The organism is Blautia sp. HCN-20427 (assembly GCF_037890365.1).
Lineage (GTDB): Bacteria > Bacillota > Clostridia > Lachnospirales > Lachnospiraceae > Blautia.
The window spans coordinates 1-57,671 of sequence record NZ_JBBKBX010000017.1 but is presented as its reverse complement, the minus strand read 5'-3'; the positions used below and the strand labels follow the sequence as shown (position 1 = coordinate 57,671).

Sequence of the window (57,671 nt, the reverse complement as noted above, 5' to 3'; positions counted from 1 at the left end):
TTAGTTGCACAGCAAATCCGTCTGAGTGAATGGGCTGATCTGGTCAGAGACTGTCTGTTATTCAGCAAATTAAACACTGCCTCTTCCGTCACATTAAAATAGATCTTTTATAGTGCCTGACAACGGTATCAATCACATAGTTTTGGACGATTCCGTCACACTGTTTTATGTAAAAAACCATCATGCAGATTATTTTACATGATGGTTTCTAAAGTTATCCGAGCTCGCAGTCATTGATTGCCTGCATGACGGCATCGGCGGTTATGATATTTAAATTTGAGCTGTTTCCAACCAGCAGACTTGCATTACACAGCTTGTTGATCATACGTGGAGTTCCATTCGCTGCATTGAGGAGCGCTTCCAGTGCATTCTCTTCGAATACCGTTTGTGTGCATCCTGCGCCATTCAGCTTGGCAGTAACATAGGAATGTCCTTCTGCTTTTGTCATACCTTCCAGGTTATAATTCATGACAATCCTCTGGCGGAAAGGTTCGTGGATGCTCAGGCGCAGGGTGCTGTTGAGCTGTGGCAGACCAGAAAGAAGAACAACCGCCCGGTCTTTGGAATCCATTTCAAAGTTGAACAGCATTTTTAAGTCATTGAGCACTGCGTTTCCAATATAGTTCGCTTCATCTATGATGATGACAGGCGTCTGTCGTTTCTCAAGTACGAGACGGTTGATCTCATCCTGGATGATCTTGAAGTTATCGGTCTTGCGGAATGCAGGCTGAGCTCCGAGCTCAGTGGCAAGGTTCCGGTAAAAATCATTTACAGTTAGGGTAGAAAGACTGGAGTAAACCACTTTATAAAGGGAAGTGTTCAGTCCTGAGGAAGTCAGAGTGATTACCGTTCCCTGGGATCCATTGATATCGCAGCGGCAGTACGAAGCATCTTATTTGTAGAAAAGGTGGAAAAAGAGAAGGAACAGGATATCCGAGTGGTATATCAGCAAAAGGATTCTCTTGCTAAGAAGGAAAATCCGGTAGCGTTTTCTTTAGGAGAAGAAGGCTTAAAATGGTTAGGAGAATACGATATATCCATTGAAGATCTGCTGATGGGGAAAGCAGGAACGAAAAAGGAAACGAAACTGGAAAAGGCACAGAAGTTGATTCTGGAGTTATTAACCAAACGGAAAGTAATGTGTTTAGAAGAATTAGAGGCAGAACTACTAGCCTATGGGATTTCTTCCAGAACAGGAAGAGATGCAAGAAAGCAATTGGAAAGTAGATTAAGCTATGACTGGTGTCAGGGAAGAAAAACAGTTGCGTTAATCACAGAATAAAAGATGACATTGGCAAAAAAATACTTTGGCATTGGCAGTCTTTATAGATACCTTTGCCAGCCGCCAATGTCAAAAACAAAGATAATAGAAGGAGGCATACAAATGACAAGTTATGATATACCTTATTGGAAGAAGTATACATTATCCATTGAAGAGGCAGCATCCTATTTTCGTATTGGAGAAGGAAAGCTTCGTAAGTTAGTCAGTGACAATCCAAATGCAGAGTATTTGCTTTGGAATGGGAATCGTGTACAGATAAAACGAACAAGATTTGAAAAAATTTATTGATACACTCAGTGCGATATAAAATGAAATTTAAAAGAAGGAGGTGTTCGAATTAGGGGTTACATGATATACTAACAATATCATGTTGCGTCCCCTTGGAGGTAGGATATGATTTCAAAGAGACGTGATGATAAAGGCAGAGTTCTCCAGCAAGGAGAATGGCAGGAACTAAGTGGACGTTACCGCTATAAATATACAGATTCACTTGGTAAGCGTAAAATATTATATAGTTGGAGATTGACAGAAGCAGATAAGATGCCGGAAGGTAAACGGGCAGATCTTTCTCTCAGGGAAAAAGAAAGAAAAGTTCAGTCCTTACAGATGCAAGGGATTACAGGAAGTAACATTACAGTGCTTGAACTTGTGGAACGATATCTTTCCCTGAAAACAGGAGTAAAGCATAATACTTTAGCGAATTACAAATTTGTGGTGAATGTATTGAAAAAGGAAGAATTCGCTTATAAGAAAGTGGATGATGTGAAACTTTCTGACGCAAAGATTTTTCTGATAAAACTGCAAAGAGATGGTAGAGGATATAGTTCCATTCATTCCATCAGAGGTGTTTTAAGACCTGCTTTTCAAATGGCTGTGGATGATGACTTGATTCTAAAAAATCCATTTGGATTTGAATTAGGTACAGTACTTGTTAATGACAGTCAGAAAAGACACGCTGTTTCTCCGGAAGATGAAGCAAAATTTCTCGAGTTTGTAAAGAATGATCCACATTATAATCAGTATTATGATGCATTTTATATCTTATTCAAGACAGGTCTTAGAATATCTGAATTTTGTGGGCTTACTGTAAAAGACTTGGACTTTAAAGAAGATATTATCAATGTGAATCATCAGTTGCAAAGAACTCGAGAAATGAAGTATATCATCGTATCTACAAAGACAACAAGTGGTACTCGGTTACTTCCAATGGAAGCGGATGTAAAAGAGGCATTTCTTCGAATCTTGAAGAATAGAAGGAAACCAAAACGTGAGCCAATGGTAGACGGATATGGAGGATTTCTGTTTCTGGACAAGAATGGAAGGCCAATGGTTGCACTTCATTGGGAAAAGTACATGCAGCATGCAAGAGAAAAATATAATCGTGAGAATTTGTTGCAATTGCCGCCAGTTACTCCACATATATGCAGGCATACTTATTGTACAAATATGGCCAATTCAGGGATGAACCCAAAGACACTGCAATATCTGATGGGGCATTCAGATGTATCTGTAACACTTAATATTTATACGCATACCGGCTATGATGATGCAAAGAAAGAACTTGCCAGATTAAAAGAAGCAAGGGATGAACTGGAAAAGAAAAAGTTTATAACCCAAAAACATGCACAAACAACTCATGTAAGCCTTATCTCATAAGGAATTTGGGACTTTAAAAATAACCCATTTGTACCACAAATGCCCGAAAAAACATGAGAAAATACAAGAATTTATAAGAAAAAGAACCTTTCAAGTAAAAAATGCACAAAGGCTGAAAAGCCAGTATTTATAAGGCTTTGAGAGGATATGAGGAGATAAAATGGAGAAAATAAAGGTACTATTTATTTGCCACGGCAACATCTGTCGCAGCCCCATGGCAGAATTCATTTTAAAAGACATGGTGCAGGCCCAGGGCCTTGCGTCTCAGTTTGAAATCGCCTCTGCCGCTACCAGCACCGAAGAAATCTGGAACGGTATCGGCAATCCGGTGTATCCGCCGGCCAGGGAGGAACTGGCCCGTCACAGTATTTCCTGTGAAGGTAAAAGAGCCGTGCAGTTAAAGAAGTCAGATTATGACAAGTACGACTATCTTATCGGCATGGACACCATGAACATTCGCAACATAGAGAAAATCACCGGACACAGAGGCGGAAAAATCAAAATGTTGCTGGAATACACAGGTAGCACAGCTTCTGTCATAGACCCCTGGTACAGCAGAAAATTTGATGATACATACCGAGACATCGTAACCGGCTGTAAGGCCTTTTTGGAATACCTGCAAAAACAGGGAAAAATAGAAGAATCCTGAGTACAGGAATTTATTTTTGAAAACTGCTTTCGTTTTCTCGAAGAGCTTCAAAAGTAAGCCGGGCAATGGCCTTTGCGCCGTAGGCATCCGGATGCACGCCGTCCAGGAGAAAGTATTCCGGGTGCGTCCGGGTGTAGGCATGTACATCAATGACAGGCAGATGCTCTTCTTCTCCAAGTTCTTTTACAGCATTGGATACCAAATCTGCCACGTCAGCCTGCATTTTGTAGCCGTTAGCGGGTTTGAAACTCTCCGGAAAAATAGTGGCCGGTGTCATGAGATAAATCTGAGGCTGGCTTTTCAGAGAACGGTAGTGGGCAATCAATTCCCGGTAGTCTGCCAGGAAATTTTCCGTTCCCGTCCAATTATAGGGCTTGGTATCATTGGTGCCCAGCATAATCAGCACGATATTTGGCTGAAAAGCAGAGCTTTCCTGAAAAGCAGGGTGATTCCAATAAGGGAAATTTCCGCTTTTTTGCAGTGTGTATCCACTGGCGCCGAAATTCCCCACCAGATAGTCGCTGCCCAAAAACAGCTGTAGCTGGGCTGGATAGGAATTGAGGAAATTGTCTTCAATTTTGGCTCCATAGGTAATGCTGTCACCCACGCAGGCCACCCGTATGGCAAAGTTTTTTTGCAAAGCGGAAAGCAGAATTGGCGAGGTGGTTATGAGAAAAAGAATCAAAATCAGGAAAATGGATTTTATTTTTTGATGTTTAGCTTTCATAAGCGACTCCTTTGCTGTATGCTTAGTTATAGAGATAATTGTAAAAGGTGTTGATAAAAAATACAAGGCAGGGATACAAATGAATGAGAAGAAAGAAGAAATTTTGCGAAAAAAATCGTTTTGGGAACATTTGACGGAGATTCAGAAAGAATTGCTGCTTCGGGAATCCCGGATTGTCCGGTATCAGGCCGGTGACAGCATTTATTCCAGCGTAAGAGAATGTCTGGGGGCTGTGTTTATTCTGGAGGGAATTATGCGGACATACCTGCTTTCCGATGAGGGGAAAGAGGTGACAATTTATCGTCTGCGGGAAGGGGATTGCTGTATATTGGCAGCTTCCTGCGTGCTTTCTGCCATTACTTTTGACGTGGAAATTGAAGCGCAGACGGAGTGTGCGGCTCTGGTGATTCCAGCGGGGCTTCTGGCGGCCATGTCCAGGGAGAATGTATATATGGACAACTTTATGTATAAAGAAGCGGCAAAGCGTTTTTCCGATGTGGTGGAGGCTTTGCAGCAGATGATTTTTTTAAGTCTGACCCAGAGAGTGGTTTCTTTTCTGTTAGATGAATCTGCCAAAATAGGTTCTTCCAGCATTGCTATGACTCATGAAGAGATTGCAAAAATCATTGGGAGTGCCAGAGAAGCCGTGAGCCGGACTTTGAAACAACTGGCCAAGACCGGTTCGATTTCTTTGAATCGGGGAGAAATTAAACTAGAGAGAAAAGAATCACTCTATCAGCTTTTGTAAACATAAAAGCTGATAGAGTGATTTCCGGCACTTATGCAGGGAAAGTTGCTGCAGATTTACCGGAGTAAATCCTGCAGTTTTTCTTTCGGAACGGCACCTACAGATTTACCGGCTACCTGACCGTTTTTGAAGAGCAGAACCGTAGGGATATTCATAATGCCGAATTGTGCTGCAATAGACGGGGAAGCGTCGACATCCACCTTTCCCACTTTGTAAGCCCCATTGGCTTCTTCTGCCAGTTCTTCGATGACAGGTGCCAGCATTTTGCAGGGCATGCACCAGGTAGCCCAGAAATCTACCAGTACCGGAACCTCAGAGTTTAAGACCTCCTGTTCAAAATTTGCCGTTGTGAATTCCATTGCCATAATTCCAATCTCCTTTTCGTCTTTCTGAAATTGTCTTTATTATAACGCAGAAACGTTAAAATGTCTGTGACAAAGTTACATTTTCCTGATTTTTTCTATTGCAGTTCTTTCCGCAGATAGTCTACAGCTTTTGTACCGGCCAGAGCACCTTCGTAAACGGCTTTTGAAATCTGCAGTAAGCCTCCGGTACAGTCTCCGGCTGCAAAAAGTCCGGGAAGGGCGGTGCTGGTATCTTTTTCTATCAGAATATGATTATCTTCCATGAAAAGTCCCAGTTTCCGGGCGATATCCGTGCTGTCAGCAGTCCCAAGGGCCACGAAAAGTCCATCCAGAGGGAAGAGAGTATGGTCTTCGAATTCCAGATGAGACAGAGAGGTGTCGCCTCTGGCGGAGAGTATCTTTTTTTCTTCCACGCGGATACTTCCCAGTTCTTCGGCGGCAAATGCCGGTTCAGATCCATTTGTGAGAATGGTGACTTTTTTGGCCAGAGGCTCTAAGACTCTGGCTTCGTGCAAGGCATAAGGCCCGTTCCCCAGAACAGCAACCTCTTTTTGACGGTAGAAAAAACCGTCGCACACAGCACAGTAGCTGATGCCGTTTCCTTCATATTTTTTCAGCTCTTTTAAGGACAGGGTATTTCTTTTTGTGCCCGTGGCCAGAATGACAGATTTTGCACGAAAGGTATGAAGGGCTGTATGAATCAGATAGTCTCCGTCATATTCTATGGATAGAAGCTCTTCTTGTAAAGTGGGAACAGACAGAGCCTGTATCTGAAGCAAGCCATTTTCATATAATTGCTTTCCGGAAATGGGATGGGAAAAACCATAGTAATTTTCGATTTTTACAGCTTTTTCCAACGCGCCGCCGTCTTTATAGAGAATCAAAGGCGTAATACCTGCCCGGACCGCATATAACGCAGCAGATATACCTGCCGGGCCTGCGCCTGCAATAATCAGCTTTTGCAGGGTGTTTTCCGTAGATGATTTCATATGGGTTGCACCTCCTTTTAGGTAAGATAAGCATAGCACAAGAATAAAGAGAAGAAAAGTAAAAACGCAGAGAATAGGAAAATGCACACCTGTTCACAGAATGGCCAAAGGAAAAGTGGTTTTATTGGACATTTAAAACATCTTTTCCTTTTTATTATGAATACAAATGGTAAAAAATAATAAAAATAAATAATAAAATTATAAAATAATTGTGAAAAAATCAAGTGGTAGAACCAGTATATACCAAACGGTATACTAAAACCATGGAATATCACACAAAAAGAGAAGAAAACTTTAAAAAACTACAAGAAAAAGTGACGAAATTCCAGCCATTTTTTTCAAAAAAGAGAAAGATTGACAAATCAATTAATTAGCAGTAATGTGTTAAAAGCAATTAATAAGAAGACACAAAAAACAAGTGCCATATCTGTTTTATTGCTCACAGCAACAATAGAAAACGGAAAGGAGAAAGTCAAGAATTCATTAACACAGAAAGGGGAGATGTCCTACGAATAACATAGCGGAAAGAATTACGGAAGAATTAAATTGTGAAACCGTATTCAACATTCCCATCTTCGGCGGGATTCCGATAGGAGAATCTGTGGTGGTTACCTGGATTATCATGGCGGTGCTTACCCTTCTGGCCATTGTGTTTGTTCGAAATCTGAAAGTGGAAAATCCGGGAAAGAAGCAGTTGGCCCTGGAAGCTTTTATCAGTTTCCTGGATGATTTTTTTACAGATATTCTGGGCAAAGAAGGCAGAAGATATATTCCGTATCTGATTTCCACAGCCATTTATATCGGAGTGGCGAACCTTATCGGTTTGCTTGGCTTTAAGCCCCCTACTAAGGATTTAAACGTAACGGCAGCCCTTGCCATTATGAGTTTATTCCTTATTTATTATGCCGGATTCCATAAGAAGGGCACGAAGGGATTTCTGAAAAGCTTTGCAGAGCCCATGCCTATTGTGACGCCGATTAACATTATGGAAATCGCCATTCGTCCTATATCTTTGTGTATGCGACTGTTTGGTAATGTTATTGGTTCCTTTGTTATTATGGAATTGCTGAAAATAATTATGCCGGCAGTTCTGCCAGTTCCATTCAGCTTATATTTTGATATTTTTGACGGTCTGATTCAGACCTATGTATTTGTTTTTTTAACTTCTCTCTTTATTAAAGAGCAGATAGAAGACTAAAACTTAAGAAGAAAAGGAGAAATGAATTATGACAGCAGCAATTGGTGCAGGTATTGCAGTATTAACAGGTATTGGAGCAGGTTTTGGTATCGGTATAGCAACATCAAAAGCGACGGAAGCTATTGCAAGACAGCCGGAAGCAGAAGGTAAAATCAGCAAAGCACTTCTTCTGGGTTGTGCACTTGCAGAGGCAACCGCTATTTACGGTTTCGTTATTGGTTTGTTAATCTTATTCTTATAATCTATCATTAAAAGAAAGGCAGGTGCAGGAAAGGTGCTAAAATTAGGTTGGGACCTTGTCTGGACGATTATAAACCTGATTGTTCTTTATCTTTTGATGAAAAAATTCCTTATCGGGCCGGTAATGGGAATTATGGAAAAGAGAAAAGCGCTCATTGCAAGCCAATTTGATCATGCAAAGGCAGTTCAGGAAAAAGCAGATGAATTAAAAGGACAGTATGAACAGGCCCTTTCTTCTGCAAAAGAAGAATCTGCGCAGATTATTGAAGGTGCAAAAGCAGATGCAAAACGAATGGGTGAAGGCATTGTAAAAAATGCAAATCTGCAGGCGGCAAAAATCATAGAAACAGCAAAAAATACTGCAGAGCAGGAGAAAAAAAATGCCATGCAGGGTGCAAAGTCAGAAATCGCAGGCCTGGCTATGGAGGCAGCAAAGAAATTGCTTTCCGATGGCAGCAGTGACAAGGGAAACCATATGCTCTATGATGAATTTTTAGCAAAAGCAGGTGATGCAAATGACACAGACCTCCATTAATTATGCAAGAGTGCTCTATGAACTTTCCGTTACCCCGGAAAGCATCAAAGATGCAAAACGAGTCCTGGAAGAGACGCCACAGCTTTTACAGATATTGGAAAGTCCGGTGGTGCCTCTTTTACAGAAAGAAAAAGCAGTCGGAAGAATCTTTGAAAAGAAACTGGCAGACTTTATCTGTGTTCTCTGCAAATATCGTCATGCAGAACTTCTCTTTGAGATTTTTCAGGCGTATCAGGAATATTATAACGAACAGAATCATATTTTAAACGCTGTACTTTACTATGTAACTCCTCCTGCCAAAGAACAACTGGAGGAGATAAAGAAATTTTTAGAGCAGAAATACGGTGCAGAGGATACAGCGTTGGAACTAAAAGAAGATAAAAGTCTGGTGGGAGGATTTATTCTCCGGGTAGAAGACCAGGAATTTGATTACAGCTTAAAAGGCCGTATCAATGCATTACAACAAAAATTAATCTGGAGGTGAACGGTTTGAGTTCAATCAATTCAGAAGAAATTATTTCCATTCTGAAAGAAGAAATTGAAAACTTCGATACCACAGCAGGTGTCCGGGAAGTCGGAAACGTTATTTGGGTGGGTGATGGAATTGCGACTGTTTACGGGATTGACCATGCCATGTACGGCGAAATTGTGACCTTTGAAAACGGTGTCAAGGGAATGGTGCAGGATATTAAGAGAAACGAAATCGGTGTTATCATTTTCGGAAAAGACACAGGAATCAAGGAAGGCACTAAAGTGGCCCGTACAAAGAAAAAGGCAGGTATTCCTGTAGGCGAGAACTTCGTTGGAAGAATCGTAGATGCCCTGGGGGCGCCTATTGATGGCAAAGGAGAAATCGAAGCAAAGGATTACCGGCCTATAGAGCAGGAAGCGCCGGGGATTATTGACCGTAAATCCGTATCTGTGCCAATGGAAACCGGTATTCTGGCCATTGACTCCATGTTCCCTATTGGACGCGGTCAGCGTGAGTTGATTATTGGAGACCGTCAGACGGGTAAGACTTCTATTGCTGTAGATACTATCTTAAACCAGAAGGGCAAGGATGTTATCTGTATCTATGTGGCTATTGGACAGAAAGCTTCTACGGTAGCAAAACTGGTAGGAACTTTGGAAAAATACGGTGCTATGGAATACACCACGGTCTTTTCTGCTACGGCCAGCGACTGTGCGCCGTTGCAGTATATTGTGCCTTATTCCGGTACAGCCCTTGCGGAATACTTTATGTATCAGGGGAAAGATGTGCTGATTGTGTACGATGATTTGTCCAAGCATGCAGTGGCTTATCGTGCTTTGTCTTTGCTTCTGGAACGCTCTCCGGGACGTGAGGCTTATCCGGGTGATGTTTTCTATCTGCATTCAAGACTTCTGGAACGTTCCAGTCGTCTGAGCGAAGAAGCAGGCGGCGGTTCTATTACCGCACTGCCTATTATTGAGACACAGGCAGGAGATGTATCCGCATACATTCCGACGAATGTAATTTCAATCACGGATGGACAGATTTTCCTGGAAAGTGACTTATTTAATGCGGGTGTGCGCCCGGCCGTAAATGTAGGTCTTTCCGTATCCCGTGTAGGTGGCGCGGCACAGACAAAAGCTATGAAAAAGGCGTCCGGAAGCATGCGTATTGATTTGGCGCAGTATCGTGAGATGGAAGTGTTCACACAGTTCTCTTCAGATTTGGACGATGCTACAATGGCGCAGCTGGATTATGGAAAATGTTTGATGGAATTGTTAAAGCAGCCCCTTTGCAGACCGCTTGCTTCTCATGAGCAGGTAATTACATTGTGGGCAGCGACTCATAAAATCATGACAGGAATTCCGGTGAAAGAAGTGAAGAAATTCCAGATGGACATGCTGGAATATTTTGATGTTAAATATCCGGAAATCAGAGATGAACTCAATGAGAAAAAAGTCCTTTCCGATGAACTGGGCGAAAAGATTTTAAAGGTAGCAGAGGAATTTAAGAACAGGAACAGGTGATGAGATGGCAAGTGCAAAAGAAATACAAAGCCGTATGAGAAGTATCCAGGATACTATGAAAATTACCAGTGCCATGTACATGATTTCTTCATCAAAACTGAAGAAAGCCAGGAAGACCCTGGCAGATACAGAACCATATTTTTATTCTCTGCAGTCAGCCATAGGACGTGTTCTGCGTCACATGGAGGACACGGAGCATAAATATTTTGATGAAAGAGCGGAAATCGCACCGGAAGCCAGGAAAATCGGTTATATTGTAGTTTCTGCAGATAAAGGTCTGGCTGGTGCGTATAACCACAATGTTTTTAAAATTGCTGAAGACTGTATGGAAAACCGCGAAAACGTCCAGCTTTTTGTGCTGGGGGAAGTGGGAAGGCAGTATTTTTTTAAAAAAGACGTAGACGTGGATACGAATTTTCGCTTTACGGTGCAGAAACCGACCATGCACAGGGCCAGAGTGATTTCTGAAAAGATGATAGCTATGTACCTGGAGGGTGAACTGGATGAGGTTCATATTATTTACACCCGTATGGCTAATGCCGCTACTATGGTAGCGGAAAAGAAGCAGCTTTTGCCGTTGAAGAAGGCTGCTTTCAATACCTCTGTACAAAAGCTGGTAGATATTCATCAGGAAGAAATCGAAATGATTCCTTCCGCAGAAGAGGTGCTGAACAGTATTGTACCCAACTATCTGCGCGGTATGATTTACGGCTGTCTGGTGGAATCCTATGCCAGCGAGCACAATTCTCGTATGATGGCTATGGATGCAGCAACATCCAGCGCCAGGGATATGCTGAAGGATTTATCTATTAAATATAACCGTGTGCGTCAGGCGGCGATTACCCAGGAAATTACTGAGGTTATCAGCGGAGCTAAAGCACAGAAGAAAAAACTGTAGAAGGAGGTTTCCTTTTGATGGAAAAAGGTAAAATTGTACAGGTTATGGGACCTGTCGTAGACGTAGAATTTGAAAATCAGAACCTCCCAAGCATCAAAGACGCCTTGACTGTAGAGTTAAACGGCAGAAAGCTTGTTATGGAAGTGGCACAGCATACCGGAAATCATACGGTGCGCTGTATTATGCTGGCTTCTAGTGACGGACTTAGCAAGGATATGGAGGTTACTGCTACAGGAGCAGGTATTTCCGTACCTGTAGGAAAAGAAACTCTGGGTCGTCTTTTTAATGTTCTGGGTGAAACCATAGACAAAGGCGAACAGCTGCATGATGTAAAGCACTGGGTTATTCACAGAGACCCGCCGACGTTTGAAGAACAGAGTCCTGTAGTAGAGATTCTGGAAACCGGTATTAAGGTTATCGACCTTTTGGCGCCATATGCAAAAGGTGGTAAAATCGGTCTTTTCGGCGGTGCCGGTGTAGGTAAGACGGTGTTGATTCAGGAACTTATCAGCAATATTGCTACCGAGCACGGCGGATATTCCATCTTCACCGGTGTTGGAGAACGTTCCCGTGAGGGAAATGACCTCTGGACAGAAATGAAAGAATCCGGGGTTTTGGAAAAGACAGCTCTGGTGTTCGGGCAGATGAATGAGCCCCCTGGTGCCCGTATGCGTGTAGCGGAAACAGGGCTTACCATGGCAGAATATTTCCGTGATGAAGAACATCAGAATGTGTTGCTCTTTATTGATAATATTTTCCGTTTTACGCAGGCTGGTTCAGAAGTTTCCGCCCTTTTGGGACGTATGCCTTCTGCCGTAGGTTATCAGCCGACGCTGGCAACGGAAATGGGTGAACTGCAGGAGCGTATCGCTTCCACAAAAAATGGTTCTGTTACTTCTGTACAGGCTGTTTATGTGCCTGCCGATGACTTGACAGACCCGGCGCCGGCCACCACCTTTGCGCATCTGGATGCCACCACGGTTTTGTCCAGAAAGATTGTAGAGCAGGGTATTTATCCGGCGGTTGACCCTCTGGAGAGCAGTTCCCGTATTCTGGAAGCAGATGTAGTGGGAGAAGAACACTATGAGACAGCCAGAAAGGTGCAGGAATATCTGCAGAAATACAAAGAACTGCAGGACATCATTGCGATTCTGGGTATGGAAGAATTGTCTGAAGAAGACAAGAAAGTAGTTGCCCGTGCCAGAAAGGTGCAAAAGTTCCTTTCCCAGCCTTTCCATGTGGCAGAAGTCTTCACCGGTATTCCGGGTAAATATGTACCGTTAAGGGAAACTATCCGTGGGTTCAAGATGATTGTAAACGGAGAGATGGACGAATATCCGGAAAATGCTTTCTTTAATGTGGGTACCATTGACGAGGTAATCGAAAAAGCAAAACAGGAATCCTGAGAAGCTGTAAGGAGTGAAGGCCTATGAATACATTTGGTTTGAATGTCATTGCCAGTGATAAGGATTTTTATCATGGCAGAGGAAAATCTATCTCACTCCCTGCAAAAGATGGCGCCATTACCATACTGGCACACCATGCAGATATGATGGTTGCCATTGTTCCGGGAGAAATGCGCTTTCAGGCAGAAGACAATACCTGGTATACTGCTATTGTAGGCGGCGGCTTTGCGCAGATTATCAATAACCGCGTAACCGTGCTGGCAGACAGTATTGAAAAGCCGGAAGATATTGACCTGAAGCGGGCTCGCGATGCCAAAGAACGTGCAGAGGAACAGCTCCGTCAGAAGCAGAGTCTGCAGGAATACTATGTTTCCAAGGCTTCTCTGGCCAGAGCTATGGCTCGTATGAAAGCGGCAAGAGATAAAGGAATTTAATAACGATATATAATAAGGTAGAAACAGAGTCAGGAACCGGAAGGGGACTGGCTCTGTTTTTAGCTTCAAAGAGAATGAAAATAATATTACTTGTAATTATGCATTGCATAGTAATTAGTTATAACGTGCAGTATGCATTGACAAAGGGAAAAATAGTTGATAGAATGTCAACAAAAGTTAGCCGATAGGCATGGGAGAAGGTGCTGTATGAACAAAAGGATATTATCTATTCTGGTTGAGAATACAGCCGGTGTACTGAGCCGGGTTTCCGGATTATTCAGCCGCCGGGGATATAATATTGACAGCTTATCTGCAGGTATTACCACAGACCCCAATTACACCCGTATGACTGTAGTGTGTAAGGGAGATGAACTGATTCTGGAGCAGATTACCAGACAGGTGGAGAAGCTGGAAGATGTTCTCTCCGTGAAGGTGCTGCAGGACGGGCAGAGTGTTACCAGAGAATTGATGTTGGTAAAGGTGAAAGTCACACCGGAACAAAGAGCAGGCGTGTCTGCCATTGTAGATATTTTCAGAGCCAATATTATTGATGTGGGCAAAGAATCTATGATTATAGAGCTTACGGGAAATAAGTCAAAGCTGGAGGCTTTTATTGATTTGTTAGATGGTTATGAGATTCTGGAACTGGCGAGAACCGGTATTGCAGGTCTTTCCAGGGGCGCAGATGACATTTTCTACCCTTCCGATGAGGAGGAAGAATTTTAAACGGTTATTAGAGATTTTTATCCCTAACATACATAAAAAAAATAGGAGGAAGAAAAAATGGCAGTAAAAATTTATTATCAGGAAGATTGTAACATGGCTTTATTAGAGGGGAAAACCATTGCTATTATTGGTTATGGAAGCCAAGGTCATGCCCATGCATTAAATTTAAAGGAATCAGGCTGTAATGTAATTGTAGGTTTGTATGAAGGTTCTAAATCCTGGGACAAAGCAGTAAAACAGGGATTTGAAGTTTATACAGCGGCAGAAGCAGCAAAGAAAGCAGATATCATCATGATTCTTATCAATGATGAAAAGCAGGCAAAACTGTATAAAGAATCCATTGAGCCAAACCTGGAAGAAGGCAACATGCTCATGTTTGCTCACGGCTTTGCAATCCACTTCGGACAGATTAAACCACCTGCAAATGTAGATGTTACTATGATTGCTCCGAAGGCACCGGGACACACTGTAAGAAGCGAATACCAGATTGGTCGCGGTACACCTTGTCTGGTAGCGGTACAGCAGGATTACACAGGAAAAGCAAAAGACAAAGCGCTGGCTTATGCAGCAGCTTTAGGCGGCGCAAGAGCAGGTGTTCTGGAAACGACCTTTAAAGTAGAGACAGAAACAGACCTTTTCGGTGAGCAGGCTGTTCTCTGTGGTGGTGTAACTGCTCTTATGAAAGCCGGATTTGAAACTCTGGTAGAGGCAGGATACGCTCCGGAAAATGCTTACTTTGAATGTATCCATGAGATGAAACTGATTGTAGATTTGATTTACGAAAGTGGATTCAAGGGCATGAGATACTCTATCTCCAATACAGCAGAGTTCGGTGATTATATCACAGGACCTAAGATTGTAACAGACGAAACAAAGAAAGCCATGAAGCAGATTCTTTCCGATATTCAGGACGGCACTTTTGCAAAGAATTGGATTCTGGAAAACCAGTCCGGCTGTATGCACTTCGGCGCTATGAGAAGAAGAGAAGCAGAACATCAGTTAGAAGAAGTTGGCGCAGAGCTTCGTAAACTGTATAGCTGGAACGGAAAAGAAAAACTGATTGATAACTAAGAGATATATAAAACTGAATATAAAAAGCAAAAAGGGCAGTGGAAACAGAGGTTTTCACTGTCCTTTTTGCTGTGTAAAAAGTTACAGCAGCAGGATTTTAAAGTGTTAAGTAACCTTTTGTTGTGCTTGATAAGGAGAAAATAGGAAAGAAATTCACCAGAATACTTGAAAGAACTGGAAGGAGAAACTATAATATAGTAAAAATGTACAAAAAAACATATTATATATAGTAAAAACAGATAAAATACCGATAATCGTTGACAAGAAGAAAAACTTGTGTTAAGTTATATTTAAGAAATGTTAAGAAACAAATGAAAACGGATAAGAAGGGAGGATATAAAGTGGCTGGAAAAAAAACAGTATCTATGCAGGATATTGCAGATGAGCTGGGAATCAGCAAGGTGACTGTTTCTAAGGCGCTGAATGGAAAAGACGGAGTAGGGGAGGAACTGAAACAGAAAATTTTCCAGAGTGCGCAGGAACATGGCTATATACTTCCCGATTATGGACAGCGCAGGGCAAAAAAAGTGGGAATTGTTATGAGCGACCGCTTTAATTCCGGAGATGCCGGAAAATTCTATATGGGGATGTACGAGAAAATTATCGCAGAACTGCGCAAGGTTATGTGTGCCAGCATGATGATTACTCCGACCCGGGAAAGTCTTCAAAGCGATTTGGATATGCTGGAACGAAAAGGAACGGTTGACGGATTGATTCTTCTTGGTATCCTGGACAGAAAAGTGCGGGATGCAGTAGATGCCATTCCTTTGCCCAAGGTTTATGTAGATGTTTACGATGTGACACACAAATCGGATTCTGTAGTAACCGAAAATATATACAGTGCCTATGAGCTGACAGATTATCTGATACAAAAGGGACATAAAGACATTGGATTTGTGGGAACGGTGGGAGGAACCACCAGTATTACAGACCGTTACCTGGGATTTATGAGAGGTATTCTGGAAACCGGTAGAGCGCCGAATCAGGAATGGGTGATTCCGGACAGGAATGAGGATGGAGCAGCTATTGAACTGATGCTTCCGGAGAGACTTCCGACTGCCTTTGTCTGCAACTGTGATGAAACTGCTTTTCGGCTGGTGAAAACCTTAAAGGCCAAAGGCATACGGGTGCCGGAGGATATTTCTGTTGTAGGGTTTGACGACGATATTTATGCGGAACTTTGCGAGCCGGCGCTGACAACAGTGGCGGTTAATATCGAAGAAATCGGAAAAGTTGCTGCAAAACGTATGATGCGCTACATGGAAAGAACCAGACGCAGGCCGGGAGAAGTATTTAGAATACTGGGTAAAATTATTTACAGAGATTCTGTGAAAGAAATCAAGGAATAAGACAAGAAGAAAAGGAGGGCAACAGCCTTGGAGAAAGTAAGAAAGTCCCCGAAAGAAAAGAAAGTCAGAAAACCGAAATGGACGAAAAATGATTCGGAACTGACAGCGTTGGCACTGCCGACCACGGTCTGGTATGTACTGTTTTGTTTCCTGCCAATGTTTGGATTGGTTATCGCTTTTAAGAATTACAAAATTGCAGGCGGAAGAAGTTTTATTTACAATGTAATACATAGTGACTGGTCAGGGTTTAAAAACTTTGAATTTTTAATTAAGTCTAATGACTTGTTTGTGATTTTGAGAAACACGATACTTTACAATCTGGCTTTCATTGTACTGGGGATGATTTTCTCTGTTGGGCTGGCCATTATGATTAGCCTGCTTCACAGCAAAAGAAAATCAAAAGTATATCAGACTTTGATGTTTTTTCCGTACTTTATGTCATGGGTTGTAGCAGCATATTTTCTGGATGCCTTTTTGAATCAGGACAATGGTCTGGTTAACAGCATGCTTCGCGACGGTGGCGGTGAAGGGATTCAGTGGTATATGAAAGCGGGTGTCTGGCCGGCAATCCTGATTTTCATGTATTTGTGGAAATCAACTGGCTACAACATGGTTATCTATCTTTCCAGTATTTCCGGAATTGATACAACTTTGTATGAGGCAGCCGTTATGGACGGTGCGAATAAGAAGCAGCAGGTTCGTTATATTACACTGCCATGCCTGAAAAATGTCATTATTATGATGTTTATCTTAAATGTAGGTAAGGTTTTTTATTCAGACTTCGGGTTGTTCTTCCAGCTTTCACAGGGAGCAAGCGGTTCGATCTTCAATACGACGGCAACGATTGATACCTTTGTGTATAATGCAATCCAGTCCTCCACACCGATTGGTATGACTTCAGCAGCAACATTCTTCCAGTCTGTAGCATGTTGTATCACGATTCTGGTGGCGAACGCGATTGTAAAGAAAATTGACGCGGACAGTGCAATTATATAGGAGGCGGAAGAATGAAAAAGAATAGACAAAAAGAAGCCGCAGAGGTTTCGAAATTAAACAGGATTTCAGTAAAGACAGATGTGTGTTTTAACATCATCTTTATCATACTGGCTTTGATTTGCATTATTCCGGTTGTTTTTGTTTTCATGATTTCTATTTCATCTGAAAAGTCGATTCAGATGAATGGTTATCGCTTTATACCGGAGAAGTTTTCCATAGATTCCTACGCATTCCTGCTCAGAGAGGGAAAAATGATTCTGTCTTCTCTTGGAATCTCGGTAATGGTAACGGTAATAGGTACAGTATTGGGCGTTATGCTTACAACCATGATGGGATATGTAATTTCCAGAAGAAATTATAAAATGCAGAATTTCTTTACCATGGTGGTGTTTATACCTATGATTTTTAATGGTGGTATGCTTTCCTCTTATGTGGTAAATACACAGTTTATGCATTTGAAAAACAGCATTTGGGCCTTGATTCTGCCCCTTTGTGTTTCTTCGTTTAACGTTGTTATCTGTAAGACGTTCTTTAAGACCAATATACCGGAATCGGTCATTGAATCTGCACAGATTGACGGAGCTTCACAATTTACGATTTTCGGAAAAATCGCGCTGCCTCTGTCTAAACCTATGATGGCAACGATTGCATTATTTTTAACTTTTGGTTATTGGAATGACTGGTTTCAATCCTCTCTGTATATCACAGATAAGAAACTGTACTCTTTACAGGCCCTCCTGGACAGTATCCAGAGAAGTATTGATGTAATGGCAAACAACCCGTCTCTTGGCGTAACTATGACGCAGTATATCAATAGTATGCCGAAAGAAGGGGCGAGAATGGCAATGGCCATTTTGATTATTATCCCGATTGCATGTAGCTATCCGTTCTTCCAGAAATACTTTATTTCCGGATTGACTGTAGGCGCTGTAAAGGGCTGATATAAAAAAATAAAACAAGCAAAAACAAAAGGAGGATTTTTATGAAAGCGAAACAGGCAACAGCGTTGGTATTGGCTTCTGTTATGGGGTTAGGACTCCTGGCAGGCTGCGGCGATTCCAAAAAAGGCGGTAGCGAAACCGCAAAAAATGATGGAGATGTGGTTACTTTAAAATGGATTCAGGTAGGCGGCAGTATGCCGGATAATTACGATGCATGGCTGAAACAGATTAATCCTTATCTGGAAGAAAAAATTGGTGTCAATATCGATATGGAGATTGTTCCATGGGCAGATTGGGATAACAGAAGAAGTGTTATCACAAACTCAGGAGAAGATTTCGATATTCTTTTTACAGACCAGACACGTTACAATGCAGAAGTAAACACAGGTGCATTTTTGGATTTGACAGATATACTGGATGAAAACGCTCCGGAGCTGAAAAAGCTGATTCCTGAAGATTACTGGGAAGCAATGGAAATCGATGGAAAAATCTATGGTGTTCCTACCTACAAAGACAGTTCTGTAACGCAGTACTTTGTATGGGACAAAGCAGTTGCTGACAAGTACGGCATTGATATTAACAGCATTAAATCTTATGAAGATTTGTATCCTGCATTAAAGAAAATCAAAGAAGGGGAAGGAACTGCTCCCTATTATATGTCAAAATCCGGTGCTGATTTCTTAAATACCGTATACTTTGACCAGTTAGGCGCAGGTCTTCCGGCTCTGGGTATTCGTTATGATGACGAGACTAAAACAGTTGTAAATCCTTTAGAGGATGAAGAAATGCTGGCTCAGCTTGATATTATACATAAAATGTACAAAGAAGGCATCATCAACGGTGATGCACCGACAGCAGATGATTCCAGCAAATACAAAACGTTCTTTACAGCACAGGGATGGAGCCAGGCTGCAAAGACAACATGGGGCCCAAGCAATGGTATTGATGACTGTGAAGCAGTGGCTTTTACAGATACCATCGTATCCAATGCAAGTGTTAGAGGTTCTATTAATGCAATTTCTTCCGGCTGCAAACATCCTGAAAAAGCGCTGGAATTTTTACAGCTTGTAAACACAGATACCAAAGTCCGTGACTGGCTGTACTATGGGGTAGAAGGCGAAAACTTTGAGTATACAGATGATAAGAAGGTAAACAAACTGAATACAGACTGGCCTATGGCTGGTTATACACAGGGCAGTTACTTTGATGTTTCACAGCTTGCTACAGAGGAAGTAAATCAGTGGGATGAAGTAAAAGAACTGAACGAAAAAGCAACACCATCTATCATGCTTGGATTTGATATGGATACAAGCAACGTAGAAACAGAACTTGCAAACTGCCGTTCCGTATACGAAAAATATAAATCTGAATTCTTCACAGGCGCACAGGATCCGAGAGAACTGGTAAAAACCATTCATGATGAACTGGAAGCTGCCGGCTGGGATACTATCCGCGAGGAAGCTCAGAAGCAGGTAGATGCTGCAAAATAAAAAGTACAATGGTAAGAAGAGGGGCATTTTCACAAATGGAGAGAATGTCCCTTTCTCTATAAAATACAAAAACCAGGAGGAAAAGAATATATGTGGTTTCTTGACAAGAGAATACAGGTCATCTGTGATGAACTGAAAAAATTAATTACGGTAAAGAACATGCCAATGGAACATATTCTTTATAAAGAAGGACGCTTTTTTTACCCGGACGAAGCGGAAAAAGCAGAACAGGCATGGCAGGACTTTACACCAAAGACCATGAAATGGTACGGACCGGATAAACATTACTGGTTCCGCGCAGATTATACCGTGCCGGAAGAATTAGCCGGAAAAACCTTGCGTCTTCATGTGAAAACCCAGATTGAAGAATGGGATGATGCGAAAAATCCGCAGTTTTTACTATTTGTCAACGGAGAAGAAACGCAGGGTATGGATATGAACCACCGCATTGTGCAGATGGCTGCAGAGGCCAAAGGGGGAGAGACCTGGAGACTGGATATTCAGGCCTATACCGGAATACTTCATTCAGAATTTGACATGATTATGGAAATGCAGGTGGCAGACACACGGATTGAAAAGCTGTACTATGACCTGATGGTTCCGCTTTGGGCATTTAGCCGTATGGATAAAGATGACAAAAACCGTATGGATTTGGAACATGTCATGAACGAAGCCGTAAATCTGCTGGATTTGAGAAATCCCTATTCGCCGGAGTTTTATGACAGTGTGGAAAAAGCAGAGGTTTATCTGGAAAAGGCTCTGTATGAAGATATGGCAGGCTACAGTGATGTGATTGCCACCTGTATCGGACATACCCATATTGATGTGGCCTGGTGGTGGACCGTAGAGCAGACCAGAGAAAAGGTGGCAAGAAGCTTTTCTACCGTTTTGAAATTAATGGACGAATATCCCAATTACAAGTTTATGTCCAGCCAGCCCCAGCTTTATGAATTTTTAAAAGACCGTTATCCGAAGTTGTATGACCGTATCAAAGAGCGGGTAAAAGAAGGACGCTGGGAGCCGGAAGGCGGTATGTGGCTGGAAGCAGATACCAATCTGACGTCAGGAGAATCTCTGGTACGTCAGTTCCTGTATGGAAAACGATTCTTCAAAGACGAATTTGACGTAGACTGCAAGGTTCTGTGGCTGCCGGACGTATTCGGCTATTCCGGTGCGCTTCCGCAGATTATGAAAAAAAGCGGTATTGACTACTTTATGACCACAAAGCTGGCATGGAATCAGATTGACAAAATGCCTTACGATACTTTTATGTGGAAGGGCATTGACGGAAGTTCTGTCTTTACTCACCTGGTAACGACCCTGGGCGTGGGACAGAGCGAAGATGATTTCTTTACAACCTACAACGGAATTCTGCACCCGGACGCGCTGATGGGCGGCTGGAAGAGATATCAGAACAAGGATATCAACAACGACATTCTGATTTCCTACGGTTATGGAGACGGAGGCGGAGGTCCTACAAGAGAAATGCTGGAAACCTCTCTGCGTATGGAAAAAGGAATCAAGGGACTTCCGAAAGTACGTCAGGAATTTTCCAGAATTTATTTTGATGAATTGTATGAAAAATTAAAGGACAACCGCAGACTTCCTACCTGGGAGGGAGAACTGTATTTTGAATACCACAGAGGTACTTACACTTCCATGGCGAGAAATAAACGCTCCAACAGAAAGAGCGAAGTGCTGATGATGAATCTGGAACTTCTGGAACTTCTGGCTTCCTGGAAGGGCGCTGCTTACGCAAAAGAAGAAATGGATAAGATGTGGAAAGTCATTCTGTTAAATCAGTTCCACGACATTCTTCCCGGCTCATCCATTCATGAAGTATATGAAGTGACAAAAAAGGAGTATGCAGAACTGGAAGAACAGGGATGTGCACTTCTTGGAGATTCTATGAAAACAGTGGCAGGAGAAGGAGAAAACGTTACTCTGTTTAATACCCTTGGTTTTGAACGCAGTGATGTGGTCAGCCTTCCAAAAGAAGTTTCCGGTGCGCTGGTAGCAGAGAACGGAAAAGTATATCCCATTCAGACACTGGAAGACCGTGGGGTAGCTTATGTGGAAAATCTGCCTTCTAAGGGCTATGAATCCTTTAAGGTGGAAAGCACAGCCAAAGCGCCATCTTCATTCAGACGCCAGGGTAACTGTCTGGAAACACCGTTTTATACAGTAGAGGTGGACGAAAATGGTCTTCTCTCCTCTGTGTTTGATAAGAAAAACAAAAGGGAAGTGCTGCAGCAGGGCAAAAAGGGAAATCTCTTCTGTATGTATGAGGATAAACCGATTTATTACGATAACTGGGATATTGATATTTATTACACCGAGAAATCCTGGGAAATTACAGAACTGTCCCGTATGGAATGGAAAGAGGAAGGTCCTGTCTGCACAGTTCTGGAGCTGGAGCGCAAGGTCAGCAATTCTGTGATTAAGCAGAAGATTTATTTCTATGCTGATTCTGCAAGAATTGATTTTGAAACCTATGTGGACTGGAAAGAACACCAGCACCTTCTGAAAGTGCACTTCCCGGTAGATATTCATACAGATGAGGCTGCTTTTGATGTGCAGTTTGGAAATCTGACCAGAAAAGTGCACACCAACACAAGCTGGGATATGGCCCGTTTTGAATCCTGCGGACAGAAATGGATAGACCTTTCTGAAGGGCATTATGGAGTCAGCCTGTTAAACGATTGCAAATACGGACATTCTGTAAAGGATTCTGTGATTGGACTGACCTTAATCAAATCCGGTATTGAGCCAAATCCGGTTACAGACCAGGAAGAGCATTACTTTACCTATTCTCTGTATCCTCACGAAGGAAATCTTCGGGACTGCGATACGGTAAGAGAAAGTTATTGCCTCAATTATCCGGTGCTGGCAAAAGAACAGACACAGGCAGCAGGAAAGGCTTCTCTTTTAACTGTGGATAAGAAAAATGTTATGGTAGAGACTGTGAAACTGGCAGAAGATGGAAACGGCATGATCATCCGTGCTTATGAGTACGAAAATACAAAGACGCATGCAGAGCTTTCTCTGGGTATGGGCAAAGAAATTGAGTCAGTTTGCGAATGTAATCTGATGGAAGAAGAGATACCAGGCGAGATTGCACATACGGACAAGGGTTTTGACGTTGACATCAAGCCGTTTGAAATCAAGACTTACAGAGTCATTTTGAAATAAGACTGCTGAAATAAGATGGGAGACAAGGAAATGGAAAGACAGAATTTGAATGGGGGCTGGAACCTGTTGTGGAAAGAGAAAACTCTGGATACACAGGTACCGTTTTCCGTATATCATGATTTGTTTTCCCATGGGGAGATAGAAGATCCGTTTTACCGGGACAATGAAAAGGAAGCTCTTTTGTTGTCCCGGGAGGACTATACTTATCAGACAGAGTTTGATGTGACAGAGCAGATGATGAAAAACAGCCAGATAAGGCTGAAATTTCTCGGCATTGATACTCTGGCAGATATTTATCTCAATGGAACCCATGTGGGAAATACTTATAACATGCACCGCACCTGGGAATTTTCCGTCAGGGAGTTATTAAAAGAAAAGGGAAATCTGCTGGAAATCCGGTTTCACTCTCCGATTCTTTATATGGAAGAACAGAATCGGCTGCAAGGGAAAATTCCCTGTAACACAGATACCATAGACGGATTTCCGTATCTGAGAAAATCCAACTGTATGTCTGGCTGGGACTGGGCGCCCAAGCTTCCGGACATGGGAATCTTCCGTGATGTGATATTGGAAGGCATAGATGAGGACAGACTGGAAGATGTCTGTGTGCGTCAGAGCCATGAGCATGGTCAGGTGACGCTTTCCTTTGGAGTTCATACACTGAAAACTCACAGGGGAGAGAGGGTTCGCTATTGTGTTACCGTGACGGCACCGGATGGAAGCGTTCTGACAGAAGAAAATTCTCCAAAAGAACTGGTCATAGAAAATCCAAAACTCTGGTGGCCAAGAGGTTATGGAGAGCAGGCTCTCTACACTGTGCGGGTGGAACTTTTAAACGGGGATAAGACAGAAGATGTGTGGGAGAGAAGAATCGGACTTCGCACTATGAAAATGCACATGGAAAAAGACCAGTGGGGAGAATCCTTTGCCCATGAAGTCAATGGCGTTGCCATTTTTGCCATGGGTGCAGACTACATTCCTGAAGATTGTTTTCTGCCCAGAACCAGTAAAGAAAAGACGAAAAAACTGTTGGAACAGTGCGCTTTGGCAAATTACAATGCCATTCGTGTCTGGGGCGGCGCTTATTATCCGGAGGACTGGTTCTATGATTTGTGCGACGAATATGGATTTTTAATCTGGCAGGACTTTATGTTTGCCTGCTCCACCTATCAGCTGACCGAAGTTTTTGAAGAAAATATTTCCAGAGAAATCGAGGACAATGTAAGACGTATCCGCCACCATGCCTGCCTGGGTCTTTGGTGCGGAAACAATGAAATGGAAGGCATGATTGTAGAAGGCTACACAAAGGACCCGAAACTTCTGGGAGATTATACCAGAATGTACAGTTATGTGATTCCGAAAATTGTAAAGCGAGAGGACCCGGATACTTTCTATTGGCCATCCAGTCCATCTTCAGGAGGGGATTTCGATGACCCTCAGGATGAAACCAGGGGAGATGCCCATTATTGGAAAGTATGGCACGGATACGAACCCTTTACCGGATACCGCAAGCATAATTTCCGTTATGCCTCCGAGTTTGGTTTTGAATCTCTTCCGGCTATGAAAACCATTGAAAGCTTTACGCTTCCGGAGGACAGAAATGTATTTTCCTATGTGATGGAAAAACACCAGAGAAGTGAAAATGGGTACGCTAAAATGATGGTTTACATGGCGCAGTATTTCCCTTATGCAAAGGATTTATCCCATCTTGTATACGCCTCCCAGCTTATGCAGGCTCAGGCTATGCGCTATGGGGTAGAGCATTGGAGAAGAAACAGAGGCGAGTGCATGGGCGCTATTGTATGGCAGCTCAATGACTGCTGGCCGGTAGCTTCCTGGTCTTCCATTGATTATTATGGAAGATGGAAGGCTCTGCACTACTTTGAAAAGAGATTTTTTGCACCTGTTCTGCTTTCCTGTCATGAAGAGGGTCTGCTTTCTCAGGACCCGAACGTGAACGCGAGACCTTATGAGGTGGAGAAGAGTATTCGTCTGCACGTGGCAAACGAAACGCTGCAGGAGCAGAAGGTTCTGGTGCGTTGGAGTCTGCGTGACAGCCAATCCCGGATTGTAGGGGAAGAAAAGGAGCGGGAAGTCTGCGTCAAACCTCTTTCCGGCGTATGGCTGGAGAAAGAAGAGTATCCTCAGGCCGATTTGCAGGAACACCATGTATTCTACAGCTGCCTGCAGAATGGAGAAGTGATTTCAGAAGGCAGCGTGTTGTTTTCCATGCCAAAGTTCTATCAGTATGCAAATCCAAACCTTACGGTAGAGCGGGAAGGGGACGAACTGTTGGTACGGGCAGAAAAGTATGCCGGTTCCGTGGAACTTTTAAATGAAAATGAGGACTGGGTATTGTCTGACAATTACTTTGATATGGAAGCCGGAGAAAAGAGAGTGCGGATTCTTTCCGGAGATGCAAAAGAAATTCGGGTAAGAAGTATTTATGATATTGCAGCAAGATAAAGAACGAAACAAAAAAGGTTGTCCTTTGGGCAGCCTTTTTTGTTTCATATGTTGCTGTGCAGTTTAAGAGCGGTTTCTGTAAAAATCTATGAATTCCCGAATAGCGGGATTGGCCTGAAAATCTGCCAGGTAGGCAAAGCCGATTTCGCGTTTATGTATGGGAATTTCAAGAGGGATTTCCACCAGTGTGCCCTCTTTCAGTTCCTGCGCTACAAACTGACGGATGACGCAGGCCACTCCCAGGCCGATTTTGGCAAATTCAATGAGCAAGTCCATGGCGGATACCTCCAGTACATTGTTGTTTTCAATGTGATGCAGGGACAGATAGTCGTCAATATACTGCCGGGTAATGTTTTCTTTATCCATAAGCATAAGGGCTGACGTCCTCAGAATATCGTCCTGCTGGCTGGTTCTCAAAGCCAGGTTTTCAAGGTAGGATTTTGTGCTGACGAAAATATCTTCAATTTCTCCTACAGATGCAAAACGCACATGGTGCAGCCGTTCCGGTCTTCCAATCAGACCCAGGTCGATTTTATTTTCCCGGAGGAGCTGGAGGGTGTGGTTGGTGGACTGACATTCGATGGTCATCCGGATATGGGGGTGGGCAATGGTAAATTCCTTCAGGTAATCCAGAAGCACATATTTGCAGAGTGTGGTGGAAACGCCGATTCGCAGATGTCCTACGCCAAGCTCATTGATCTTTTTTAACTGGGCTTCTCCTAACTGAAGGGAATAAAAAGCTTTTTGTACATAATCGTATAAAATCTCCCCTTCTTCGGTCAGCTGAACCCCTCTGGAATTTCTGGAGAAAAGAGTGACCTCCAGATTTTGTTCCAGCTTGCGGATGGATTTACTGATGGCTGGCTGGCTGATAAAAAGCTCTGCAGCAGCTTTGGAAATGTTGCCGGTATTGGCAACGGTGTAGAAAACTTTGTACAGGGAAAGATTCTGGTCCATAAAGTTTTATCCTTTCTGTATATTTATAAATCAAAGTTATGTCTGACATACTTTTTATGTATTTCTATTATAACAATACATATGATAGAATGGCAATAGCAGAAATAGCAGGAGGTAGAGAACATATGGGAATGACAATGACGCAGAAAATTCTGGCAGCTCATGCCGGATTGGATAAAGTAGAAGCAGGACAGTTGATTGAAGCAGATTTGGATTTGGTACTGGGAAACGATATTACCTCTCCGGTGGCTATTCACGAAATGGATAAAATGACGGTGGATACCGTGTTTGATAAAGACAAAGTGGCATTGGTTATGGACCACTTTATTCCTAATAAAGATATTAAATCCGCAGAACACTGCAAATGTGTAAGAGAGTTTGCCTGTCGTCACGAGATTACCAACTATTTTGACGTGGGAGAAATGGGAATTGAACATGCGCTTCTTCCGGAAAAGGGTCTGACTGTGGCAGGAGACGTGATTATCGGTGCGGATTCTCATACTTGTACTTACGGCGCTTTAGGGGCATTTTCCACAGGTGTGGGAAGCACAGATATGGCAGCAGGCATGGCAACGGGAAAGGCCTGGTTTAAGGTACCCTCTGCCATTAAGTTTAATCTGGTGGGCAAGCCGGCTAAGTGGGTCAGCGGAAAAGATGTAATTCTTCATATTATCGGTATGATTGGTGTGGACGGCGCCCTTTATAAATCTATGGAATTTGCAGGAGAGGGGATTCGGAATCTATCCATGGATGACCGCTTTACCATTGCCAATATGGCTATTGAGGCAGGCGGCAAAAACGGTATTTTTCCGGTAGATGACCTTGCAGTAGCTTACATGAAAGAACATTCCATGCGCCCGTATACGGTGTACGAGGCAGATGAGGATGCGGTTTATGAGGAAGAATATACCATTGATTTAAGCACTTTGAAGTCCACCGTGTCTTTCCCCCATCTTCCTTCCAATACCAGAGTGGTGGAAGATCTTAAGGAGGATGTGGTGATTGACCAGTCGGTCATTGGTTCCTGTACCAACGGCAGAATTGATGATTTGCGCTGTGCCGCAGAGATTTTAAAAGGACGCAGGGTAAAGAAGGGGGTTCGCTGTATCGTGATTCCGGCGACCCAGAAGATTTATCTTGAGGCCATGGAAGAGGGATTGTTGAAAATCTTTATTGAGGCAGGCGCTGTAGTAAGTACTCCTACCTGCGGTCCGTGCCTGGGCGGTTACATGGGAATTCTGGCAGAAGGGGAAAGATGTATTTCCACTACCAACAGAAACTTTGTAGGACGTATGGGACATGTGAAATCAGAGGTTTATCTGGCGAGTCCTGCAGTGGCGGCAGCCAGCGCAGTGACAGGGAAGATTTCTCTGCCTCAGGAATTAGGGTTATAAGGAGGATGTGTAAATGAAGGCAACAGGAAAAGTTTTTAAATATGGTGACAATGTAGATACAGACGTAATTATTCCTGCCAGATACCTGAATTCTTCAGACCCGGCAGAACTGGCAGCCCATTGTATGGAAGATATTGACAAAGAGTTTGTGAAAAAAGTAAAAAAAGGCGATATGATTGTGGCAGATAAAAATTTTGGCTGCGGCTCTTCCAGAGAGCATGCGCCTCTTGCTATTAAAGCAGCAGGAGTCAGCTGTGTGATTGCAGAAACCTTTGCCCGGATTTTTTACCGCAATGCCATTAATATTGGTCTGCCTATTGTGGAGTGCCCGGAGGCGGCTAAAGGCATCGAAGACGGAGATGAAGTGGAAGTGGATTTTGACAGCGGTGTGATTACCAATAAGACAAAGGGAACCACCTTCCAGGGACAGGCATTTCCGGAATTTATGCAGAAAATCATAAAGGCTGAGGGATTGGTGAACTATATCAACGGACAGAAATGAGAATAAACTCCATGAGCCGTCTTGTCTTTGTAAAAGACAGGCGGCTTATTGGAGTGTTCGCCTGAGTCTTTTTGTTAAGCATGTTAAGAATTGTGAAAAAAATTTGAAAAACTATTGCTTTTTTCTTTGTAATCTGATAATATATAACTCGTTCCGGGGTATGGCGTAGCTTGGTAGCGCGCACGGCTGGGGGCCGTGAGGTCGCAGGTTCAAATCCTGTTGCCCCGATACCTAAGCCCCTTGTAAATCAAGGGGTTTTTAATTTCGTGTTGCATAGTTCTTAATATTGCATTTTTTGTGTTTCTTCATCAATAGCATTTCGGTATACACTCTTCATGACATAATCTGTCTTCCATCCACCATAATTCATAATGTACTGATCCGGTATTCCGATAGCATGCAGGATAGACGCTGCATAATGACGTAAGTCATGAAAACGAAAATCTGGGAGAGCATTCTTCTTTAACGCTCGTTTTAGTGCCTTGGTTACATTATACGGCTTCATGTTTAGAAATTTTTCCATCTATGCCAGAAAGTCGTTGTATAACGAAATCAGGAGCGTGTACAGTGCGATAAGAAGAAATAGCCGTCTACTTTTCTCAGGAGCAGGACGGCTATTTCTTATGTGTAAGATTTAGAATTGCAACAATCAGTAAAGCAACGCTTACGATTAGACTTCATTCTTCATATCTACTCATAATAATCACCGCCTTCCGTAAGGTCTCGGAATAGGTGAGAGCACGTCCCCAAGTTCCCTGGGTAAGTATTATTATATTATCAAGGTGTTATTCAATAAAAGAACAATTATGTGTTATCCAACCGGATGACACTCCGGGTATATCTTTAAGACCACTAAAGCGTGATAGTTACCTGTTCTATTTTGGGATAAAAACAAAAGGTGCTTCCGCAATGGAAACACCTTCGGTTTTAAATTGAATCACAAGCTGGGCGGCGTATCCAGCATCTCAGGTACTCTTGTGAGTGTGTCGGGAGCCTTTCCGACCTTTGCGACTCAATTTATTGTATTACCATTATAGCGGAAAATATACTATCTGTCAAATTTTTTTAAGCGACCATTTTCTATACCGTGCTTTAATTTGCCATTTGTAATGGTGTGTAGCGTAGCAACATATAGATAAATTTCTTTGATATCAAGTTTTATTCCAATTTGGATATTTTCATTAAAAATCTTAACAAGCTCGAAACTATCACCAATCTCATTAGGATTTACTCCGATATAATCAGGAGATGAGATAATAGAGGAGATAAATCTGAGATAAGGAAGACACTCAGGATGTCGTTTCGCTATATGTTTTTCTAACCCCAAGGATTGATATATAAAGTCCTGTTCAAAATGCACAGGTAGATATTTATTAAATTCTTTATTATAAGATGCAACGGGGAATACTTTGTTATTTATGATTTATCTCACCTCTTTTCTGTATGTGTTAAAACGCCAATGATTCTTTGAGTAAGTATATTATATTGTCAAGGTGTTGCTTCTGCATTGGCAGGGCAGTTTAATTTGTTTTTACCGTTGTAAGAATTAAAGTACATTCAAAAAGGTGCTATTTTTTATAAATCTCTTAGTAAAAAATATTTTAAATATAGGATTATGGAGTATCCTCTTCATGGTTATCACCTTCTATTAAATCGATGTTGTGAAATATTTCCTGCAATTTGTCATTTACATTGGATGTATTTTGTGTAATAGAAATATCAATGTTTTCTTGCGTAACAAAACACCCAAGGCAGAGATTTGCTTTTAAATCAAGAAGTTTATTTTTGACCAGAAATTTTTACCACATCATAAATATTTCTTTCGATTTTTTCTTCAAAATATTTTTTCAGTGCTAAATTTCTTTTCCACTTTTCCTCAGGATAGAAGCCGTATCTGCGCCTTACATCTGCCATGCGGATTTCTATATCCAGAACGCCCTCACTTCCAGCCAAAGCGTCACACAACTGAATCAAGCGGTCGTACTCGTCAAAGGAAATTTTCTGCAGAGTGTTTTGAATCAGAGTCAGTTCTTCTTTCGTAGTATCATATTTCCCTACATAGTCCTCCAGTTTCTGATTGGGAAAAGAGTGGGTGAGACATACCCGTGCAGCTTCTTCATATCCGAGAGACATCATATAGGAATATCCGTCAGAAACATGTCCCAGATGACGGATGCCGAATTTTCTGCCAATATCGTGCAACAATCCCAGAACATAGGCTTTTTCGGAGTCCAGATTGCCGCAGGCTTGAGCGATTTTTTGTGCGCAGTCCCCGGCAATACGACTGTGATTGCCCCATGGACCGGGGTTGCAGTATTCTCCCTCTTGCAGCAGTCTTTTGGCTTCCTCTCTTGTAGGCAGCATATGGAATTCCCCCTTCCAGTTAATGTTATAGTTAGTATACACTGTTTTTCAAACTGATACAATAGAGTGATAAAGAAACAGCTTTGAATTTTCCTGAAAGATATTGACAATCGCAAAGATTGGCGATATGGTTAATTACATAAGTAATGAACCATATAAGTAAGGGGATTCATTGGAAAACCGATAAAAAATTTTCTACAGCAGGAAAGGGAGTGAAAGAGATTGCAGGAATTGCTCAATCAGGAAAAATCTATTTATATACAAATTAAAGAAATGATTGAAACTGATATTTTAAGAGATATTCTGCTGGAGGAGGAGAGAGTACCCAGTACCAATGAACTGGCAAAACTCTATGCTATTAATCCGGCGACAGCGGCAAAGGGGGTAAATTTGTTAGTGGACGAAGGTATTTTGTATAAGAAAAGGGGTATCGGCATGTTTGTGGCAGAAGGAGCCAAAAAGACCATACAGAAGCGCAGAAGAGAAAATTTCTTTGAAACTTATATTCAGGGTATGCTGACAGAAGCAGCCAGTCTGGGCATTACGAAAGAAGATTTGATTGACATGATTACAACAGAAAGAGGAAACCAGCAGGAGGTATGAATTTATGAAGATAGAGTGCAGGGATGTCAGAAAAAACTATAAAAAGAAAGAAGTCTTAAAGGGAATCGACTTGGTATTGGAAAAAGGAAAAATTTACGGTCTGATTGGAAGAAACGGAGCAGGAAAAACGACGCTGTTGTCCATTTTGTCCGCGCAGAATCCGGCATCTTTTGGAAACATTCTCCTGGATGGCAGGGAAATCTGGGAAAATGCAGAGGCATTAAGCCATATTTATTTTGCCAGAGAGATTATCACTTCATCCAACAGCAATGCTTCCGGGCTGAAAGTGAAAGAATACTTGAAGCTGGCAGAAACCTATCTTCCCCGCTGGGACAAAGATATGGCTCAACGCCTGACAGAACTTTTTCACCTGGACAGGAAACAGCGGATTACGAAACTGTCAAAGGGAATGGTGTCTATGCTGCAAATTGTAGTAGCGCTGGCCAGCAAGGCGGATTTCACTTTTTTAGATGAGCCGGTATCCGGTCTGGATGTGGTGGCCAGAGAAGCGTTTTACAGGCTCTTACTGGAAGAATTTACCGAAACAGAAAGAACATTTGTCATTTCTACTCACATTATAGAAGAAGCCGCAGATATTTTTGAAGAAGTGATTTTTCTGCATGAGGGAAAAATTCTTTTGAAAGAGAATACCCAGGACCTTTTGGAACACAGTGTGTATGTCAGCGGCAAGACAGAAGCCGTAGACAGGCTTATTCAGGGAAAGCAGATATACTGCCCGGAAGTTCTGGGAAGAAGCAAAAGTGCATTGGTGCGGTTACGGGAGGGAGAACGGCTTTCCGGGGGAGAGGGCGTTACCCTGCAGGGAGTCAATCTCCAGAAAATCTTTGTGGCCCTGTGCGGAGGGGAGGAACGCGTATGAGAAAGAAGAAGTCCTGGTTTTATCATGCAGCCGACAATTTGTGCGGTATGGCCTTGTTTCTGGGTATTTTGCTGGTGCTTATAGCTGTAAGGAGAGAAGAATTTTCCTGGGAAAGTGCCAAAACGGTCATTCATAATTATTTCTCTTTACCCGGAATTGTTCTAGCCGGGGTTTTGGGCGCTTTCAATGTGATTCTTCTGTACGAGAGTACAGAACCTTTGAAAATCAGTTTTGGATGCACAAGAAAACAGGTATTTAGAGATATGCAGGCAATGAAAATTGCAACGCTGTTTACTGCAGGTATTCTCTCTTTTTTCTTATCCGGACAGGAACGCAGCAGGATTTTTTTAAAGGAATTGTTGTTTTGGGGGCTTTTATTGCTGTTCTTGCAGAGTATCTGTGAATGTATGTCCATTTTGGGAATGAGATACAAGGGACTGATGCTGGTTTCCATTTTGTGTATCTCTGGAATTATTGGATTTGTGGTGGCTTTTATGGCAATGGATTTTATAAAAAACGGAGAAATTCACATGGAATGGCCGATTTCAGGAGTTTTAGAAAATTGGCTGCTTTGGGCAGCGGTGTTTTTACTGGGAACAATTTTATTGGTATTCTTTTCCTGGAAATTTTTCAGAAAAGCGGAAGTACACATCTAGGAGGTTGTTATGAGAGAGATAAAAACAGAGTGGAGGATAAAGAAAACAGATTTATTGGCAATGGGTTTGTTTCTGTTGGTATTCTTTCTGGCTGTGTTGGGACTGGATAAATGTTTGGGCTTCAGCCAGCGCATAAGTGCAGAGAAATTTCCATGGATAGCAGCTGGATTTGTAGCCGTATCATGGATAGTGGCAGATTTGTATATGAGCTTTGACTGGGCTGTGGGATTTGGCAGAACCAGAAGGCAATATCTTCTGGGAACTGTCTGGGTATATGTGGCAGGAACTTTTTTGCTGCTTTTGGAAAGCCGGTTCTTAAACGAGATTTTTCCTATAATAGCGGGAAAATATGACAGAATAGAGCTGGGGATTGTATCCGGAAGTATGGTGCTTTTAAAAATTGCTGCATGGGCAGTGTTTTTTACGGGGATAGGAGGTATATGTGCGCTGGTGTTGCACCGTTTTGGCATAAAGGGTGCTACTGCACTGATGATGTTGGTTTTTCTGTGCCTTGGGATTTGGAACAGCGATTTGTGGCAGACTCTGAAAATAGAAAACCTGACGGGCAGGCTGCAGAACGCTTCTGAACTGCTGCAGAGCATGCTCACTCTGCTGGTGGGTGTCATGTGCTGCGGAATCTGGATTTGGAGATTCAGAAAAGCCCCGGTGAATTAGATAAAGGCAAAGAAATTTCCATATTTTATGGAATTTGCGATTGACGTTTACACTTTAAAATGGTATCGTAATAAGAAATTATTTATGTGAAAAAGGGAGGAGCTAGAAAGTGAAGAACAGCAGCAAATACAAAAGACAGTATTTCCTTCCCCCGGTAAAGTGTATGGACTGGGCAGAGAAGGACTATGTAGACCATGCGCCGGTATGGTGCAGTGTGGATTTAAGAGACGGGAATCAGGCCTTGGTCATTCCCATGAATCTGGAGCAGAAGGTGGAATTTTTTAAACTACTGGTAAAAATTGGGTTTAAAGAAATTGAAGTAGGGTTTCCTGCCGCATCTGAAACAGAATACACTTTCCTTCGTACCCTGATTGAAGAAAATCTCATTCCGGATGATGTGACAATTCAGGTTCTGACGCAGGCCAGAGAGCATATTATCAAAAAAACTTTTGAAGCGGTAAAAGGCGCCAAAAACGTCATTGTTCATGTATATAACTCCACTTCTCTTGCGCAGAGAGAGCAGGTGTTTAAAAAATCCAAAGAAGAAATTCTGCGGATTGCCGTAGAGGGAGCAAAACTGTTAAAGGAGCTTACGGAGAAAGCGGGAGAACAGTACCGTTTTGAGTACAGCCCGGAGAGTTTTACGGGAACAGAGCCAGAGTATGCTCTGGAAGTGTGCAATGCAGTTTTGGAGGTATGGAAACCTCAGGCAGACCGAAAGGCCATTATAAACCTGCCGGTTACGGTACAGCATTCCATGCCTCATGTGTATGCCAGCCAGGTGGAATATATGTGTAAAAACCTGAAATACAGAGAAAACGTAGTAGTTTCCCTGCACCCGCACAATGACCGGGGGTGTGGTGTGGCAGATTCCGAAATGGGGCTTTTAGCCGGAGCAGACCGTATTGAGGGAACCCTGTTTGGAAACGGAGAGCGAACCGGAAATGTGGATATTGTAACCCTGGCTTTAAATATGTATTCCCAGGGGGTAGAACCAAATCTGGACTTTACCCATATGACAGATATCTGTGAGCAGTATGAGAACTTTACCGGCATGAAAATTAACGAGAGAAGTCCTTACAGCGGAGCGTTGGTATTTGCTGCTTTTTCCGGTTCTCATCAGGATGCCATTGCAAAGGGCATGCACTGGCTGGATGAGAAGAAGCCGGAACACTGGACGGTTCCTTATCTGCCCATTGACCCAACCGATTTGGGCAGAAATTATGACGCAGATGTGATTCGTATTAACAGCCAGTCCGGAAAAGGCGGTGTGGGCTATATTCTGGAAACAAAATTTGGACTGAATCTTCCTGCAAAAATGCGGGAGGCTATGGGATATACGGCAAAGGCAGTTTCTGACCACACCCAGAAGGAACTTATGCCGGAGGAAATCTTTGAACTGTTTAAGAAAACTTTTGAAAATAAAGTTTCTCCATTTTCTGTCCGTGAGGTACACTTTAACCGGACAGCAGACAGCATGAAGGCAGAAGTGACGTCTTCTTTTAACGGAAAAACCATTACGACCCGGGCAGCAGGAAACGGACGTCTGGACGCTGTGAGCAATGCGTTGAAGCAGGCTTATGATTTGCAGTTTGAACTGGTGACTTATCAGGAGCATGCTCTGGAAAAAAGCTCCAGCTCCAGAGCCATTGCCTATGTGGGAATCCAGAAGCCAGACAGAACACTGGCTTGGGGAGCAGGAATTGATGCGGACATTATCAGCGCTTCTATTGACGCTTTGGTCACGGCGATTAATAATCGATAAACAGAGAATATTATACGAAAAACAAAGATGAAATTGTGCAGAATTCCTAAAAACAAGGTATCAGCTTGACTTTGGTATCGAAAGTCCTTTATAATTTCAGAAAATCAGTGTTAGAAAATACAACAGGCTAAAGGAAAAACGTATGGACATTATATGTGCAATTTTAACCGGTTTTCATTACCTTATGGAGAAGATGGAAAGATTTGCGGCAAGAGTCAAGATTTCCAAAAAGAGCAGAAGAGAAAAAGCAATCTTTCTGTTAGGTGTTATTGCCGTGGCTGCTTTGGATTTTGCCTGCCACGGGGTACATGCCGCAGGATTTCATGAAGTCTATGCAGCCGAATCGGAAGAAGAGGATGAGGATGAGCCGGAGAAGAACAGCACTTACGGGCTGGATTCCATTGTGGAAGGTGTTTTCATCAGTCAGAATACCCAGACAGAAGTAGAAAAACTGGGAACTTCCTTTGAAGTGGTTCTGGTAGGGCAGCGCATGGGAAGAAGAGAACTGGCTTCAGAACTGGATTTCAGTGACCAGGGTGCCCGGGAAGTGGAAAAGCTTCAGGATAAATCCATAGGGATATCGGAAGAACAGTTACCTATGTCGGATGAGGATTACAACACCCTGCTGAAAATCGTAGAGGCAGAGGCCGGAGGCGAAGATATGAAAGGAAAGATTCTGGTGGCTAATGTGATTTTTAACCGTGTAAAAAGCCCTCAGTTTCCATCCACCGTGACAGACGTGGTTTGGGAGAATGTAGCGGGAAGTCCTCAGTTTTCCCCTACAGCAGATGGCAGGATTTACACAGTAACGGTCTCTGAAGAAACCAGAGAAGCCGTAAACCGGGCCATTGACGGCGAGGACTATTCCCAGGGTGCTTTGTTTTTTGTAGAAGAGGCGTATGCAGATAAAGGCAATGTTGCATGGTTTAAAAAAGATTTGAAATTTTTGTTTAAATACGGAGTACATGATTTTTATACATATCCGTAAGAAAGGACGGAAATATGCAGGTATTATACAGAAGTACAAGAGGAACAGACAAAGCATATACAGCATCAGAGGCAATTTTAAAGGGACTTTCCGAAGACGGCGGGCTGTTTGTACCGGACAGGATTCCAAAGCTGGATCTGCCGTTGTCCGCACTGGCAGGCATGACCTATCAGGAGACTGCTTATGAGGTTATGCGCCGTTTCCTCACAGATTTTACAGCAGAGGAATTAAAGCAGTGCATAGAGAATGCTTATGATGAAAAATTTGACACCCCAAAGATTGCCCCCTTGGTTGAGAAAAACGGCACTTTTTATCTGGAATTGTTCCACGGAGCAACCATTGCATTTAAAGATATGGCGCTTTCCATTCTTCCTCATCTGCTGACAACAGCGGCAAAGAAAAATCAGGTGAAGAATGAAATCGTAATTCTCACTGCTACTTCAGGAGATACCGGAAAAGCGGCTATGGCAGGCTTTGCAGACGTACCGGGTACCCGAATCATTGTGTTTTACCCCAAGAATGGCGTCAGCCCTATTCAGGAAAAGCAGATGGTGACACAGAAGGGGAAAAATACTTATGTAGTGGGAATTACCGGGAATTTTGATGATGCCCAGACTGGTGTGAAGAAAATGTTTAACGACAAAGAACTGGCAGCGCAGCTGGATGCAGCAGGTTTTCAGTTTTCTTCTGCAAACTCGATTAACATCGGCCGTCTAGTTCCACAGGTGGTATACTATGTCTATGCTTACGGAAAACTTCTGGCAGAAGGAAAAATCCATGAGGGTGAGAAAATCAATGTGGTAGTGCCTACCGGAAATTTTGGAAATATTCTGGCAGCTTATTACGCAAAACTTATGGGTTTGCCCCTTGGAAAATTTATCTGTGCCTCCAATGAAAATAAAGTTCTTTATGATTTCTTTTCCACTGGCTGCTATGACAGGAACAGAGCATTTATGCTTACGAATTCACCTTCCATGGATATTTTAATTTCCAGCAATCTGGAAAGGCTGATTTACCGTATTGCCGGAAATGACCCAGAGAAAAACAGCCGGCTTATGGAGGGTCTGGCGAAAGACGGAAAGTATGAAATTACGGATGAAATGAAGCAGAATCTTCAGGAATTTTACGGAAACTATGCCACAGAGGAAGAAACAGCCGGGGCTATCCGCAGACTGTATGAAGAAACAGGTTATGTTATGGATACCCATACGGCAGTGGCTGAGGCGGTTTACGAAAAATACCGTCAGGAGACCAAAGACGAGACAAAGACCGTAATCGCTTCTACAGCAAGTCCGTTTAAGTTTACCAGAAGTGTGATGAATTCCATTGATGGAAAATACGACGCCCTGTCTGATTTTGAGCTGGTAGACCAGTTGTCCCGGATTGCCGGAGTAAGAGTGCCAAAAGCTATTGAAGAAATTCGCACAGCACCGGTTCTCCATGACCGGGTAATCGCAGCAGAGGAAATGCCGCAGGCTGTGAAAGAAATCCTGGGTGTATGAGAATGCTTCGGCAGAAAGAGGAGAGAATATGGAAAAAATTGACCTGGAGTATGCGAAGAAAAGTTTTCGGGAATATCTGCAGTCCTATGACCAGAAGGATGAAAAAATCAAATTAAAGAGAATTCATACGTTCTGTGTAGTGGACGCAGCGGAATATATCTGCAGGCATGAGAGGCTTTCCCAAGAGGATACGCAGCTGGCACTTTTGATTGCCTTGCTTCATGATATCGGCCGGTTTGAGCAGCTGAAGAAATACAACAGCTATGATGACAACATTATGGATCATGCGGATTTTGGTGTGCAGGTGTTGTTTCAGGAGGGTATGATTCGGAAGTTCCTTGAGACTCAGGAATATGATGAGCTTATCCGTCAGGCCATTGCCAATCATTCCCGCTATGCGCTGCCTGAAATTGCAGATGAGAGAGCGCTTCTTCACTGCAGGATTATCCGGGATGCGGACAAACTGGACAATTTCCGGGTGAAGGCTACAGAAAGCCTCGAAGCACATTTTGATGTGTCAAAGGAGGTTGTGGAGAAAGAAACGGTTTCCGATAATATTCTGGAAGCAATCCGAGAAAACCGGTGCATTTTAAGAGGAGAGCGAACCACACATCTCGATATGTGGATTTCTTACCTGGCCTTTATTTTTGACTTGAACTTTCCCTCCAGTTTCCGATATATTCTGGAGCATGACTATGTAAATCACAACATTGACCGCATGGCATATGCGTCAGAAGTGACCAGAGGGCGAATGGAAGAAATCAGAAATATTTGCCTGGAATATCTGGAAAAGCGCAGTCGTGGTTAAAAAGTTGTTAAATTTTTCTGTGTGAATTGGCGCATTTTTGTTGAAATATTTCATATACTAGAGTATAATAACAATTAAGAAAAGTCCTGGGGTGTACGAGGCTCCCATTTATTTTGAACCTACATTACTTTAAACGGGATTCCTATATTGCCGTCTCAGATGTCAGGCCGTCATTGTGCAGCGGAAGACAGAAGATTCGGCTGCGGTTGCCCACCTAGCATAAGCTAGGAGTCAGAAGATGGGAAACGGCACTCTGGGATAAAAAATAAGACCCTGAAAAGGGTTTTTTTCATATGAAAAAACAGAATTTTTAAACATTAACAGGAAAGCAGGTAGAGAAACATGGGGATTCAGAAACAGTTATTCGGGAAAAGTCCGGACAACCGGGAGGTTTTTTTATACGAGATTACAAATGAGAATCATATGACTATAGCGGTCAGTGACTTTGGAGCCACGCTGGTAAAAGTACTGGTGCCGGATAGGGACGGACACCTTCGGGATGTGGTATTGGGATATGACAGTGCAGAAGGATACTATGATAATCCAGGGCATTTCGGCGCCGTGGTGGGAAGAAACGGAAATCGTATCAAAGCTGCAAAATTTACCATCAATGGGAAGGAATATCAGCTGGCCGTCAATGACAATAAAAACAATTTACATAGCGGTCCCAACTGGTACCGCACCCGTGTATGGAATGTAACAGAAATCAATGAAGAAAAAAACAGTGTTACCTTCGGAATTTTAAGTCCGGACGGTGACCAGGGATTTCCGGGAAATTATACCGGGTATGTGACTTATGAGCTGACAGAAGCAAATGAGATTGTGCTGCATTATGAAGGAAGTGCGGATATGGATACGGTTGTGAATATGACCAATCATTCTTACTTCAATCTGGCCGGACATAAAGCAGGTGCAGAGGCTATGCTGAATCATGTGGTGCAGATTTTTGCACCGGAATACACACCGGTCAGCGACAGCGAAGCCATTCCTACAGGAGAAATTCTTCCGGTAAAAGGGACACCTATGGACTTTACTAAGCCAAAGACCATTGGACAGGATGTGGAAGCTGACTTTGAACAGCTGAAACTTTTGGGCGGCTATGACCATAATTATGCCCTCTGCCGTGAAAAAGGAGAATTGCAGCAGGCGGCAAAAATTGTCTGCAAAGAATCCGGTATTGAGATGGAAGTTTTCACAGACCTTCCGGGCATGCAGTTCTATATCGGTAACTTTATTGAGAAAGAAAACGGAAAAGAAGGCTGTGTTTATGAAAAACGGGGCGGCTTCTGTATGGAAACCCAATACTATCCAGATGCCTGCAATCAGCCGGCGTTTCAGAGTTCTGTATTAAAAGCGGGAGAAAAATACGATACGGTAACGGTGTACAAGTTCTCATCAGAAAAATAAAGCAAAAAAGAAAGAGTTCCGAAATCGGGACCCTTTCTGGCGTATGGAAAAGGAATTTCCCACATATATTAGGAATATGAACTGGAAAGAAAAATTAAAATGGAAACTCCTGATTATCGGAGCTGCTCTGGTAGGAATTTTGATTGTGTGGTGTGCAGGAAAGGCGGGAGAGAAGCAAGCAAATGCCGGGAAAGAAATTCTGAAGGAGTATGCTTTAAGGGAGAATGAATGGGCAAGCGCAGGGACAAAATTTCAGCCTGAACAGCAGGCTGAAGAAGAGCATGCACAAAAGCAGCAGGAACAGACAGCACAGGAAGACAGTCAGCAGACACAGTCGGCCGCCGCAGATGTGCAGGAAACCTATGGAAAAGGACCGGACATCAAGGTACTGCTCATGACGTCAGGGTATCAAAGCTATTTTCATGAACAGATTTCTTTGAAAGTGCACGGGAATTATGAACTGGAAGGGGCAGAGTCTCAACAGATTCCCGATGGGGAAATTCTGACTTTGGATGCAGACAGCCCGCAGATTTCGGATGGAACTTTGTCCCTGAAGCCTTTAGAAGAAGACAGCCGGATAGAGCTGCTTTCCATAGAACGGGGCCAGGGAAACCCCCGGTATCGCGGCAGTTTGACAGTATACCGGGAAGAGAAGGGGCTGCGTATGGTAAATACGCTGCCCCTGGAAGAGTACCTCTGCGGTGTGGTTCCCAGTGAAATGCCTGCATCCTATCCGGAGGAGGCGCTGAAAGCCCAGGCGGTCTGCGCCCGTACCTATGCCAGTGTACAGATGCAGGAAAGCAAGCTGGAGGATTTGGGCGCGCAGGTAGACGACAGTGTGGCCTTTCAGGTGTATCAGAACAGCCCGGAGGCGGAGAGCAGTACCAAAGCAGTAGAAAACACGGCGGGAAAGATTCTGCTGAGTGACGGGGCGCCCATCTGCGCCTATTATTTTTCTACCTCTCACGGAAAGACCAGTACGGACGAGGTATGGGAGGCTTCTGCCCCCTCCTCTTATCTGCAGAGTGTGGCATGCAGTTATGATGCAGCAGAACCCTGGTACAAATGGAAGGTATCTGTGGCAAAAGAAACCGTTTTGTCAAATGTGCAGAAGCTTTATCCGGAGGTAAAAGCCGTAGAGGCATTGGAAATCCGGGAGAAAGGAGAGGGAGATGCCGTTCTGAAGCTGGCTGTCCATACAGATAAAGGCATAAAAGAGTGCCGCAGCGAATATGACATCCGTTCTCTGCTGGCGCCTGTAGGAGCAACCATTATTCGGCAGGATGGTTCTGAGGCCAGGGGAGGTACGCTTTTGCCCAGCGCTTATTTTGATTTGCAGGAGCAGAAGAATACGGAAGGTGTGACAGAGGGATGGGAGATAAGCGGCGGAGGTTACGGACATGGTGTGGGTATGAGCCAGAACGGCGCGAAAGGCATGGCTGCCCAGGGGAAAAACTGGGAGGAAATTCTGCAGTATTTTTACAAAGATATTGAAATCGGAAATTTGAACCAGGTTGTCAAGTGAGCAGATTCGTGATATAATTGGCGAAATTGTGTGAAAAGGAACAGAGGGGAGTCTGTATGAAACGATTCAGAAAAGCGGTGGATACCGTTATAGGCTTTACAAACAGCATGAGCAGAAATCATACTACAGCCTACGCAGCTCAGGCCGCTTATTTTATTATACTTTCCTTTATCCCTTTTATGCTGCTTTTGATGACCTCTGTAAAGTATACTCCTTTGACAAGAGAAGAAGTGATACAGGCTGTAATGCAGATATGTCCGGAAAATTTTGACAGTTTTATCCGGGGCATTGTAGGCGAGGTCTATGAAAAGTCTCTGGGTGTTGTGCCTGTTTCCGCAGTTATGGCTATGTGGTCTGCCGGTAAGGGGATTCAGGCTTTAACCAATGGATTCAACTGTATTTATCAGGTGGAAGAGACCCGTAATTATATTGTAACCAGAATCCGTGCAGTCTTTTATACGCTGGTGTTTGTCCTTGCTATTGTATTGACCCTGACGCTGCAGGTTTTTGGAAACAGTCTGCAGAGAGAACTGAGTAAGCGCCTTCCGTTTCTGGATAAGCTGGTGGGAATGATTATCAGTATGCGTGTGGTGATTACCTTAAGCATGTTGTGTCTGGTTTTCCTGCTGATATATAAATTTATTCCAAACAGAAAAGCGACCTTCTGGAGCCAGTTTCCGGGAGCCGTATTTTCTTCTTTGTGTTGGTCCGGATTTTCTTTTTGTTTTTCTATTTACATTGACGTTTACAACGGCGCTACCAATATGTACGGAAGTATGACCACCATTGTGCTGGTTCTGCTGTGGCTGTATTTCTGTATGATGTTTGTGATGATTGGGGCGCAGATAAACCATTATTTTGAAGAAAAATTTCGCAGGGTTCATGATGCAGCCAGAGAAGCCATACGGCGGGAATATTATCAGCTGACCAGGTCGGAGGAGGAAGAAGAGCCGGAGAAAAAGGCAGCTGCCGGAGAAGGAACAGAAAAGAAAAAAGAAATTCTTGACAGAAACTGAGAAAGTGGCTACAATATAGGTCAGATATGACAAAGACAAGGAAAGTGTAAGTAGATATTTGTTTCCTGCCAGAGAAGGAGAGTCATCGGCTGAAAGCTCTCTTCAGTTCAGACAGATATTGAAGTTCCCACCGGAGTTGCATTTCCTAAATTCTGTATAAGCGGAAGAGTAAGAAATGACGTGACTGTGCGTTAAACAGATACGAGTGCCTGTTGATTGTTTTGACAGGAACAAGGGTGGTACCACGGAATTTGACTTCGTCCCTTTTGGGGCGGAGTTTTTTTGTTTCATAAAATGGCTTTGTTATGATACAGAAGGGAGAATATCATGAGAGAAAAATTACAGCGTATTCAAGCGGAAGCCCGCAAGCGCATTCAGGAATCAGATGGCCTGGACAAATTAAACGAAGTGCGTGTTGCATTTTTAGGAAAAAAAGGAGAACTGACAGCTGTATTAAAGGGTATGAAGGATGTAGCTGCCGAAGAAAGACCAAAGGTTGGACAGTGGGTTAATGAGACAAGAGCAGAACTTGAAGAACTTTTGGAAGAAACCAAGAAGAAACTGGAAGCAGCTGCTCTGGAACAAAAATTGAAAGAGGAAGTCATTGATGTTACCCTTCCCGCAAAGAAAATGGAAGTGGGACACAGACATCCAAATACCATTGCCTTGGAAGAAGTAGAGAGAATCTTTATTGGTATGGGGTATGAAGTGGTAGAAGGTCCGGAAGTGGAATACGACTTATACAACTTTGAAAAACTGAATATTCCGGAGGGACATCCGGCAAAAGATGAGCAGGATACTTTCTACATTAACAAAAACATTGTGCTTCGTACCCAGACTTCTCCGGTACAGGCCCGTGTTATGGAAGAAGGAAAACTGCCTATCCGTATGATTGCACCGGGAAGAGTGTTCCGTTCTGACGAGGTAGATGCTACCCATTCTCCTTCCTTCCACCAGATTGAAGGACTGGTAATTGACAAACACATTACTTTTGCAGATTTAAAGGGAACTCTGGAAGAGTTTGCCAAAGAATTGTTCGGACCGGAGACAAAGACGAAATTCCGTCCGCATCATTTCCCATTTACAGAGCCAAGCGCAGAGGTGGACGTTTCCTGTTTCAAATGCGGTGGAAAGGGCTGCCGTTTTTGTAAAGGTTCCGGCTGGATTGAAATTTTAGGCTGTGGTATGGTACATCCTCATGTACTGGAAATGTGCGGCATTGACCCGGAAGAGTACACCGGTTTTGCCTTTGGTGTGGGGCTGGAACGTATCGCGCTGCTGAAATACGAAATTGACGATATGCGTTTGCTGTATGAAAACGACACAAGATTCTTACGTCAGTTCTAGGAGGAGAGAGAAGAATGAATACATCTTTATCATGGATTAAAAAATATGTGCCTGATTTGGACATTACGGCTCAGGAATATACAGACGCAATGACGTTATCAGGAACAAAGGTGGAAGGCTTTGAAAAGCTGGACGCGGATTTGGAAAAAATTGTAATCGGACAGATTGAGAAAATCGAGAGACATCCGGACGCAGATAAACTGATTATTTGCCAGGTGAATATCGGAGCCGAGACCATTCAGATTGTCACGGGTGCGCCAAACGTAAAAGAAGGAGATAAGGTTCCTGTAGTTTTAGATGGCGGACGTGTGGCAGGCGGCCATGATGGGAAAAAGACACCGGGAGGAATCAAAATCAAGACCGGAAAGTTGAGAGGAATCCAGTCCTGCGGTATGATGTGCTCTATTGAAGAACTGGGTTCTACTACAGAATTTTACCCGGAAGCACCGGAAAACGGCATTTACATTTTCCCGGAAGATGCAGAGGTAGGCAGCAGTGCCATTCATGCGCTTGGTTTGGACGATGTGGTTTTTGAATACGAAATCACTTCTAACCGTGTAGACTGCTACAGCGTTATCGGAATTGCAAGAGAGGCTGCAGCAACTTTTGGGAAGAACTTCCAGCCGCCGGTTGTGGAGGTGAAGGGAAACAGCGAAGACGCTCACGATTATATCAAAGTTCGTGTAGAAGATACAGATTTGTGCTCCCGTTACTGTGCGAGAGTGGTAAAAAACGTAAAAATCGGACCTTCTCCAAAATGGATGCAGAGATGTCTGGCTGCCAATGGTATTCGCCCTATTAACAACTTTGTAGACATTACCAATTATGTTATGGAAGAGTTTGGACAGCCTATGCATGCCTATGACATGGCGACCATTGAAAATCAGGAAATCGTTGTCCGCCGTGCTCAAAAAGACGAAAAATTCGTAACTCTGGACGGACAGGAACGCACCTTAGATGAATCCGTACTGATGATTTGCGACGGCAAGAAACCGGTTGGCATTGCTGGTATTATGGGCGGTGAAAATTCTATGATTACCGAAAATGCCTCTGCCGTACTTCTGGAAGCGGCTTGCTTTGATGGCGTAAATATTCGTCTTTCCAGCAAAAAAGTGGGACTTCGTACAGACGCTTCCGGTAAATTTGAAAAGGGCTTAGACCCTAACAATGCACAGGCAGCCATTGACAGAGCCTGCCAGCTGATTGAAGAATGTGGCTGCGGTGAAGTGGTAGGCGGTATGGTAGACGTTTACTCTAAAAAGAAAGAACCCGTAAGAGTGGCTTTTGATCCGGAAAAAATCAATGACCTTCTGGGTACGGATTTGACAAAGGAGCAGATGTTGGAATATCTGGAAAAAGTAGAACTGGTATACGATGCAGCTGCAAATGAAATTGTTGCTCCTACGTTCCGCCACGATATTTTCCGCATGGCAGATTTGGCAGAGGAAGTGGCGCGTTTCTACGGCTATGACAATATTCCAACCACCCTTCCAAGGGGAGAGGCTACGACAGGAAAACTGCCTTTTAAGCTGCGTATTGAGCAGGTAGCCAGAGATATGGCAGAATTCAACGGCTTTTCACAGGGATACTGCTATTCTTTTGAGAGTCCGAAGGTATTTGATAAGCTGCTGATTCCGGAAAACCATGAACTGAGAAAAGCCATTGTGATTTCCAACCCATTGGGAGAAGATTTCAGCATTATGAGAACCATTTCCTTAAACGGTATGCTGACTTCTCTGGGAACCAACTACAAGAGAAGAAACAAAGATGTGCGTTTGTATGAATTAGGAAATATTTACCTGCCAGAGAGCCTGCCTCTTACGGAGCTTCCGGAAGAGCGCATGATGTTTACTCTGGGTATGTATGGCGCAGGAGACTTCTTCTCCATGAAAGGCGTGGTAGAGGAATTCCTGGATAAAATTGGTATGCATAAGAAAGAAGAATACAATCCGAAGGCTGGAAAGCCGTTCCTGCACCCGGGACGTCAGGCAGAAATTATTTATGACGGAACCGTTGTCGGTTACATGGGCGAGGTACATCCAACGGTAGCTGCTTCTTATGGAATCGGAGAAAAGGCTTATGTGGCTGTATTGGATATTCCGGCAATTCTGGAATATGCAACCTTTGACAGAAAATATGAAGGCATTGCGAAATTCCCGGCAGTCAGCCGTGATATCAGTATGGTCGTGCCGAAAGAGGTGCTGGCCGGACAGATTGAGCAGATTATTGCCCAAAGAGGCGGCAAGATTCTGGAGAGTTATCAGCTTTTTGATATTTACGAAGGAAGCCAGATTAAGAGCGGCTATAAATCCGTTGCTTACTCTGTAACCTTCCGTGCAAAAGACAGAACACTGGAAGACGCAGATGTAAATGCAGCGATGAAGAAGATTCTTAACGGACTGGAAGGTTTGGGAATCGAACTGCGTAAATAAAAGGAGTCCATACATGAAATTATATATTATCCGTCACGGAGAGACAGAATGGAATGTGCAGAAAAGACTGCAGGGGGTGTCGGATACCAATCTGAATGAAAAGGGTATTGAAATGGCAAAACAGACGGCAGAGGCATTAAAAGAGATTCCATTTGCCTGCTGTTTTACCAGCCCTTTAAAGCGGGCAAAAGACACAGCCATGTATATCCTGAGGGATCGCCAGGTGCCGGTGTATGAGGACGCCAGAATTCGGGAAATTTCTTTTGGAGAATGGGAGGGCAGAGAATCTGCCCTTCTGCCTCAGGATATGCTGGATAATTTTTTTCATCATACTGAGGTATATCAGGCACCAAAAGGCGGCGAAGAAATTGTTCAGGCCTGTGCCAGAGCAAAAGATTTCTGGAAGGAACTGACTGCCAGAGAAGACCTGCAGGACAAAACCATTCTGATTACAGCCCACGGCTGTATGGTAAGAGCACTTTTGCAGAATGTGTATGAAGACGCCGGTATAGAAAATTTCTGGCACGGGTGCGTGCCGCCCAACTGCTGTGCCAACATTGTAGAAATAAAGGAAAACAAGGCTATACTTCTGGCAGAAGATGTGGTATATTATAATAGGATTTAAGAGAACTTGGAAGAGACTGCGGCGTAGCAGTCTTTTCTTATGATATTTTTGCGGCATTTTATACAAGAAGGGAAGTAAGCCATGAGAACAGCAGATTTTTATTATGATTTACCTGAAGAATTGATTGCCCAGGACCCTTTGGTGGACCGTTCTTCTTCCAGGCTGATGCATTTGGACAAAAAGAGCGGAGAAATCCAGCATACAGATTTTAAGCATATTGTGCATTATCTGAAGCCTGGAGACTGTCTGGTGATTAATGACACCCGTGTAATTCCTGCCCGCCTGTACGGAAGTAAAATAGGCACAGATGCAGGAATTGAAATTCTTCTTTTAAAGAGAAAAGAGAACAATATCTGGGAAACTTTGGTAAAACCCGGTAAAAAAGCAAAGCCGGGCACAAAAATCAGCTTCGGAGATGGACTTTTAATCGGAGAAGTGCTGGATATTGTAGAAGAGGGAAACCGTCTCATTCAGTTTTCCTATGAGGGGATCTTTGAAGAAATACTGGATCAGCTGGGTGAGATGCCCCTGCCTCCTTATATTACCCATAAGCTGCAGGATAAAGAGCGCTACCAGACCGTCTATGCAAAAAACGAAGGAAGCGCTGCGGCTCCTACTGCGGGACTTCACTTTACGAAAGAATTGCTGCAGCAAATCCAGGATATGGGAGTAAACATCGCCCATGTGACGCTTCATGTGGGGCTTGGAACCTTTCGGCCTGTAAAGGTAGATGATGTGGAGAAACATCATATGCATTCCGAGTTTTATGTGGTAGAAGAAGAGCAGGCGAAACTCATTAATGATACGAAAAAAAATGGGGGACGAGTGATTTCTGTGGGCACTACCAGTTGCAGAACTCTGGAGTCTGCCACAGATGAAAACGGAATGCTCCAGGCCAAAAGCGGCTGGACGGAAATTTTCATTTATCCGGGATATCAGTTTAAGATGATAGATGCCCTGATTACTAATTTCCATCTTCCGGAATCCACACTTTTGATGTTGGTTTCCGCGTTGGCTGGGAAAGACCATATTATGGCGGCTTATGAGGAAGCCGTGAAGGAGCGGTATCGGTTCTTTAGTTTTGGAGATGCGATGCTGATAGAATAAAGAAAAAAGCGAGGGGCTTTACAGTTTGCAGAGTCCTTCGCTTTTTCTTTCCCTTTTTCTATGCCAGCTTCTCCAGGTCTTTATAAAACCCCGGATAGGAGATATTCACACAGTCTGCCCTGGTAATCTCTGTTTCTCCCTCTGCCGCCATGCCTGCAATGGCAAAAGCCATGGCAATACGGTGGTCCAGATGACTGTCCAGAACAGCTCCATAAAGTGTTTTGCCGCCTGTAATGATCATACCGTCTTCAGTAGGTACAACGTCAGCTCCCATAGCAGACAAGTGATGTACCATAATATCCAGCCGATTGGACTCCTTTACCTTCAATTCCTGTGCGTCCCGAATCATGGTCGTGCCCTCGGCAAAGGCGGCCAGAACGGCCAGAACAGGCAATTCATCAATCAAAGTAGGAATCAGAGCTCCTTCGATGACCGTACCTTTTAAAGAACTGTGTTTCACCAGCAAATCAGCCACGTCCTCGCCGCACTGAACACGCGGATTTAAAACCTGGATATCCGCATCCATTTGCGCGCAGACCTTCAAAATCCCGTCACGGGTAGGATTGATTCCCACATTTTTAATCAGCAGTTCTGAGCCGGGGATGAGAAGAGCCGCCGCAATAAAGTACGCTGCCGAAGAAATATCGCCCGGAACAACTACTTTCTGTCCTGTAAGCTTTGGCTCCGGCTGTATAGAAACTGTTGTTCCTTCACTGAAAATTTCGGCTCCAAAGGAACGCAGCATAAGTTCGGAATGGTTTCTGGAGAGGAAAGGTTCTGTCACCGTAGTTTCTCCTTCTGCATAAAGTCCGGCCAGAAGTACGCAGGATTTCACCTGTGCGGAACTGACGGGAGATTGGTAGTGAATGCCTTTTAAGTGTTTTCCGGTAATGCAAAGAGGAGCGCAGCCATTGCCGCGCAGACTTTCCACAGAGCCGCCCATGAAAGTCAGCGGTGTGATAACCCGGGCCATAGGTCGTTTCTGAATAGAAGCATCTCCGGTCAGTTCCGTTGTGAAGTTCTGTCCTGCCAGAATACCGGACAGCAGGCGCATGGTAGTTCCGCTGTTCCCTACGTTCAGGACAGAAGCAGGCGCCAGAAGTCCGTGAAGTCCCCTGCCGTGTATGAGAATTTCACTTTCCGTTCGGGAAATCTCAATGCCCATGCTGCAGAAACAATTTATGGTAGAGAGGCAGTCCGCACCTTCCAGAAAATTGGTAACAGCCGTAGTACCCTCAGAAAGAGAACCCAGCATAATAGCCCGGTGAGAAATGGATTTATCTCCCGGAACCGTAATTTCGCCTTTTAAGGGCGCTGATTTTGTAAACCTCATAGGCCACCTCCTGTTTATCTTTCATAAATGATGTAATTTCGTTTCTTCAACTGTTCTACCGCCTGCTTCTGGGCTTCCTCATCATAAAATTCAATTTTCAGAACCCCGTCTTCAAACTCCCGGTTGTGAAGAATTCCGATATTTTTAATGCTGATACTGTTCATGGAGAGAATGGTGGCAATGGTAGCAATAGCCCCTGTCTCATCTACCACATCGCAGTACAGGGTAAAGGACTTCTTCAGAGGACCGCTGGGGGCGTCACTGAAGGAATTGCGGTAATCTCTGGAGTTTGCAAACATATCATACAGTCCATCCGCATCTTTTTGGTCTACCAGGTACTTGGCCTGCACAATGAGACGGATGTATTCGTCCAGAACTTTGGAAATGTGTTCCGGATTTTCCAGACAGATTTGCTGCCACATGTGAGGGGAGGAAGAGGCAATTCTGGTGATGTCCTTAAAACCTCCCGCCGCAATGGTTTTCATGTGTTCCAGAGGAGAATCCAGCTTCTGTACCACATTCACAAGAGAGGCGGCCACAATGTGAGGCAGATGGCTGACACAGGCGGTAATGTAGTCGTGCTCCTCCCAGGTGAGAATCATGGGCAGAGAGCCGATAGAGGAAACCAGTTCGGTGTATCTGCCGATTTTGTCCAGTCCCACTTCTTCGGAAGGGGTGAGTATATAGTAGGCATTTTCAATAAGATGGTCCGTGGAATGTTCATATCCCGTTTTCTCACTTCCTGCCATGGGATGTCCGCCAATGAAATTTCCCGCCATTTCAAGCGCTGTAATTTTTTTGTGAATTTCTCCTTTTACACTGCCCACATCTGTGAGAATACATCCCGGGCGAATGGTCTGCTTCAGCCAGGGGAGGCACTCCAGATTGTAGTCCACTGTAGCACAGAGGAAGATATAGTCACAGAGGGCAAAGCGGGTGTCATGTTCCGTGCAGGCAATATCTACAATGCCGTCAAAGACTGCGTCCTCCAGCACATCTTTTGTACGATTATAAGCCAGAATCTGATATTCCGGGTGAAATTTTCGTATTGCTTTGGCAATGGAGCCGCCGATAAGCCCCAGACCGATAAAACCAATGGTTGTGGTTTCCATGTATTTTAACTCCTTCTATCTTATAAATATCCTGTCAAACAGTATCATTTTATGACAGGTGAGAGAAAAAGTCAATGATTTCGCGCGTTAAAGCGAAAAAACAAAATAACTTGTTTAATTTGAATAAAATACTTGAAACTTTGAAAGATTTTTAGTAAAATATACACATAATAAATTTGGGAGGTATTACATATGGACGTTTTTAGAACCGACAGAATTAGAAATGTGGTCCTGCTCGGCCATGGGGGTGCCGGAAAAACAAGTCTGGCAGAGGCAATGGCTTATTTATCAGGTATTACAAGCCGCTTGGGGAAAGTGACAGATGGAAACACCGTCAGTGATTATGATAAAGAGGAGATAAAGAGAAAATTCTCTATTACGACATCTGTAGTTCCCATTGAATGGGGAAAAGTAAAGATTAATGTATTGGATACACCGGGATACTTCGACTTTGTGGGGGAAGTGGAAGAAGCGGTGGCAGCAGCCGATGCTGCAATTATTGTGGTTTCCGGAAAGAGCGGCATTCAGGTGGGAACCCAGAAAGCATGGGAATTGTGTGAGAAATACAATCTTCCCAGAATGTTCTTTGTGACAGAGATGGATATGGATGATGTCAGTTACCGTCAGGTGGTAGAAGATTTGACTGAACTTTACGGTAAGAAAATCGCACCTCTTCACATGCCTATCCGTGAGGACGGCAAATTTGTGGGCTATGTCAACATCGTGAAACAGGCAGGCCGCAGATACATTGAAAGAGGGCAGAAGAAGGAATGCCCGGTACCGGAATATCTGGAGGAATATCTGGAGAAATACCACGAAACGCTGATGGAATCCGTAGCAGAAATCAGTGAAGAATTTATGGACCGTTATTTTGCAGGAGAAGCCTTCTCCGTAGCTGAAGTTTCCGCTGCCTTAAAAACAAACATTTCAGACGGCAGCATTGTTCCGGTGTGTATGGGTTCTGCCATAAACATTCAGGGTGTAGCCAATCTGTTAGATGACATCTGCGGCTATTTCCCAAGTCCGGATCAGAAAGCCTGTGCCGGTATGAACACAAAGACAAACGAAATTTATCAGGCAAATTATGACTTTACAAAGGCAAAATCTGCCTATGTATTTAAAACCATTGTAGACCCCTTCCTGGGTAAATATTCGCTTATCAAAGTCTGCTCCGGTGTTATCAAGGGTGATGACACGCTGTACAATACGGGAAAAGAAACGGAAGAGAAACTGAATAAGCTGTATGTATTGGAAGGTTCCAAATCCATAGAAGTGCCGGAACTGCATGCAGGTGATATCGGAGCCATTGCCAAATTAAATACAGTGGCAACCGGAGATACTCTGGCAGTAAAAAATACCCCTATCCTTTACGGAAAAACAGAACTTTCCGTTCCTTATACTTATAAACGCTATAAAACCGTAAACAAAGGTGATGAGGATAAGGTGTCTCAGGCGCTGTCCAAGATGATGCAGGAAGATTTGACTTTGAAAGCAGTAAACGATTCCCAGAATCATCAGTCCCTGCTGTACGGTATCGGCGAGCAGCACCTGGATATTGTAGTCAGCAAGCTGAAAGAACGTTACAAAGTAGACATTGTGCTTTCTGAGCCCAGGGTTCCTTTCAAAGAAACCATCCGTAAAAAAGCAGATGTAGAATACAAGTATAAAAAACAGTCCGGCGGTCACGGTCAGTACGGTCATGTGAAAATGACTTTTGAACCTTCCGGTGATTTGGAAACACCGTATGTATTTGAACAGACTGTTGTTGGCGGCGCAGTTCCCAAGAACTACTTCCCAGCAGTGGAAAAAGGTATTCAGGAATCTGTGTTAAGAGGCCCGGTTGCTGCATATCCGGTAGTGGGTGTGAAAGCTACGCTGTATGATGGTTCTTACCACCCGGTAGACTCTTCCGAAATGGCATTTAAGACTGCTGCCATTCAGGCATTTAAGAAAGGATTTATGGAAGCGTCTCCCATTCTTCTGGAACCTATTGTTTCTATGAAAGTCAGTGTACCGGATAAATTCACTGGTGATGTGATGGGGGATTTAAACAAGAGAAGAGGCCGTGTGCTCGGCATGAATCCAGACCCTGCACATAAGGGCAATACCATTGTAGAAGCAGACGTTCCTATGCTGTCCATTTACGGATACTCCACAGACCTGCGTTCCATGACAGGCGGAAGCGGATTATTCTCCTATGAATTTGCCCGCTATGAACAGGCGCCTTCTGATATTCAGGAAAGAGAAATTGAAGCCCGCGCAAAGGCAGAAGAGGAATAGAAAACAACAAAAAACAGAAGTGATATTGTAAAAACGGGGCTGCTGAGGCAGTCCCGTTTGACGTGAACGCTTTCTAAAGGAGAGTCTTGTAAAATTCGGTCATCTTTATGTAACCTTTATAGGAACTTGCCCCCGGATTGTTGAAACTGTGTGCCAGGCATGCTACAATGAGGAACAAAGCAGAAAAATCTGCTTGGAAAGGTATGGTAAAACTATGAAAAAGAAAATTGCAGCAGGTTTGACGCTTCTGGTTCTGGCATTTTTGTATTACTATGTCACCTTGCCGGCAGTCAACATTCACGAAAGCGGTTTCTGGTTCTTTCTGGGAGCCCTGGTTGTGGCAGTGCTGGTGCTGTATGGATTCAAAAAGCGGATTTCCAGTGTGCAGGAACTGCGGACCAACAAGGTGCTAAAGGGAGGAATCTTTGTGATTCTGGCTATTGCAGTGGTATATGGGGCAGGGGCTCTTTTGTCATCCCCTATTATCAATGCAAAGAAATACCAAAAGCTGGTAACACCCGAAGAACGGGATTTTGCAGAAGATATTAAAGAAATCAGTTATGACCAGATTCCCCTTTTGGATAAGGAGTCGGCAGAACTTCTGGGAAACAGAAAAATGGGAAGTATGGTGGACATGGTGTCACAGTTTGAGGTGAGCAGTCTGTATTCCCAGATTAATTACCAGGGACAGCCTTATCGTGTCTCCCCTTTGGTTTACGCCAACGGAATTAAATGGCTGACAAATCAGAAAGAGGGGATTCCAGCTTATATCCGCATTGATATGGCAACCCAGGATACGGAACTGGTAAAGCTGGATAAGCCCATTAAATATTCGGAATCGGAATACTTTAACCGAAATATTTACCGTCATCTGAGATTCCAGTATCCCACTTATATGTTTGACCAGTTGAGTTTTGAGATTGATGACGATGGTACACCTTACTGGATTTGTCCGGTGAAAAAATTTAATATTGGGCTTTTCGGCGGTCAGACTATTGGAAAAGTCATACTGTGTAATGCTCAGACAGGAGAAACGACAGAATACAAAATCGAGGACTGCCCTCAGTGGGTGGACCGGGCCTATCCTTCGGACCTTCTTCTGGAACTGTATAATTACCACGGTATGCTGAAAAACGGATTTTTTAACAGCATTCTGGGACAGAAGGGATGTCTGAAAACCACAGACGGATTTAACTACCTGGCCTTAGAGGATGATGTGTGGGTGTACACAGGCGTGACCTCGGTCAGCGGTGACAAGTCCAATGTAGGTTTTGTGCTGATGAATCAGAGAACGATGGAAACCCGGTATTATGTGTGTGACGGCGCTCAGGAGCGTTCTGCCATGGACTCTGCGGAAGGACAGGTGCAGAACCTGAAATATGAGGCGGCTTTTCCGCTTCTTCTGAACATTTCCGACCAGCCGACGTACTTTATAGCCTTAAAGGATGGAGCGGGCCTGGTGAAAAAGTATGCCATGGTGAATGTTCAGAAATATCAGACGGTGGCCATTGGAGATACGGTGGAAGAGTGTGAAAAAAATTATGAAAAACTGCTGGAAGCAGACGGTGGTGAAAGTACAAAGGGAAAGACAGAGGAGGCATATAAAGTTACCGGAAAGATTGAAAAAATTGCCCAGGCTGTTCTTGACGGAAATTCACACTTTTATGTGACCTTTGATGATACGGATTTGGTCCTTACTCCTCCAGAGGAAGGGGCTCAGAAACTGGAAGGCACGCTGATTTTTGATATTCCGGTTACCGAGTTTCCGGAGGTGATTGCTTATAATCCGGGAGATACCCTAAGCCTTAGTTTCCTGCCCGGAAATACGGTGTGCTCCGTTGTTTCCATGGGAGAAGAGGAACAGGAGTAGAAAAAAGGCGTGCAGGGGTTGACAAAAGGGCAATCACTGGGTAAAATGTGTAATAGCTTTATAAGGAAAAGCGTTGAAGAGGAGTATTAAGAAACACCGCATAGAAACGTGGAAAACGAAGAGAAAGAGAGCTGCCGGGTGGTGCAAGGCAGGTATGCAGGATTCCCAACTCGCCTCGGAGTTCCCGGATTGAACAGACCCAAACAGTCACAAGTAGATACGGGCGGGATTTCCCGTTACAGAAAAAGGAGTGCGCAGACGCAAAAGAGTCTGCGAATTAGAGTGGTACCACGGAATATTAGCCCTTTCGTCTCTAAAGAGGAGACGGAAGGGCATTTTTTGATGTGAAGGAGGAAGAAATTATGGCAGTACCTTATAATTATAAGGCGATTGAACAGAAATGGCGTAAAAACTGGGAGGAACACCCAGTCAACGTAGAGGACGGAAACAAACCAAAATATTATTGTCTGGATATGTTTCCATATCCGTCAGGAAACGGACTTCATGTAGGACACTGGAGAGGATATGTAATCTCTGACGTGTGGAGCCGCTTCAAAATGATGCAGGGATATTACCTGATTCACCCTATGGGTTGGGATGCTTTCGGTCTTCCGGCAGAAAACTATGCCATTAAAATGGGAGTCCACCCGGCGAAATCTACGGCAGACAATATTGCAAACATTAAAAGACAGATTAACGACATTGCTGCTATTTATGACTGGGACAGAGAAGTCAATACTACAGACCCTGCTTTCTATAAATGGACGCAGTGGATTTTTGTAAAAATGTTTAAAGAAGGCCTGGCTTATGAAAAGGAATTCCCAATTAACTGGTGTCCTTCCTGTAAGACAGGTTTGGCCAACGAGGAAGTGGTAAACGGCAAATGTGAACGCTGTGGTTCTGAAGTTACCAAGAAAAACCTGCGTCAGTGGATGCTGAGAATTACCAAATATGCAGACCGTCTTTTAGATGACCTGGACAAACTGGACTGGCCGGAAAAAGTAAAGAAAATGCAGGCCGAATGGATTGGAAAATCCTATGGTGCAGAAGTAGACTTCCCGGTAGAAGGAAGAGAAGAAAAAATCACTGTTTACACCACAAGACCGGATACCCTTCACGGCGCAACCTTTATGGTACTGGCACCGGAACACGCTATGGCGAAGGAACTGGCTACGGATGAGACAAGAGAAGCCGTAGAAAAATACATTTACGACGCTTCCATGAAATCCAATGTAGACCGTCTGCAGGATAAAGAGAAAACAGGTGTGTTTACAGGAAGCTATGCAGTCAATCCTTTAAATGGAGCAAAAATGCCTATCTGGCTGTCGGATTATGTACTGGCTGATTACGGTACCGGCGCGATTATGTGTGTACCGGCTCATGATGACCGTGACTTTGAATTTGCAACCAAATTCAACATTCCGGTTATCCAGGTTATTGCCAAAGACGGAAAAGAAATTGAAAATATGACAGAAGCGTATACCGAGGCTTCTGGAACTATGATTAACTCCGGTGAATGGAATGGCATGGAATCCGCAGTGCTGAAAAAAGAAGCGCCTGTGATGATTGAAAAAATGGGCATTGGACGCAAGACGGTCAACTACAAACTTCGTGACTGGGTATTCTCCCGTCAGCGTTACTGGGGCGAGCCCATTCCGATTATCCATTGTCCGAACTGTGGTAATGTACCCGTTCCGGAAGACCAGCTTCCACTGACTCTGCCGGAGGTAGAATCTTACGAACCAACAGGTACAGGAGAATCTCCGCTGGCAGGCATTGAAGACTGGGTGAACACCACTTGTCCGTGCTGCGGCGCTCCGGCAAAAAGAGAAACCAACACCATGCCTCAGTGGGCTGGATCTTCCTGGTATTTCCTGCGCTATGTGGACAGCAAAAATGACGAAGCGCTGGTATCCAAGGAAAAAGCAGATAAATATCTTCCGGTAGATATGTATATCGGTGGAGTAGAGCATGCGGTACTGCATCTTCTGTATTCCCGTTTCTATACCAAGTTCCTGCATGACATCGGTGTGGTAGACTTTGATGAACCGTTCCAGAAACTGTTCAACCAGGGTATGATTACCGGAAAGAATGGTATCAAGATGAGTAAATCCAAAGGAAATGTAGTTTCTCCGGATGATTTGGTAAGAGATTACGGCTGCGATTCCTTGAGACTTTACGAACTCTTTGTGGGACCGCCGGAATTAGACGCAGAGTGGGATGACCGGGGAATTGACGGTGTTTACCGTTTCCTGAACCGTTTCTGGAAACTGGCTATGGACAGCAAAGAAGCGGCTGTAGCAGAGACAAAAGAAATGGTAAAACTTCGTCACAAGCTGGTATTTGACATTACTCAGCGTCTGGAAAGCTTCAGTCTGAACACCGTTATTTCCGGATTCATGGAATATAACAACAAACTGATTGATATGGCGAAGAAGACAGGCGGTATCGATAAAGCAACCATTGAAACTTTTGTTCAGCTTTTGGCGCCGTTTGCACCGCACATTGCAGAAGAACTGTGGCAGGAATACGGTCATGAGGATTCTGTATTCCACACCCAGTGGCCAAAGGCAGACGCAGAAGCAATGAAGGACGATGAAATCGAAGTTCCGGTACAGATTAACGGCAAGACAAAAGCCGTAGTTTGTATCAGCGCAGAGACTACAAAGGAAGAGGCGATTGCAGCAGGAAAAGAGGCGATTGCAGATAAGCTGACCGGAAATATAGTGAAGGAAATTTATGTTCCTAAGAAGATAATTAATATTGTGCAGAAATAATTGAGAAGAAATTCTTACAAAGAAAAGGCGTTGTAAAAGGGTAAATATTTCAAGACAAGATGAGAAATGGCGTAGGTAGTGGAAACATTATTTGCGCCGAAAATCTTTTACATACATTTAACTGGTAAAAAATATAGAGAATGGTAAAATTATCTTGCAAGGGGGGAGATAGGGAGGATTTTATATGTTCTTGATGGCGATATCTATTCTGGTAATTGTGGAAACCATTGGCTTCTTTCTTGCAAAACGGTATGACATGAGTGAAAAAGTAGACAAGGGAATAGAAATTTGTTATTGGAAATTAAGTTATAGACGAAAATTTATTAGAACACTTTGTTTTATTCCTGTATCTGTAATTATAATTATTGAGTTTTATAAGGAATTTCAATC

50 protein-coding genes, 1 tRNA gene, 1 other RNA gene, 2 pseudogenes and 2 other annotated features are annotated in these 57,671 nt (G+C 43.5%); of the genes and pseudogenes, 44 read left to right on the top strand and 10 right to left on the bottom strand.

The features are described from left to right. Positions 1 to 214: 214 nt before the first annotated feature. Positions 215 to 823 (bottom strand): AAA family ATPase, encoded by a 609-nt coding sequence (locus WKT17_RS11200; protein ID WP_180211143.1) that lies wholly within the window; start codon positions 821 to 823, stop codon positions 215 to 217. Between the two features lie 84 nt (positions 824 to 907). Here WKT17_RS11200 and WKT17_RS11195 point away from each other — a divergent pair, with 84 nt between their 5' ends. The 4 genes and pseudogenes from WKT17_RS11195 to WKT17_RS11180 all read left to right on the top strand — a co-directional run bounded on the left by WKT17_RS11195 (position 908) and on the right by WKT17_RS11180 (position 3,587). Further along, positions 908 to 1,282 (top strand): hypothetical protein, encoded by a 375-nt coding sequence (locus WKT17_RS11195; protein WP_173749762.1) that lies wholly within the window; start codon positions 908 to 910, stop codon positions 1,280 to 1,282. Positions 1,283 to 1,384: 102 nt separating this feature from the next. Further along, positions 1,385 to 1,589, top strand: a pseudogene (locus WKT17_RS11190) (excisionase). 86 nt (positions 1,590 to 1,675) lie between these two features. Then, the gene (locus WKT17_RS11185) at positions 1,676 to 2,938 is read left to right on the top strand and encodes a tyrosine-type recombinase/integrase (protein WP_291683646.1); all 1,263 of its coding nucleotides are present in this window, start codon (positions 1,676 to 1,678) and stop codon (positions 2,936 to 2,938) included. A 160-nt stretch (positions 2,939 to 3,098) separates the two neighbouring features. Then, positions 3,099 to 3,587, top strand: a complete 489-nt coding sequence (locus WKT17_RS11180; RefSeq protein ID WP_173749763.1) for a low molecular weight protein-tyrosine-phosphatase — start codon at positions 3,099 to 3,101, stop codon at positions 3,585 to 3,587. 10 nt (positions 3,588 to 3,597) lie between these two features. Here the strand turns inward: WKT17_RS11180 and WKT17_RS11175 are convergent, their stop codons facing one another. After that, the gene (locus WKT17_RS11175; RefSeq protein WP_173749764.1) at positions 3,598 to 4,314 is read right to left on the bottom strand and encodes a GDSL-type esterase/lipase family protein; all 717 of its coding nucleotides are present in this window, start codon (positions 4,312 to 4,314) and stop codon (positions 3,598 to 3,600) included. 79 nt (positions 4,315 to 4,393) lie between these two features. Between WKT17_RS11175 and WKT17_RS11170 the strand changes: the two genes are divergently transcribed. Further along, positions 4,394 to 5,062 (top strand): Crp/Fnr family transcriptional regulator, encoded by a 669-nt coding sequence (locus WKT17_RS11170; RefSeq protein ID WP_173749765.1) that lies wholly within the window; start codon positions 4,394 to 4,396, stop codon positions 5,060 to 5,062. A 56-nt stretch (positions 5,063 to 5,118) separates the two neighbouring features. On the opposite strand, the gene trxA is transcribed toward WKT17_RS11170, so the two are convergent. Next, positions 5,119 to 5,427 (bottom strand): thioredoxin, encoded by a 309-nt coding sequence (gene trxA / locus WKT17_RS11165; protein ID WP_173749766.1) that lies wholly within the window; start codon positions 5,425 to 5,427, stop codon positions 5,119 to 5,121. A gap of 95 nt (positions 5,428 to 5,522) precedes the next feature. Further along, positions 5,523 to 6,416: an NAD(P)/FAD-dependent oxidoreductase gene (locus WKT17_RS11160; protein ID WP_226853676.1), complete on the bottom strand. Its 894-nt coding sequence runs from the start codon at positions 6,414 to 6,416 to the stop codon at positions 5,523 to 5,525. Between the two features lie 529 nt (positions 6,417 to 6,945). On the opposite strand from WKT17_RS11160, the gene WKT17_RS11155 reads away from it, so the two are divergent. From WKT17_RS11155 to WKT17_RS11080, 16 genes are all read left to right on the top strand, one after another. Beyond that, positions 6,946 to 7,614 (top strand): F0F1 ATP synthase subunit A, encoded by a 669-nt coding sequence (locus tag WKT17_RS11155; protein ID WP_330605628.1) that lies wholly within the window; start codon positions 6,946 to 6,948, stop codon positions 7,612 to 7,614. Positions 7,615 to 7,642: 28 nt separating this feature from the next. Beyond that, on the top strand, positions 7,643 to 7,855 hold the full coding sequence (gene atpE / locus WKT17_RS11150) for an ATP synthase F0 subunit C (protein WP_173749767.1): 213 nt from the start codon (positions 7,643 to 7,645) through the stop codon (positions 7,853 to 7,855). Between the two features lie 33 nt (positions 7,856 to 7,888). Next, entirely contained in the window at positions 7,889 to 8,389 is a 501-nt protein-coding gene (gene atpF / locus WKT17_RS11145) for a F0F1 ATP synthase subunit B (protein ID WP_291683647.1), read from the top strand. Then, entirely contained in the window at positions 8,370 to 8,873 is a 504-nt protein-coding gene (atpH, locus tag WKT17_RS11140) for an ATP synthase F1 subunit delta (protein WP_173749769.1), read from the top strand. Before atpF ends, atpH begins: the two co-directional genes overlap by 20 nt. 5 nt (positions 8,874 to 8,878) lie before the next feature. After that, the gene (atpA, locus tag WKT17_RS11135; RefSeq protein ID WP_173749770.1) at positions 8,879 to 10,387 is read left to right on the top strand and encodes a F0F1 ATP synthase subunit alpha; all 1,509 of its coding nucleotides are present in this window, start codon (positions 8,879 to 8,881) and stop codon (positions 10,385 to 10,387) included. 4 nt (positions 10,388 to 10,391) lie between these two features. Further along, complete coding sequence (gene atpG / locus WKT17_RS11130; RefSeq protein ID WP_173749771.1) at positions 10,392 to 11,285, top strand: ATP synthase F1 subunit gamma; 894 nt, start codon at positions 10,392 to 10,394, stop codon at positions 11,283 to 11,285. Positions 11,286 to 11,302: 17 nt separating this feature from the next. Next, positions 11,303 to 12,691, top strand: coding sequence for a F0F1 ATP synthase subunit beta (gene atpD, locus WKT17_RS11125; RefSeq protein WP_173749772.1), 1,389 nt, complete (start codon positions 11,303 to 11,305; stop codon positions 12,689 to 12,691). 23 nt (positions 12,692 to 12,714) lie between these two features. Next, positions 12,715 to 13,125 (top strand): ATP synthase F1 subunit epsilon, encoded by a 411-nt coding sequence (gene atpC / locus WKT17_RS11120; RefSeq protein ID WP_173749773.1) that lies wholly within the window; start codon positions 12,715 to 12,717, stop codon positions 13,123 to 13,125. Between the two features lie 207 nt (positions 13,126 to 13,332). Beyond that, positions 13,333 to 13,851, top strand: coding sequence for an acetolactate synthase small subunit (gene ilvN, locus WKT17_RS11115; RefSeq protein ID WP_173749774.1), 519 nt, complete (start codon positions 13,333 to 13,335; stop codon positions 13,849 to 13,851). Between the two features lie 57 nt (positions 13,852 to 13,908). Then, complete coding sequence (ilvC, locus tag WKT17_RS11110) at positions 13,909 to 14,922, top strand: ketol-acid reductoisomerase (protein WP_173749775.1); 1,014 nt, start codon at positions 13,909 to 13,911, stop codon at positions 14,920 to 14,922. A gap of 341 nt (positions 14,923 to 15,263) precedes the next feature. Beyond that, positions 15,264 to 16,271 carry a LacI family DNA-binding transcriptional regulator gene (locus WKT17_RS11105; RefSeq protein WP_291683648.1) on the top strand — a complete coding sequence of 336 codons (1,008 nt, stop codon included), beginning with the start codon at positions 15,264 to 15,266 and terminating at the stop codon, positions 16,269 to 16,271. 27 nt (positions 16,272 to 16,298) lie between these two features. Then, a complete protein-coding gene (locus WKT17_RS11100) occupies positions 16,299 to 17,267 on the top strand; it encodes an ABC transporter permease (protein ID WP_294462576.1) in 969 nt (322 codons plus the stop codon). 11 nt (positions 17,268 to 17,278) lie between these two features. Further along, the gene (locus WKT17_RS11095; protein ID WP_173749778.1) at positions 17,279 to 18,208 is read left to right on the top strand and encodes a carbohydrate ABC transporter permease; all 930 of its coding nucleotides are present in this window, start codon (positions 17,279 to 17,281) and stop codon (positions 18,206 to 18,208) included. A 41-nt stretch (positions 18,209 to 18,249) separates the two neighbouring features. Next, positions 18,250 to 19,698, top strand: a complete 1,449-nt coding sequence (locus tag WKT17_RS11090; protein WP_291683712.1) for an ABC transporter substrate-binding protein — start codon at positions 18,250 to 18,252, stop codon at positions 19,696 to 19,698. Positions 19,699 to 19,788: 90 nt separating this feature from the next. Further along, positions 19,789 to 22,890, top strand: a complete 3,102-nt coding sequence (locus WKT17_RS11085; protein ID WP_330027335.1) for an alpha-mannosidase — start codon at positions 19,789 to 19,791, stop codon at positions 22,888 to 22,890. Positions 22,891 to 22,920: 30 nt separating this feature from the next. Beyond that, complete coding sequence (locus WKT17_RS11080) at positions 22,921 to 25,356, top strand: beta-mannosidase (protein ID WP_291683714.1); 2,436 nt, start codon at positions 22,921 to 22,923, stop codon at positions 25,354 to 25,356. A gap of 63 nt (positions 25,357 to 25,419) precedes the next feature. Here the strand turns inward: WKT17_RS11080 and WKT17_RS11075 are convergent, their stop codons facing one another. After that, positions 25,420 to 26,313, bottom strand: coding sequence for a LysR family transcriptional regulator (locus WKT17_RS11075; protein WP_173749782.1), 894 nt, complete (start codon positions 26,311 to 26,313; stop codon positions 25,420 to 25,422). Positions 26,314 to 26,438: 125 nt separating this feature from the next. Between WKT17_RS11075 and leuC the strand changes: the two genes are divergently transcribed. From leuC to WKT17_RS11060, 3 genes are all read left to right on the top strand, one after another. Further along, the gene (leuC, locus tag WKT17_RS11070; RefSeq protein ID WP_173749783.1) at positions 26,439 to 27,707 is read left to right on the top strand and encodes a 3-isopropylmalate dehydratase large subunit; all 1,269 of its coding nucleotides are present in this window, start codon (positions 26,439 to 26,441) and stop codon (positions 27,705 to 27,707) included. 13 nt (positions 27,708 to 27,720) lie between these two features. Continuing rightward, positions 27,721 to 28,209, top strand: a complete 489-nt coding sequence (gene leuD, locus WKT17_RS11065) for a 3-isopropylmalate dehydratase small subunit (RefSeq protein WP_173749784.1) — start codon at positions 27,721 to 27,723, stop codon at positions 28,207 to 28,209. A gap of 154 nt (positions 28,210 to 28,363) precedes the next feature. Beyond that, a tRNA-Pro gene (locus tag WKT17_RS11060) sits at positions 28,364 to 28,437 on the top strand. A 52-nt stretch (positions 28,438 to 28,489) separates the two neighbouring features. Here WKT17_RS11060 and WKT17_RS11055 read toward each other — a convergent pair. The 3 genes from WKT17_RS11055 to WKT17_RS11045 form a co-directional block, all read right to left on the bottom strand. Then, positions 28,490 to 28,714 carry a tyrosine-type recombinase/integrase gene (locus WKT17_RS11055; protein ID WP_291683540.1) on the bottom strand — a complete coding sequence of 75 codons (225 nt, stop codon included), beginning with the start codon at positions 28,712 to 28,714 and terminating at the stop codon, positions 28,490 to 28,492. 543 nt (positions 28,715 to 29,257) lie between these two features. Continuing rightward, positions 29,258 to 29,629 carry a PBECR3 domain-containing polyvalent protein gene (locus tag WKT17_RS11050; protein ID WP_226853682.1) on the bottom strand — a complete coding sequence of 124 codons (372 nt, stop codon included), beginning with the start codon at positions 29,627 to 29,629 and terminating at the stop codon, positions 29,258 to 29,260. 359 nt (positions 29,630 to 29,988) lie between these two features. After that, on the bottom strand, positions 29,989 to 30,573 hold the full coding sequence (locus tag WKT17_RS11045) for an HD domain-containing protein (RefSeq protein ID WP_173749787.1): 585 nt from the start codon (positions 30,571 to 30,573) through the stop codon (positions 29,989 to 29,991). 222 nt (positions 30,574 to 30,795) lie between these two features. Here WKT17_RS11045 and WKT17_RS11040 point away from each other — a divergent pair, with 222 nt between their 5' ends. The 16 genes from WKT17_RS11040 to queA all read left to right on the top strand — a co-directional run bounded on the left by WKT17_RS11040 (position 30,796) and on the right by queA (position 47,909). Further along, the gene (locus WKT17_RS11040; protein ID WP_173749788.1) at positions 30,796 to 31,176 is read left to right on the top strand and encodes a GntR family transcriptional regulator; all 381 of its coding nucleotides are present in this window, start codon (positions 30,796 to 30,798) and stop codon (positions 31,174 to 31,176) included. Positions 31,177 to 31,180: 4 nt separating this feature from the next. After that, on the top strand, positions 31,181 to 32,056 hold the full coding sequence (locus WKT17_RS11035) for an ATP-binding cassette domain-containing protein (protein WP_291683541.1): 876 nt from the start codon (positions 31,181 to 31,183) through the stop codon (positions 32,054 to 32,056). Further along, entirely contained in the window at positions 32,053 to 32,712 is a 660-nt protein-coding gene (locus tag WKT17_RS11030; protein ID WP_173749790.1) for a hypothetical protein, read from the top strand. The genes WKT17_RS11035 and WKT17_RS11030 overlap by 4 nt, the downstream gene beginning before the upstream one ends. A gap of 9 nt (positions 32,713 to 32,721) precedes the next feature. Further along, positions 32,722 to 33,387 (top strand): hypothetical protein, encoded by a 666-nt coding sequence (locus WKT17_RS11025; protein ID WP_173749791.1) that lies wholly within the window; start codon positions 32,722 to 32,724, stop codon positions 33,385 to 33,387. A 109-nt stretch (positions 33,388 to 33,496) separates the two neighbouring features. Continuing rightward, positions 33,497 to 35,152: a 2-isopropylmalate synthase gene (locus tag WKT17_RS11020; RefSeq protein WP_173749792.1), complete on the top strand. Its 1,656-nt coding sequence runs from the start codon at positions 33,497 to 33,499 to the stop codon at positions 35,150 to 35,152. A gap of 142 nt (positions 35,153 to 35,294) precedes the next feature. After that, positions 35,295 to 36,140 (top strand): cell wall hydrolase, encoded by an 846-nt coding sequence (locus tag WKT17_RS11015; RefSeq protein ID WP_226853678.1) that lies wholly within the window; start codon positions 35,295 to 35,297, stop codon positions 36,138 to 36,140. Between the two features lie 14 nt (positions 36,141 to 36,154). After that, positions 36,155 to 37,642 carry a threonine synthase gene (gene thrC, locus WKT17_RS11010; RefSeq protein ID WP_173749793.1) on the top strand — a complete coding sequence of 496 codons (1,488 nt, stop codon included), beginning with the start codon at positions 36,155 to 36,157 and terminating at the stop codon, positions 37,640 to 37,642. 28 nt (positions 37,643 to 37,670) lie between these two features. Continuing rightward, entirely contained in the window at positions 37,671 to 38,450 is a 780-nt protein-coding gene (locus WKT17_RS11005) for an HD domain-containing protein (protein WP_173749794.1), read from the top strand. A gap of 80 nt (positions 38,451 to 38,530) precedes the next feature. Further along, positions 38,531 to 38,714, top strand: a non-coding RNA gene (gene ssrS / locus WKT17_RS11000) — 6S RNA. A 78-nt stretch (positions 38,715 to 38,792) separates the two neighbouring features. After that, complete coding sequence (locus WKT17_RS10995) at positions 38,793 to 39,857, top strand: aldose epimerase family protein (protein ID WP_173749795.1); 1,065 nt, start codon at positions 38,793 to 38,795, stop codon at positions 39,855 to 39,857. Between the two features lie 76 nt (positions 39,858 to 39,933). After that, positions 39,934 to 41,382: a SpoIID/LytB domain-containing protein gene (locus tag WKT17_RS10990; RefSeq protein WP_226853680.1), complete on the top strand. Its 1,449-nt coding sequence runs from the start codon at positions 39,934 to 39,936 to the stop codon at positions 41,380 to 41,382. Between the two features lie 56 nt (positions 41,383 to 41,438). Next, entirely contained in the window at positions 41,439 to 42,398 is a 960-nt protein-coding gene (locus WKT17_RS10985) for a YihY/virulence factor BrkB family protein (protein WP_173749797.1), read from the top strand. A 29-nt stretch (positions 42,399 to 42,427) separates the two neighbouring features. Further along, positions 42,428 to 42,666, top strand: a binding site (T-box leader). Between the two features lie 59 nt (positions 42,667 to 42,725). Then, entirely contained in the window at positions 42,726 to 43,745 is a 1,020-nt protein-coding gene (gene pheS / locus WKT17_RS10980) for a phenylalanine--tRNA ligase subunit alpha (protein WP_291683542.1), read from the top strand. 14 nt (positions 43,746 to 43,759) lie between these two features. Continuing rightward, positions 43,760 to 46,177: a phenylalanine--tRNA ligase subunit beta gene (gene pheT, locus WKT17_RS10975; protein ID WP_291683543.1), complete on the top strand. Its 2,418-nt coding sequence runs from the start codon at positions 43,760 to 43,762 to the stop codon at positions 46,175 to 46,177. A gap of 13 nt (positions 46,178 to 46,190) precedes the next feature. After that, a complete protein-coding gene (locus tag WKT17_RS10970; RefSeq protein WP_291683544.1) occupies positions 46,191 to 46,802 on the top strand; it encodes a histidine phosphatase family protein in 612 nt (203 codons plus the stop codon). A gap of 81 nt (positions 46,803 to 46,883) precedes the next feature. Next, positions 46,884 to 47,909, top strand: coding sequence for a tRNA preQ1(34) S-adenosylmethionine ribosyltransferase-isomerase QueA (gene queA / locus WKT17_RS10965; RefSeq protein ID WP_173749801.1), 1,026 nt, complete (start codon positions 46,884 to 46,886; stop codon positions 47,907 to 47,909). Between the two features lie 58 nt (positions 47,910 to 47,967). Here queA and aroA read toward each other — a convergent pair whose 3' ends face one another. Together aroA and WKT17_RS10955 are read right to left on the bottom strand one after the other, a co-directional pair. Beyond that, positions 47,968 to 49,242: a 3-phosphoshikimate 1-carboxyvinyltransferase gene (gene aroA / locus WKT17_RS10960; protein ID WP_291683545.1), complete on the bottom strand. Its 1,275-nt coding sequence runs from the start codon at positions 49,240 to 49,242 to the stop codon at positions 47,968 to 47,970. 14 nt (positions 49,243 to 49,256) lie between these two features. Beyond that, positions 49,257 to 50,354 carry a prephenate dehydrogenase/arogenate dehydrogenase family protein gene (locus WKT17_RS10955; RefSeq protein WP_340272817.1) on the bottom strand — a complete coding sequence of 366 codons (1,098 nt, stop codon included), beginning with the start codon at positions 50,352 to 50,354 and terminating at the stop codon, positions 49,257 to 49,259. Positions 50,355 to 50,546: 192 nt separating this feature from the next. Between WKT17_RS10955 and WKT17_RS10950 the strand changes: the two genes are divergently transcribed. The 4 genes and pseudogenes from WKT17_RS10950 to WKT17_RS10935 form a co-directional block, all read left to right on the top strand. After that, the gene (locus WKT17_RS10950) at positions 50,547 to 52,634 is read left to right on the top strand and encodes an elongation factor G (RefSeq protein WP_291683756.1); all 2,088 of its coding nucleotides are present in this window, start codon (positions 50,547 to 50,549) and stop codon (positions 52,632 to 52,634) included. Between the two features lie 214 nt (positions 52,635 to 52,848). Then, complete coding sequence (locus WKT17_RS10945; protein ID WP_330026424.1) at positions 52,849 to 54,504, top strand: CvpA family protein; 1,656 nt, start codon at positions 52,849 to 52,851, stop codon at positions 54,502 to 54,504. A 64-nt stretch (positions 54,505 to 54,568) separates the two neighbouring features. Beyond that, positions 54,569 to 54,822: a binding site (T-box leader), on the top strand. 44 nt (positions 54,823 to 54,866) lie between these two features. Next, positions 54,867 to 57,281, top strand: a complete 2,415-nt coding sequence (gene leuS / locus WKT17_RS10940) for a leucine--tRNA ligase (RefSeq protein ID WP_291683752.1) — start codon at positions 54,867 to 54,869, stop codon at positions 57,279 to 57,281. Between the two features lie 184 nt (positions 57,282 to 57,465). Further along, a pseudogene (locus WKT17_RS10935) lies at positions 57,466 to 57,671 on the top strand (hypothetical protein); the annotation flags it as partial.

Excerpts from the sequence above, each read along its gene's own strand:
- WKT17_RS11185 (WP_291683646.1), top strand. The coding sequence starts at position 1,676 with ATGATTTCAAAGAGACGTGATGATAAAGGCAGAGTTCTCCAGCAAGGA.
- WKT17_RS11180 (WP_173749763.1), top strand. The coding sequence starts at position 3,099 with ATGGAGAAAATAAAGGTACTATTTATTTGCCACGGCAACATCTGTCGC.
- WKT17_RS11175 (WP_173749764.1), bottom strand. The coding sequence starts at position 4,314 with ATGAAAGCTAAACATCAAAAAATAAAATCCATTTTCCTGATTTTGATT.
- WKT17_RS11170 (WP_173749765.1), top strand. The coding sequence starts at position 4,394 with ATGAATGAGAAGAAAGAAGAAATTTTGCGAAAAAAATCGTTTTGGGAA.
- trxA (WP_173749766.1), bottom strand. The coding sequence starts at position 5,427 with ATGGCAATGGAATTCACAACGGCAAATTTTGAACAGGAGGTCTTAAAC.
- WKT17_RS11160 (WP_226853676.1), bottom strand. The coding sequence starts at position 6,416 with ATGAAATCATCTACGGAAAACACCCTGCAAAAGCTGATTATTGCAGGC.
- atpE (WP_173749767.1), top strand. The coding sequence starts at position 7,643 with ATGACAGCAGCAATTGGTGCAGGTATTGCAGTATTAACAGGTATTGGA.
- atpH (WP_173749769.1), top strand. The coding sequence starts at position 8,370 with ATGACACAGACCTCCATTAATTATGCAAGAGTGCTCTATGAACTTTCC.
- atpG (WP_173749771.1), top strand. The coding sequence starts at position 10,392 with ATGGCAAGTGCAAAAGAAATACAAAGCCGTATGAGAAGTATCCAGGAT.
- atpD (WP_173749772.1), top strand. The coding sequence starts at position 11,303 with ATGGAAAAAGGTAAAATTGTACAGGTTATGGGACCTGTCGTAGACGTA.
- atpC (WP_173749773.1), top strand. The coding sequence starts at position 12,715 with ATGAATACATTTGGTTTGAATGTCATTGCCAGTGATAAGGATTTTTAT.
- ilvN (WP_173749774.1), top strand. The coding sequence starts at position 13,333 with ATGAACAAAAGGATATTATCTATTCTGGTTGAGAATACAGCCGGTGTA.
- ilvC (WP_173749775.1), top strand. The coding sequence starts at position 13,909 with ATGGCAGTAAAAATTTATTATCAGGAAGATTGTAACATGGCTTTATTA.
- WKT17_RS11095 (WP_173749778.1), top strand. The coding sequence starts at position 17,279 with ATGAAAAAGAATAGACAAAAAGAAGCCGCAGAGGTTTCGAAATTAAAC.
- WKT17_RS11090 (WP_291683712.1), top strand. The coding sequence starts at position 18,250 with ATGAAAGCGAAACAGGCAACAGCGTTGGTATTGGCTTCTGTTATGGGG.
- WKT17_RS11085 (WP_330027335.1), top strand. The coding sequence starts at position 19,789 with ATGTGGTTTCTTGACAAGAGAATACAGGTCATCTGTGATGAACTGAAA.
- WKT17_RS11080 (WP_291683714.1), top strand. The coding sequence starts at position 22,921 with ATGGAAAGACAGAATTTGAATGGGGGCTGGAACCTGTTGTGGAAAGAG.
- WKT17_RS11075 (WP_173749782.1), bottom strand. The coding sequence starts at position 26,313 with ATGGACCAGAATCTTTCCCTGTACAAAGTTTTCTACACCGTTGCCAAT.
- leuC (WP_173749783.1), top strand. The coding sequence starts at position 26,439 with ATGGGAATGACAATGACGCAGAAAATTCTGGCAGCTCATGCCGGATTG.
- leuD (WP_173749784.1), top strand. The coding sequence starts at position 27,721 with ATGAAGGCAACAGGAAAAGTTTTTAAATATGGTGACAATGTAGATACA.
- WKT17_RS11055 (WP_291683540.1), bottom strand. The coding sequence starts at position 28,714 with ATGAAGCCGTATAATGTAACCAAGGCACTAAAACGAGCGTTAAAGAAG.
- WKT17_RS11045 (WP_173749787.1), bottom strand. The coding sequence starts at position 30,573 with ATGCTGCCTACAAGAGAGGAAGCCAAAAGACTGCTGCAAGAGGGAGAA.
- WKT17_RS11035 (WP_291683541.1), top strand. The coding sequence starts at position 31,181 with ATGAAGATAGAGTGCAGGGATGTCAGAAAAAACTATAAAAAGAAAGAA.
- WKT17_RS11030 (WP_173749790.1), top strand. The coding sequence starts at position 32,053 with ATGAGAAAGAAGAAGTCCTGGTTTTATCATGCAGCCGACAATTTGTGC.
- WKT17_RS11025 (WP_173749791.1), top strand. The coding sequence starts at position 32,722 with ATGAGAGAGATAAAAACAGAGTGGAGGATAAAGAAAACAGATTTATTG.
- WKT17_RS11015 (WP_226853678.1), top strand. The coding sequence starts at position 35,295 with ATGGACATTATATGTGCAATTTTAACCGGTTTTCATTACCTTATGGAG.
- thrC (WP_173749793.1), top strand. The coding sequence starts at position 36,155 with ATGCAGGTATTATACAGAAGTACAAGAGGAACAGACAAAGCATATACA.
- WKT17_RS11005 (WP_173749794.1), top strand. The coding sequence starts at position 37,671 with ATGGAAAAAATTGACCTGGAGTATGCGAAGAAAAGTTTTCGGGAATAT.
- WKT17_RS10995 (WP_173749795.1), top strand. The coding sequence starts at position 38,793 with ATGGGGATTCAGAAACAGTTATTCGGGAAAAGTCCGGACAACCGGGAG.
- WKT17_RS10990 (WP_226853680.1), top strand. The coding sequence starts at position 39,934 with ATGAACTGGAAAGAAAAATTAAAATGGAAACTCCTGATTATCGGAGCT.
- WKT17_RS10985 (WP_173749797.1), top strand. The coding sequence starts at position 41,439 with ATGAAACGATTCAGAAAAGCGGTGGATACCGTTATAGGCTTTACAAAC.
- pheS (WP_291683542.1), top strand. The coding sequence starts at position 42,726 with ATGAGAGAAAAATTACAGCGTATTCAAGCGGAAGCCCGCAAGCGCATT.
- pheT (WP_291683543.1), top strand. The coding sequence starts at position 43,760 with ATGAATACATCTTTATCATGGATTAAAAAATATGTGCCTGATTTGGAC.
- WKT17_RS10970 (WP_291683544.1), top strand. The coding sequence starts at position 46,191 with ATGAAATTATATATTATCCGTCACGGAGAGACAGAATGGAATGTGCAG.
- queA (WP_173749801.1), top strand. The coding sequence starts at position 46,884 with ATGAGAACAGCAGATTTTTATTATGATTTACCTGAAGAATTGATTGCC.
- aroA (WP_291683545.1), bottom strand. The coding sequence starts at position 49,242 with ATGAGGTTTACAAAATCAGCGCCCTTAAAAGGCGAAATTACGGTTCCG.
- WKT17_RS10955 (WP_340272817.1), bottom strand. The coding sequence starts at position 50,354 with ATGGAAACCACAACCATTGGTTTTATCGGTCTGGGGCTTATCGGCGGC.
- WKT17_RS10950 (WP_291683756.1), top strand. The coding sequence starts at position 50,547 with ATGGACGTTTTTAGAACCGACAGAATTAGAAATGTGGTCCTGCTCGGC.
- WKT17_RS10945 (WP_330026424.1), top strand. The coding sequence starts at position 52,849 with ATGAAAAAGAAAATTGCAGCAGGTTTGACGCTTCTGGTTCTGGCATTT.
- leuS (WP_291683752.1), top strand. The coding sequence starts at position 54,867 with ATGGCAGTACCTTATAATTATAAGGCGATTGAACAGAAATGGCGTAAA.